57 protein-coding genes and 2 pseudogenes (1 of these 59 running past the window's edge) are annotated in these 57,671 nt (G+C 42.9%); 14 read left to right on the top strand and 45 right to left on the bottom strand.

Going from position 1 to position 57,671, the window contains the following annotated elements:
* On the top strand, window positions 1-30 hold the final stretch of the coding sequence (locus tag BM003_RS11515; protein WP_093673218.1) for a ferredoxin. It extends 231 nt beyond the left edge of the window; only the last 30 of its 261 coding nucleotides appear in the window; the start codon falls outside the window, past its left edge; it ends in the stop codon at window positions 28-30.
* A gap of 217 nt (window positions 31-247) precedes the next feature.
* Here the strand turns inward: BM003_RS11515 and ilvN are convergent, their stop codons facing one another.
* The gene (ilvN, locus tag BM003_RS11510; protein ID WP_093673216.1) at window positions 248-1,711 is read right to left on the bottom strand and encodes an acetolactate synthase small subunit; all 1,464 of its coding nucleotides are present in this window, start codon (window positions 1,709-1,711) and stop codon (window positions 248-250) included.
* Between the two features lie 116 nt (window positions 1,712-1,827).
* On the opposite strand from ilvN, the gene BM003_RS11505 reads away from it, so the two are divergent.
* The 3 genes from BM003_RS11505 to BM003_RS11495 all read left to right on the top strand — a co-directional run bounded on the left by BM003_RS11505 (window position 1,828) and on the right by BM003_RS11495 (window position 3,658).
* Window positions 1,828-2,736, top strand: coding sequence for a LysR family transcriptional regulator (locus tag BM003_RS11505; RefSeq protein WP_093673214.1), 909 nt, complete (start codon window positions 1,828-1,830; stop codon window positions 2,734-2,736).
* Window positions 2,736-3,221, top strand: coding sequence for a GNAT family N-acetyltransferase (locus BM003_RS11500; protein WP_093673271.1), 486 nt, complete (start codon window positions 2,736-2,738; stop codon window positions 3,219-3,221). The genes BM003_RS11505 and BM003_RS11500 overlap by 1 nt, the downstream gene beginning before the upstream one ends.
* Before the next feature lie 152 nt (window positions 3,222-3,373).
* Window positions 3,374-3,658, top strand: coding sequence for a DUF4183 domain-containing protein (locus tag BM003_RS11495; protein ID WP_093673212.1), 285 nt, complete (start codon window positions 3,374-3,376; stop codon window positions 3,656-3,658).
* 48 nt (window positions 3,659-3,706) lie between these two features.
* Here the strand turns inward: BM003_RS11495 and BM003_RS11490 are convergent, their stop codons facing one another.
* From BM003_RS11490 to BM003_RS11470, 5 genes are all read right to left on the bottom strand, one after another.
* Window positions 3,707-4,162, bottom strand: coding sequence for a DUF4183 domain-containing protein (locus BM003_RS11490; protein WP_177184764.1), 456 nt, complete (start codon window positions 4,160-4,162; stop codon window positions 3,707-3,709).
* Between the two features lie 153 nt (window positions 4,163-4,315).
* On the bottom strand, window positions 4,316-4,471 hold the full coding sequence (locus tag BM003_RS11485; protein WP_093673208.1) for a DUF1540 domain-containing protein: 156 nt from the start codon (window positions 4,469-4,471) through the stop codon (window positions 4,316-4,318).
* A gap of 92 nt (window positions 4,472-4,563) precedes the next feature.
* Complete coding sequence (locus BM003_RS11480; protein WP_218143251.1) at window positions 4,564-5,289, bottom strand: YczE/YyaS/YitT family protein; 726 nt, start codon at window positions 5,287-5,289, stop codon at window positions 4,564-4,566.
* Window positions 5,290-5,485: 196 nt separating this feature from the next.
* On the bottom strand, window positions 5,486-5,674 hold the full coding sequence (locus tag BM003_RS11475; protein WP_093673204.1) for a hypothetical protein: 189 nt from the start codon (window positions 5,672-5,674) through the stop codon (window positions 5,486-5,488).
* Between the two features lie 85 nt (window positions 5,675-5,759).
* Window positions 5,760-6,854 (bottom strand): LysM peptidoglycan-binding domain-containing protein, encoded by a 1,095-nt coding sequence (locus BM003_RS11470; protein ID WP_093673202.1) that lies wholly within the window; start codon window positions 6,852-6,854, stop codon window positions 5,760-5,762.
* 943 nt (window positions 6,855-7,797) lie between these two features.
* Between BM003_RS11470 and BM003_RS11465 the strand changes: the two genes are divergently transcribed.
* A complete protein-coding gene (locus BM003_RS11465; RefSeq protein ID WP_093673200.1) occupies window positions 7,798-8,607 on the top strand; it encodes a ZIP family metal transporter in 810 nt (269 codons plus the stop codon).
* Between the two features lie 169 nt (window positions 8,608-8,776).
* Here BM003_RS11465 and BM003_RS11460 read toward each other — a convergent pair whose 3' ends face one another.
* Both BM003_RS11460 and BM003_RS11455 read right to left on the bottom strand, forming a co-directional pair.
* Window positions 8,777-9,274 carry an AAA family ATPase gene (locus tag BM003_RS11460; protein WP_093673198.1) on the bottom strand — a complete coding sequence of 166 codons (498 nt, stop codon included), beginning with the start codon at window positions 9,272-9,274 and terminating at the stop codon, window positions 8,777-8,779.
* 4 nt (window positions 9,275-9,278) lie between these two features.
* Window positions 9,279-10,130: a pentapeptide repeat-containing protein gene (locus BM003_RS11455; RefSeq protein ID WP_093673269.1), complete on the bottom strand. Its 852-nt coding sequence runs from the start codon at window positions 10,128-10,130 to the stop codon at window positions 9,279-9,281.
* Window positions 10,131-10,313: 183 nt separating this feature from the next.
* On the opposite strand from BM003_RS11455, the gene BM003_RS11450 reads away from it, so the two are divergent.
* Window positions 10,314-10,781, top strand: a complete 468-nt coding sequence (locus BM003_RS11450) for an alpha/beta fold hydrolase (protein WP_093673196.1) — start codon at window positions 10,314-10,316, stop codon at window positions 10,779-10,781.
* A 22-nt stretch (window positions 10,782-10,803) separates the two neighbouring features.
* Here the strand turns inward: BM003_RS11450 and BM003_RS11445 are convergent.
* The 4 genes and pseudogenes from BM003_RS11445 to BM003_RS11430 all read right to left on the bottom strand — a co-directional run bounded on the left by BM003_RS11445 (window position 10,804) and on the right by BM003_RS11430 (window position 15,185).
* Window positions 10,804-11,257 (bottom strand): annotated as a pseudogene (locus BM003_RS11445) (GNAT family N-acetyltransferase).
* A gap of 281 nt (window positions 11,258-11,538) precedes the next feature.
* Window positions 11,539-12,309: a hypothetical protein gene (locus tag BM003_RS11440; protein WP_093673194.1), complete on the bottom strand. Its 771-nt coding sequence runs from the start codon at window positions 12,307-12,309 to the stop codon at window positions 11,539-11,541.
* A gap of 225 nt (window positions 12,310-12,534) precedes the next feature.
* On the bottom strand, window positions 12,535-13,947 hold the full coding sequence (locus tag BM003_RS11435) for an ISLre2 family transposase (protein WP_177184763.1): 1,413 nt from the start codon (window positions 13,945-13,947) through the stop codon (window positions 12,535-12,537).
* Window positions 13,948-14,429: 482 nt separating this feature from the next.
* On the bottom strand, window positions 14,430-15,185 hold the full coding sequence (locus tag BM003_RS11430) for a hypothetical protein (RefSeq protein ID WP_093673190.1): 756 nt from the start codon (window positions 15,183-15,185) through the stop codon (window positions 14,430-14,432).
* Between the two features lie 252 nt (window positions 15,186-15,437).
* On the opposite strand from BM003_RS11430, the gene BM003_RS11425 reads away from it, so the two are divergent.
* Together BM003_RS11425 and BM003_RS11420 are read left to right on the top strand one after the other, a co-directional pair.
* Entirely contained in the window at window positions 15,438-16,595 is a 1,158-nt protein-coding gene (locus tag BM003_RS11425; RefSeq protein ID WP_143128459.1) for a helveticin J family class III bacteriocin, read from the top strand.
* 509 nt (window positions 16,596-17,104) lie between these two features.
* Window positions 17,105-17,932: an HAD family hydrolase gene (locus BM003_RS11420; protein WP_093673186.1), complete on the top strand. Its 828-nt coding sequence runs from the start codon at window positions 17,105-17,107 to the stop codon at window positions 17,930-17,932.
* A 20-nt stretch (window positions 17,933-17,952) separates the two neighbouring features.
* Here the strand turns inward: BM003_RS11420 and BM003_RS11415 are convergent, their stop codons facing one another.
* Both BM003_RS11415 and BM003_RS11410 read right to left on the bottom strand, forming a co-directional pair.
* A complete protein-coding gene (locus BM003_RS11415; protein ID WP_093673184.1) occupies window positions 17,953-18,723 on the bottom strand; it encodes an alpha/beta fold hydrolase in 771 nt (256 codons plus the stop codon).
* A gap of 214 nt (window positions 18,724-18,937) precedes the next feature.
* Window positions 18,938-19,489, bottom strand: coding sequence for a pyridoxamine 5'-phosphate oxidase family protein (locus BM003_RS11410; RefSeq protein ID WP_093673182.1), 552 nt, complete (start codon window positions 19,487-19,489; stop codon window positions 18,938-18,940).
* 114 nt (window positions 19,490-19,603) lie between these two features.
* Between BM003_RS11410 and pdxR the strand changes: the two genes are divergently transcribed.
* Window positions 19,604-21,019, top strand: a complete 1,416-nt coding sequence (pdxR, locus tag BM003_RS11405) for a MocR-like pyridoxine biosynthesis transcription factor PdxR (RefSeq protein ID WP_093673180.1) — start codon at window positions 19,604-19,606, stop codon at window positions 21,017-21,019.
* A gap of 122 nt (window positions 21,020-21,141) precedes the next feature.
* Here the strand turns inward: pdxR and BM003_RS11400 are convergent, their stop codons facing one another.
* Window positions 21,142-21,636, bottom strand: coding sequence for a hypothetical protein (locus BM003_RS11400; RefSeq protein WP_093673178.1), 495 nt, complete (start codon window positions 21,634-21,636; stop codon window positions 21,142-21,144).
* 226 nt (window positions 21,637-21,862) lie between these two features.
* On the opposite strand from BM003_RS11400, the gene BM003_RS11395 reads away from it, so the two are divergent.
* Window positions 21,863-23,227, top strand: coding sequence for an MFS transporter (locus BM003_RS11395; protein WP_093673176.1), 1,365 nt, complete (start codon window positions 21,863-21,865; stop codon window positions 23,225-23,227).
* 21 nt (window positions 23,228-23,248) lie between these two features.
* On the opposite strand, the gene BM003_RS11390 is transcribed toward BM003_RS11395, so the two are convergent.
* Complete coding sequence (locus BM003_RS11390; protein ID WP_093673174.1) at window positions 23,249-23,947, bottom strand: DUF1287 domain-containing protein; 699 nt, start codon at window positions 23,945-23,947, stop codon at window positions 23,249-23,251.
* A 348-nt stretch (window positions 23,948-24,295) separates the two neighbouring features.
* On the opposite strand from BM003_RS11390, the gene BM003_RS11385 reads away from it, so the two are divergent.
* The gene (locus BM003_RS11385) at window positions 24,296-25,762 is read left to right on the top strand and encodes a SulP family inorganic anion transporter (protein WP_093673267.1); all 1,467 of its coding nucleotides are present in this window, start codon (window positions 24,296-24,298) and stop codon (window positions 25,760-25,762) included.
* A gap of 66 nt (window positions 25,763-25,828) precedes the next feature.
* The gene (locus BM003_RS11380) at window positions 25,829-26,236 is read left to right on the top strand and encodes a universal stress protein (RefSeq protein ID WP_093673172.1); all 408 of its coding nucleotides are present in this window, start codon (window positions 25,829-25,831) and stop codon (window positions 26,234-26,236) included.
* A 266-nt stretch (window positions 26,237-26,502) separates the two neighbouring features.
* On the opposite strand, the gene BM003_RS11375 is transcribed toward BM003_RS11380, so the two are convergent.
* The 19 genes from BM003_RS11375 to BM003_RS11290 form a co-directional block, all read right to left on the bottom strand.
* Window positions 26,503-27,687, bottom strand: a complete 1,185-nt coding sequence (locus BM003_RS11375; protein ID WP_218143250.1) for an RNA-guided endonuclease InsQ/TnpB family protein — start codon at window positions 27,685-27,687, stop codon at window positions 26,503-26,505.
* Window positions 27,650-28,267, bottom strand: a complete 618-nt coding sequence (locus BM003_RS11370; protein ID WP_093673168.1) for an IS607 family transposase — start codon at window positions 28,265-28,267, stop codon at window positions 27,650-27,652. Before BM003_RS11370 ends, BM003_RS11375 begins: the two co-directional genes overlap by 38 nt.
* Window positions 28,268-28,442: 175 nt before the next feature.
* Complete coding sequence (locus BM003_RS11365) at window positions 28,443-28,955, bottom strand: GNAT family N-acetyltransferase (RefSeq protein ID WP_245734236.1); 513 nt, start codon at window positions 28,953-28,955, stop codon at window positions 28,443-28,445.
* Between the two features lie 34 nt (window positions 28,956-28,989).
* Window positions 28,990-29,127, bottom strand: coding sequence for a hypothetical protein (locus BM003_RS17680; protein WP_177184760.1), 138 nt, complete (start codon window positions 29,125-29,127; stop codon window positions 28,990-28,992).
* 34 nt (window positions 29,128-29,161) lie between these two features.
* Window positions 29,162-30,028 (bottom strand): permease, encoded by an 867-nt coding sequence (locus BM003_RS11360; RefSeq protein ID WP_093673166.1) that lies wholly within the window; start codon window positions 30,026-30,028, stop codon window positions 29,162-29,164.
* A gap of 98 nt (window positions 30,029-30,126) precedes the next feature.
* On the bottom strand, window positions 30,127-30,591 hold the full coding sequence (locus BM003_RS11355) for a MarR family winged helix-turn-helix transcriptional regulator (RefSeq protein ID WP_093673164.1): 465 nt from the start codon (window positions 30,589-30,591) through the stop codon (window positions 30,127-30,129).
* Between the two features lie 146 nt (window positions 30,592-30,737).
* A complete protein-coding gene (locus tag BM003_RS11350; protein WP_093673162.1) occupies window positions 30,738-32,396 on the bottom strand; it encodes an FAD-dependent oxidoreductase in 1,659 nt (552 codons plus the stop codon).
* A 139-nt stretch (window positions 32,397-32,535) separates the two neighbouring features.
* Entirely contained in the window at window positions 32,536-33,831 is a 1,296-nt protein-coding gene (locus BM003_RS11345) for an arsenic transporter (protein ID WP_093673160.1), read from the bottom strand.
* Window positions 33,832-33,929: 98 nt separating this feature from the next.
* A complete protein-coding gene (locus tag BM003_RS11340; RefSeq protein ID WP_245734234.1) occupies window positions 33,930-34,214 on the bottom strand; it encodes a hypothetical protein in 285 nt (94 codons plus the stop codon).
* A 31-nt stretch (window positions 34,215-34,245) separates the two neighbouring features.
* On the bottom strand, window positions 34,246-36,006 hold the full coding sequence (gene arsA, locus BM003_RS11335; RefSeq protein ID WP_093673156.1) for an arsenical pump-driving ATPase: 1,761 nt from the start codon (window positions 36,004-36,006) through the stop codon (window positions 34,246-34,248).
* 19 nt (window positions 36,007-36,025) lie between these two features.
* Window positions 36,026-36,385 (bottom strand): arsenite efflux transporter metallochaperone ArsD, encoded by a 360-nt coding sequence (arsD, locus tag BM003_RS11330; RefSeq protein WP_093673154.1) that lies wholly within the window; start codon window positions 36,383-36,385, stop codon window positions 36,026-36,028.
* Between the two features lie 18 nt (window positions 36,386-36,403).
* Entirely contained in the window at window positions 36,404-36,835 is a 432-nt protein-coding gene (arsC, locus tag BM003_RS11325) for an arsenate reductase (thioredoxin) (protein WP_093673152.1), read from the bottom strand.
* Window positions 36,836-36,899: 64 nt separating this feature from the next.
* Complete coding sequence (locus BM003_RS11320) at window positions 36,900-37,220, bottom strand: ArsR/SmtB family transcription factor (RefSeq protein WP_093673150.1); 321 nt, start codon at window positions 37,218-37,220, stop codon at window positions 36,900-36,902.
* A gap of 203 nt (window positions 37,221-37,423) precedes the next feature.
* A complete protein-coding gene (locus tag BM003_RS11315) occupies window positions 37,424-38,785 on the bottom strand; it encodes an aspartate kinase (RefSeq protein ID WP_093673148.1) in 1,362 nt (453 codons plus the stop codon).
* Window positions 38,786-38,898: 113 nt separating this feature from the next.
* A complete protein-coding gene (locus BM003_RS11310) occupies window positions 38,899-39,654 on the bottom strand; it encodes a (S)-benzoin forming benzil reductase (RefSeq protein WP_093673146.1) in 756 nt (251 codons plus the stop codon).
* Between the two features lie 49 nt (window positions 39,655-39,703).
* Window positions 39,704-40,858, bottom strand: coding sequence for a pyridoxal phosphate-dependent aminotransferase (locus tag BM003_RS11305; protein ID WP_093673144.1), 1,155 nt, complete (start codon window positions 40,856-40,858; stop codon window positions 39,704-39,706).
* Between the two features lie 1,111 nt (window positions 40,859-41,969).
* Window positions 41,970-42,608 carry a hypothetical protein gene (locus BM003_RS11300; RefSeq protein ID WP_093673142.1) on the bottom strand — a complete coding sequence of 213 codons (639 nt, stop codon included), beginning with the start codon at window positions 42,606-42,608 and terminating at the stop codon, window positions 41,970-41,972.
* Window positions 42,601-43,467: an ABC transporter ATP-binding protein gene (locus BM003_RS11295; protein WP_093673140.1), complete on the bottom strand. Its 867-nt coding sequence runs from the start codon at window positions 43,465-43,467 to the stop codon at window positions 42,601-42,603. The genes BM003_RS11300 and BM003_RS11295 overlap by 8 nt, the downstream gene beginning before the upstream one ends.
* Entirely contained in the window at window positions 43,468-45,522 is a 2,055-nt protein-coding gene (locus BM003_RS11290) for a hypothetical protein (protein ID WP_143128458.1), read from the bottom strand.
* 448 nt (window positions 45,523-45,970) lie between these two features.
* Between BM003_RS11290 and BM003_RS11285 the strand changes: the two genes are divergently transcribed.
* The gene (locus BM003_RS11285; RefSeq protein WP_093673136.1) at window positions 45,971-47,674 is read left to right on the top strand and encodes an AAA family ATPase; all 1,704 of its coding nucleotides are present in this window, start codon (window positions 45,971-45,973) and stop codon (window positions 47,672-47,674) included.
* Between the two features lie 455 nt (window positions 47,675-48,129).
* Here the strand turns inward: BM003_RS11285 and BM003_RS11280 are convergent, their stop codons facing one another.
* The 10 genes and pseudogenes from BM003_RS11280 to BM003_RS11230 all read right to left on the bottom strand — a co-directional run bounded on the left by BM003_RS11280 (window position 48,130) and on the right by BM003_RS11230 (window position 57,364).
* Complete coding sequence (locus tag BM003_RS11280; RefSeq protein ID WP_093673134.1) at window positions 48,130-49,698, bottom strand: Vga family ABC-F type ribosomal protection protein; 1,569 nt, start codon at window positions 49,696-49,698, stop codon at window positions 48,130-48,132.
* Between the two features lie 336 nt (window positions 49,699-50,034).
* A complete protein-coding gene (locus tag BM003_RS11275; RefSeq protein WP_093673132.1) occupies window positions 50,035-50,625 on the bottom strand; it encodes a DJ-1/PfpI family protein in 591 nt (196 codons plus the stop codon).
* 14 nt (window positions 50,626-50,639) lie between these two features.
* The gene (locus BM003_RS11270; RefSeq protein ID WP_093673130.1) at window positions 50,640-53,066 is read right to left on the bottom strand and encodes a Xaa-Pro dipeptidyl-peptidase; all 2,427 of its coding nucleotides are present in this window, start codon (window positions 53,064-53,066) and stop codon (window positions 50,640-50,642) included.
* 41 nt (window positions 53,067-53,107) lie between these two features.
* Complete coding sequence (locus BM003_RS17675) at window positions 53,108-53,254, bottom strand: hypothetical protein (protein ID WP_177184762.1); 147 nt, start codon at window positions 53,252-53,254, stop codon at window positions 53,108-53,110.
* Between the two features lie 341 nt (window positions 53,255-53,595).
* Window positions 53,596-53,790: a hypothetical protein gene (locus BM003_RS11255; RefSeq protein ID WP_093673124.1), complete on the bottom strand. Its 195-nt coding sequence runs from the start codon at window positions 53,788-53,790 to the stop codon at window positions 53,596-53,598.
* Window positions 53,791-53,821: 31 nt separating this feature from the next.
* Window positions 53,822-54,897 (bottom strand): annotated as a pseudogene (locus BM003_RS11250) (BtaManbiosPhlase).
* An 18-nt stretch (window positions 54,898-54,915) separates the two neighbouring features.
* Window positions 54,916-55,542 carry a GyrI-like domain-containing protein gene (locus BM003_RS11245; RefSeq protein ID WP_093673122.1) on the bottom strand — a complete coding sequence of 209 codons (627 nt, stop codon included), beginning with the start codon at window positions 55,540-55,542 and terminating at the stop codon, window positions 54,916-54,918.
* Complete coding sequence (locus BM003_RS11240) at window positions 55,535-56,014, bottom strand: GyrI-like domain-containing protein (RefSeq protein WP_093673120.1); 480 nt, start codon at window positions 56,012-56,014, stop codon at window positions 55,535-55,537. The genes BM003_RS11245 and BM003_RS11240 overlap by 8 nt, the downstream gene beginning before the upstream one ends.
* A gap of 69 nt (window positions 56,015-56,083) precedes the next feature.
* Window positions 56,084-56,980 carry a helix-turn-helix transcriptional regulator gene (locus BM003_RS11235; RefSeq protein ID WP_245734238.1) on the bottom strand — a complete coding sequence of 299 codons (897 nt, stop codon included), beginning with the start codon at window positions 56,978-56,980 and terminating at the stop codon, window positions 56,084-56,086.
* A 12-nt stretch (window positions 56,981-56,992) separates the two neighbouring features.
* The gene (locus tag BM003_RS11230; protein ID WP_281242901.1) at window positions 56,993-57,364 is read right to left on the bottom strand and encodes a DNA-3-methyladenine glycosylase I; all 372 of its coding nucleotides are present in this window, start codon (window positions 57,362-57,364) and stop codon (window positions 56,993-56,995) included.
* Between the two features lie 49 nt (window positions 57,365-57,413).
* Between BM003_RS11230 and BM003_RS11225 the strand changes: the two genes are divergently transcribed.
* Window positions 57,414-57,671 (top strand): helix-turn-helix domain-containing protein (locus tag BM003_RS11225; protein WP_177184761.1); only part of this gene is annotated, 258 nt, incomplete at its 3' end.

Genomic DNA, 57,671 nt, shown 5'->3' with positions numbered 1-57,671 from the left:
GAACAGTCAGACGCTCAGCATGGTGAATAAAATGGGCATAGCAATTAAACGTGTGTATGAACCTGCGCGCAGCTCCGACAGTTTGTAAGTTCTTGTTGACCGTCTATAGCTCAGAGGTTTATCGAAAGCCCGAGCTCATTTAAATCATTGAATGAAAGATATCGCGCCACACATCATTTAATAAACCAAACGACCGCCCACTCACTTCAATCGAAGGAGCAGAGCGGCCGTTTTGCTGTCGCTAATTTCATTTCGTCTGTAACTGATATTCTTTCCGTCGATCGATGATCCAAAAGGCCATACCGAAAAGGATCATCACCGCCATCACACCTGTATATAAAATGATTGAGTTGTTCAGCCCCACCCAACGGGCAGCGAATCCCAGGCCCAAGATTGGCAGGCTTACGCCGAGATAAGTCAATACATAGAATGATGCAATGATATCGCCGCGCGATTCGTCCGGTGAAATGTGATTGGTGAGCGCCAGACTTCCCGCAAACGTTGGCCCATGTCCGAATCCAATCAGTACGGTTGTCAGGAATAAAAACAGGATTGATTTCGTTTCGAGCGTAAACACTAATGCTACTAACCCCAAAAGAATTAAGAAAAAGCCGAAAATGGACAGATTCTGCAGTGACATGCGTTTCAGCACAATTTGGCTGATTGTGGAAATGCTCAGTACTAAAGCCACAATCGCACCTGCAACCGCTAAATTTGAGCTTCCCACCAGTTGATCGGTATAACTTGGGATGATCGACAGCATTAAGCTCATAATTGACCATGCAATAAAAGAGGTCATGCCGGACAGGTAGAACCGTTTTCGAATACTTTGCGGAACAGCAGGCCGATGCATACGTATTTTCGGAACTCGTTTAACCTTTTCACTCATATATAAAAGCCCGAAAAAACCTGGGAGTGCAAGAAACATATGAATAAAATAGGCCAATTTCAGTGGAAACGGTGCGTACTCGCCCAGGAAACCTGAGAGCACAGGACCGAGTGCGTTGCCTACTGTGACGGCCATTGATCCGATAAATGCGGCTTTGATTCGATTCCCTTTTTCATCAAGTTCCGTTAATGCTGCAACGGCAACGCCATTCATCATTCCGACTGAAATGCCTTGAAAGATCCGCGAAATGATCAGCATCGTAAAATTGGTGGAAAGAACAAATAATATGGAGCCGATAATAATGAAAAAAACGCCTGGAATCAGCAGCTTTTTCCTTCCTAATTGATCGGACAGCTGACCGGAGATAATAATCGTTGGAATAACGACAACGGCATAAATTGCAAAAAGCAGCGTCACCATGCTTGGTGACAAGTGCCACTGAACGCGGTATAGTGCGAGCAGGGGGGAGGGGATATTCGTCCCCAGCAATGTAATACATAGACTATATGCAACGAGCCAAAAGGCGACCGCACGTTGTGAAAACAAGGCGCTTAATCTCCCGCCCATCGGTTTATTCGAAATAATCGGGTGTGCAACGTTCACTTGAATAACGTCCATTAACCCATTGAGTTGCTTAATCACTTGATCAAGGACTGTCTTTTCAGAGCGCAATGAAATCTTCATTCGTGATGTACGCATTTCTTTATAAGTGCCAACCGTTAATGTATCAATATTCAAGCCGCGTTGACTAAATAATCGGGAAACCTGTGCCAGAATTCCCGGCTGATTTTTGACAATCACTGAGATGCGGTGGGTTTTCATGTTGCTTCCCCCTTTTTGCTTGTTAATTTTTATGATATCATCCAATTAACCATACGAAAAATATCTGTTTTATTCATTTATCATACTTTTAATATATGAAGAAAGAAGGACTGCTAATGGATATCCGCCAGCTTCGTTACTTTCTCGCAATTGCCAAAGAGGGCCAAATTACGCGTGCTGCCAAAAAGCTGAATATCGAGCAGCCGCCTCTGAGCCGGCAGCTAAAGCAAATTGAAGAAGAACTCGGCGTCATCCTGTTTGATCGTCAAGGCAAAGGCATGACACTTACCGAAGCCGGTGCCGTTTTGCAAGTTAAAGCTGAAGCAATCCTCCAGCAAATGGACGAAACCGTTACTGAAATTAAGGAGCTTGATCTGGGCATTCATGGCACACTGAAAATCGGCTCGGTATTCTCATGTGTTTCCCTGCTCCCGGAGAAGATTGCCTATTTTCGCGAGCATTATCCTCAGGTCACGTTTAAGATTTTAGAAGGGGATCATGTTGTCTTAGGCGACTATTTGGCCAATCGCAGTATTGACTTGGTTGTCACACGACTTCCGTTTGAATCGAACTATGATTCCAGCAATTATGGAATCCTCCGCCTGCCTTCCGATCCATTCGTGATGATTGTGCCGACAAATCAAAAATGGCGACCATCAAATTCAGATGTCCATTTAAAAGATCTTGCATCCATGCCGCTTATTGCCTTGAAAAGCGACAAAACCGTACAGCTTAACGAAAAAGTTGTGAACGAATGCCGCCGGTTAGGCTTTGAGCCGAATATTGTCTGTGAATGCTCCAGTGTATCGATTACCATTGCTCTAGTGATTGCCGGAATCGGAGTCACTGTTCTTCCTAAATCTGTCCTTTCAGCCTTTTCGGTAGCCGACATTGATCTGTTCGAGCTTCCTGATATCACGGTCCAATCCGATGTTGGTATTATTTGGATGAAAAATCGCTATCTCACAAAAAAAGCACGTCAATTTATTGAATTGTTTAAAGCTAAGAATGAGGATGAGAAATGATGCATATTCGGAATGTTCGAAAAGAGGACTTAGAGCAGCTCATAGCCCTTGAAAATACAGGCTTTACTCCTGAAGAGGCTGCGACTAAGCAGGCATTTATCAATCGAATTGCGACGATATCCGATACCTTTTTGATAGCAGAGGAGAAAAATCAAATGATCGGTTATGTGAACGGTCCGGTTCTATCTGTTCCCTTTATTACCGACGACCTTTTCGACCAAACAATCCCTAATCCGAAAAGCGGCGGTTACCAAAGCATTCTGGGCATTGTTGTCGCTCCTGATTATCAAGGAAAAGGCGTAGCCGGCAACCTTCTCCATGCATTTGAAGACCAGGCTCGTGAAAAATATCGATTAACGGTAACGCTTACTTGTCGTCAATCGCTCATCGCCTTCTATGAGAAGAAAGGCTATACAAACCGAGGAATTGCCGCATCCCAGCACGGAGGCATTCAGTGGTTCAATATGGATAAAAAGCTGTCATGAAATGATGTTTCCCACCCATCTTCTATAAAAGCCGCATTTCTCTTGCATCATCTATACGTGTCTCAAGAGCGTTGCCAAGCATAAATTAGTTTAGCTGTACAAGGAGCATCTTTCCATGCACAGTAAACTAATTTCAGAAAGGATGCAGTTTTATGCCCATTGTTAAACCTTTTATGGCCAGTCGAAAATTCACGTCAACACTTGGTGGAGGAACAGGTACAGGCGCAACCTTTGCTGTGACAGCAACCAGCTTTACTGATGATACTGGTGCCGCGGCAACTGCCTTTCCAAGCTCTTTCGCCTATTATGAACTCTATATTAATGGTGTGATTCAAACCTCAGATACCTCTACGGTTACGACAACTGCCATTACAATTCCTGACGGCGACACCCTTGATGGTGCAACACCGATTACAGTCGCTTTTGTCGTTAACTGAACGTGACAGAGAAAGAAAGGTGCAGACTTAACAAGGTCTGTACTTTTTTTAACCCGATTGAATCTTAATGGTTTGAAGGATAATAGGTACACCAGTTGTAAGTACATCATTAGGACCAATAAAGGAAAGTGTTCCTGCGGATACCGTATAAAAGACGGATGGCTGAAGCATCCCATTGACAAATAAGTTAAAAAACGTAACATCGCCCGGATCAGGGATGCTCTGGCTTCCATATTGGGATAATCCGTCAGCATTTGTATAGGTTCGTTTCCCCTCCACCCCAGTAGTGATATAGTAGGTTGTTTCCGCTTTGAGAGAATTTCCCGGGACAGATACTGACCCATTACAATTAATCGTAATTGTTTGATTCAATCCATTTGAATTTGTATTCGTATTTATGTTTCTTTTTTCCGATCTCAGCTTTGTTTTCTGTAGTCTGCGGGCCGGTGTCTCTTTCTTTCTATGTGAGCTGCATTCATCCGGTCTGTCAAAAAAATCGGTCAACACATACCACCTGCCTCGCGCATTGATACCATAGTGTATTAAGTCATTTAACTACTTGTTTGTGCATCCGCCTTGTGTTCCGAAAATCTTATACTAAAAAAGCGAGTGGACACAGTGTCCGCTCGCTTTTTCATGGTTTCGTTTTTTCATCTGTTATTTTTCCGGTTTAAAGGTCTTGCAGTCTGTTTCTTCGACGTTTGATGCCTGCTTGCCTTTATGACTGATGACGTAAATGGCATTTGCAGAGCAATGGTTTCCTTCATCCCAAAACGTACAATTGTTCACTTCACAGAGTACATCTTTAGCCAAAGTCGCTCACCTCCTCCGGAACTAGTATGAGCAAGCTCCGAGGGTTCAATACGACAACAAATCGGGTTCATTCACTGTTTGCTACACTACTTTTACACGTTCAGTCCATGATGCTTATGGCTTTGACTGCTCGCTTGACCATGATCAATATTCTGGTGCTTGAGCGTTGGGAAAACCGTCTTATCAAACACGCCAACCAATGTGCCTTGAAACAGTAAAGCGAAAATAGTACCGACATTGATCGCGTAGAGCTGATGTGAATCGATCCAGCAAATGAGGAGGATCACAATCGGCGGAGAAAAGGTTACAAGCTGTGCGACCGTCGCATTACCTTTAAAAAATTTAAAACGAATAATCTGCATCAAATCATCGCAAGGATGAAGCATCAGATTCACACGTTGGTAGATCGAAATCGCAAGCGAAATAAAGCATACGCCTACAATATCTAGAACGACACGCACGATAAGCGGCAATTCATTAATCCCTATAGCAACAAGATAAGTGCTGATCATCCCAATTAAATAGCTGAACGGGACCATAAAGATCATGTTGCCAATAATGCGGTGCCAATCAATTTTACCGATAATCAGGGCATTGATGATAACGACAAGAACACCTGAGGCAATCAAAATGATGCTTAATGAAATACTTGTCAGTGCTGTAAAATTAACTGCTGATGCTGTCCAGAGCGCGCTTCCCAGATTCAGTGAAACGGTCAGCGCATTTCCAAAGGCGTTAAAGAAAATCGAAATCATGAAATACAAGAGATTCTCATTATGATTGTGAGTGCGAACGGGCAGTGCATGCTTAGCGTACACGAACATTTCCTTCCTTTAGTTCATTTCTTTTTTAATCGCTATGAATGAGTGCATAAAGCAACGGTGAAGAATAGTCAATAAGGTATTACATTCTTCACTCAAGTTGTTTCATTTTAACTCTTCCCCAGCATATGTTCAATGTATAATTCATGTCGAAGTGCACAGCACCCAAATAGTGCAATAAACTTGCACGTCATTAGATTAATTCTTTTTTGGCTTGTCTCATTGATGTAAACAATCCGCTCTTCATAAATAAGAGAAGAGAAATAAGAAAACAAATAATCGTAAACAGATCAAGCGTTTTAAATCCTCCGGCATGCGCGTAAAGCAAGCCACCAAGCGATGAACCGATGGTCGTGCCCAAATATATCGAGGCATTAGCCATTGATGAAATGGTGCCTTGTACCAAGGAACAAAAATAACAAAGACTGTCGCAAATGAGCGGCAGCCTTTGTTATTCATTAACTTAATTAGTTATCAGATACGGTCAGCTTGTCATCCGGATAGATTAGATCAGAGGACAGATTGTTTGCTTTCATTAATTGATCCACCGTTGTTCCATGTTCCTTAGCGATCGACCAGAGCGAATCGCCTGACTTTATCGTGTATTTTTCGGATGGATCCTGCAATTGAATTTTCTGTCCCGGACGAATCATCGTATCCTCCAGCTTGTTGATTTGCTGGATCTTTTGCACGGAGATGCCGCTTTTATTCGATATTGCCCACAACGTATCTCCTGTCTGCACAATGTATACCCCGTTATTTATCGTTTGTGATGAGCTTGTCTCATTTGAACTGGAATTTGAGTTATCTGCTGTAGATGCGGTCGTCTCAGAAGTCTGGTTTTCATTTACAGATGCTTGGTCATTTTGGGTCGATTTTGTCTGATCTGTTGTTACTGACCGGCTGCTTTGTGTTGATTGTGTCTGATCAGTAGTTGATGCTTGGTCACTTTGTGTCCCATTCGTCTGAGCAGTTGATGATGATTGATCAGTTGACGCACTGATTTGTGTTTGATCGTTTGAACCCTGAGTTGATGAAGATTGAGAAGTCGCTGATTCTTGTGTCGTTTTTTGCGGCTGAACTGTTTTTACAGATTGCTGCGCTGCTGTTTGAGCGTTCGTTGCGATCCTTCGGGCAGTCACGTAACGCGGCTCCCAATAACTTGACGCGCCTCCACCAAATATCTGCGTTTCACGTACCCCGGTTTTTTCTGTTTCCGCACTAATCATGCGATTATTGCCAACATAAATCCCAACATGTGAAATACCTCCACCTGATGTGTTAAAGAAGACGAGATCTCCAGGTTGAAGATTCGATCGGCTGACTGCAGTACCATAACCCGCTTGTGCTGCCGCGCTATGAGGCAATTGAATACCAAAATGTGAAAAGACGCGCATTGTAAATCCCGAGCAGTCATTCTGTCCCCAAGAGTAAGCTGAGCCGACACCTTGCTGTGCTAAATTCACTACAGATGTTGCCGATGCTGCATCCGCTTGATGGGTTCCAAGTCCGGTTACGGTCAACCCACCGATCAATGCTAACGATAATATGCTTTTTTTCATCATGTTTCCCCCTATGGTATGCTCCCAAAATTTCTCTCTTTCAGTCATTGTTCTATGTAACCTTGCAACACAACTAATCATAGGTCTTAGAGGTTGCATTCCAATAACATCCTATTGACAGCACTGATACATTCTGATGACAAAAAGGGTCAATAATTTCATATTCAAACTATATTCTAGAATCACTAGCATCCGGAAACAGTTATGGAATTATATGGGTGGGCAGCAATGAGTGCGCGGAGGCATACACCTCAATAGATCAGTCATAAGCTTTAGAAATGAGCATTCACGATTAGAAAAACTAGGAAAAAAGCGCTAGGTCCTTACACTCACCTCTATTTCACCAAGCATTCTGGCTTCATTAAATCAGGCGAGTAAATAAGCGGAAATTTTCCGGTTATTTGCATCATGGCGCGTACTTCGCCGGTAAATAAGGGTAATTTTTCCGCTTATGCAAAGTAAAACCCTACCATCTTCACGTTTTTCGATTCGATAAGCGGAATTTTTCCGTCTATTCAAGCTATTTTTTCGTTCATTTTCTAATTAAGGGTAATTTTTCCGCTTATTTATCAGAATTAGGCGCTTACCTAATCACCCGGTCCTAAACCCCCAGCCGTGTGTTATTGGTTCGTGCCTTTGCGGTACTGTTGAATCATCGCTTCGGTTACTCGCTTGCCGCGGGCGATGGCAAAAATCTAGTTGCGTTTAAACTATAAGCCTTAAAATTATATTCTTTCTTATAATACAAAAAACATTGCTCTGCAAGGCATACTCTCGAGCAAATCAGGGAAATACATTAGTAAAGTGGAAAAGATGAAGTGAGTTGACAGTGATGGCCGGCTTTATGAGAATGATTTATTCAACCGGTGATCATCATTGAGGATGCATTGGTCTGATTCCAAATAATCGCGCATGATTATAATTTACAAAAAGGAGTTTTCAAATGCTGCATGAGTTGTCTGCATTGAATCCGGTACTACTTTCTTTGCTTGCCGGACTTTTTACCTGGGGCTGCACTGCAGCCGGAGCATCACTCGTTTTTTTCTTCAAAGATTTAGATCAAAAGATGGCCAACGTCATGTTCGGCTTTGCTGCCGGTGTTATGATCGCGGCTAGTTTTTGGTCATTACTCGCACCTGCAATTGAGATTAGTTCCGGAATGGGTAAATTCTCGTTTGTTCCTGCACTTATTGGCTTTTTACTAGGCGGGGCTTTCTTAAGACTCGTTGATCGTCTCATTCCTCATTTGCATTTTGGTTTCCCTGTAGCTCAAAAAGAGGGGCCAAAGACTAAACTGCGGAAGATCATTTTACTCGTTCTTTCCATTACTATTCACAATATTCCGGAAGGCGCAGCGGTCGGAGTTGCTTTTGGCGCCATCGTCACCGGAGACACGGAATTATTAATCGCGGCACTTGCTCTTGCTTTCGGCATCGGTATTCAGAACTTTCCAGAGGGTGCGGCGGTATCTATTCCACTTCGAGGCGAAGGCCTTTCACGAGCGAGAAGTTTCTGGTACGGACAATTATCTGCCATAGTGGAACCAATTTTTGCTGTCATTGGCGCTTATTTAGTTGTCCATGTTTCCCCAGTCCTCCCCTATGCCCTTGCATTTGCAGCAGGCGCGATGATCTTCGTTGTTGTTGAAGAACTCATCCCGGAGTCTCAACGCGAAGGCTCAACCGATCTAGCCACAGCCGCAACAATGCTGGGTTTTGCCGTGATGATGGTACTGGATGTAGCATTGGGATAACTTGTAGAGGAACATACTTACTCATGTATCCCTTAATGAACAATGCTAATTAACGAATCAGTGTACTAAATAAATGTTTGTTTACCGATTATTCGTTTCAAGAAGTTCTCGATCGACAATTAACCCTAAATCCCGATGTACCTTTAAACAGAAAAAGGTTATTCTTTTCTCACTTCACTATCCCCGCTATTTGTTCAGCCGCTTGCGATGCGTTCAAATTACTGACATCCACTTTGGTGGTGTCCATTTTTTTATACAGCTCTAAACGAGCAATGCTGCCCTCAATTGAATCAACGGTTCGTATTCCTTTTTGCACGTCCTGCATGATATGGGATCTAAGTACATTCTCGGAACAGATGAGCGAAATCTTGTGCAGCTCATAGTCACCGTGAAGATGACTCAAGATGTCTTCGAAGATTGGTTCTTGATGCATCACCCAGCAAAAAATAATGTAGCGAAAGCCGGAATTCGCCAAATATGCATTAAGCAGATGTGTTATGTTATCGATGACCATCCGCTTATTTTCTTCTGTGAACACCCACGGATTCATCTTCCAGCACCAATCGCCATCTAGATACACACTTGGCATGAGCTGATCAGATAATTGTTCGGATACAGTACTTTTTCCGACACCCATTGTGCCATTGATCATGATTAATTTTTTCATGTTCTTAGCCTCTTTTTATGATGACTTTTTGTTGCCAATGATGGGGGCGATCAAGCTCGGACGGCAGCTTGGTAGCCGCATCACCCTTTGCAGCATTCAACTGCGCCTGCGTCAGAAAAATGCTGCCCGTTAAATCGGCACCTCTTAGATCGGCATCGCGCAGATCAGCGCCAATAAAATCGGCGGCTCTTAGGTCTGCATTCCTCAAGTCGGCAGCGATTAAGTAAGCACCTCTGAAATTCGCGCCTACTAGATCAGCGCCACTCATCTTCTTCCCCATAAGATCGGCGCTCCGGTAATTTTTCCGCTTTTTCCGACTAAGCTTCATGTCTTGTCGCTGTGCTTCCTGCCACACAAGTTCGCTCGTTCTCAAAAAAAGATCATTCAATTTTGCATGCTGTAATTGAAGATCCAAGTTCATCATTGAATCTGAACTGAGTTGAGTCAGTTGTTCGATCTCATCGAATGCTTGGTAAATCTCATTATAAATGGGCTTTGACGCAGTCCGTAGCATCGACATTTGGAGGTACCAAAGCAGTTCATGCAGCATAATCATTTTTGGAAACACAGCAAACATATTGCGAGCAGTTTCCGCGTCCTCATGCCAGTCTACTCCATGAAAAGTGATTTGGGACACTTTTTGCCCCGCGCCAAAGCACTCAAAAGCTGTGCATCCTTTAAATCCTTTTTCCTTCAGTCCACTATGGATACGGCAGCGAAAGTCTTGTTGCAGATTTGAACAGGGCACACCCGCCTGCTTATTGAAAGCAAAATCCGCAGAATTCGAGAAGGGCAGCGCCACGCAGCAGAGGCCAAAACATTTTTCACATTCTGGTCGCAGCATACTTCGAATCATCTGGTTATTACGGGTCTCAGGCACAATCAACACTTCCGTTCATATAACTCGCATGGTACAAGTATACAGGATCCATCGTTCAATTGTTCGTCTATCAAGAGCAAAAAAAATAGATCATTTCCATTTCGAAACAGATGAACTGATCCACTCATTGGACTAAAATTAGGTAAAGGAGCTGTTTTGATGAGACACTGCGCATTCAAGAAATTTGGAAAAGGAACGGAAACGATCCTGTTTTTTCCTGCTGCCGGTTTTTCCGGAATGGAGGGCGAAATGATTGCCGATTTTTTTCAGGAGGATTATCAATTCTATCTCTGTAATTCGCCGGGATACGGAGAGAGCTCGGGCTTTGATCGTTCCATTAAGCCGAGAGCTATTGCCGACTGGGTAATCAACTTTCTAGATGAAGAAAAAAAAGATCAGGTTCATCTGATTGGGCACTCGGCCGGAGGCTTCGTCTGTCTCTGCTACGCCTCCTATGAAGGCATTAATCAAAAAAGAGCACAATTTGAGCAAAAAAATAGTGCAGCATTTACTGCTCAATCAAATTGTGACATCGTAAAGGTTCCTGGTGCGCATTATGTACTGTGGGCAAAGGAATTCCCGCTGTCGAAACTCAGAGCATTTATCACTAATGCCTCGTCACGTTGAACGTTTGCCTGCCAACAATCGTTTATAACATTTTTGTCATAAAAACACTATTTGGATCTGCCCTGTATTCTGAAAACGGAGGACACTCATCAATTCCAAAACATTCGCAAAGTCTTCTCGCTGGTTCAAAAGCATCCATTGATCCGGTTTCCAAACTGATTCGCCGATAGGCACGCTACCTTGCGACGTCAATGATGTGCTGAAGAATATTCCTTGCGACCATCTTCCTCAAATGCAGCAAGGATGTTCGCATTGATTTTAACTCTCTATGTTGATCATCAAGCTCCTTCAGTGCGCCGCAGCCAAGCAGTTTTTCTCCTTTCCACGCACTCCAGAATGTGATTTTCGGGCCTCTCAATGCGGCAAGATCAGGAGCATGAATACTTTCGGGCGGCGAATTTTTTGCCATCCCTTAGATGCTCGCTGATCAATTCAATGACCGTGGTTCCGGTCAAATCATCCTTTTTGATCTCCATTCATTGCCTCCAAAAATCATTTATTTTATTTGGAATCATAACGTTTCCGACTGAGGAGATACAAAGAAACATGTACCTACCCAGATCAAACCTATGAAAAAACAATAGATCACTAAGAATAAGATGGGAGAAACATTCAGTATATACTTCAAAAAAACTGCTCTAATGGTTGTGCGAAGATCCTTACGGCGCAACCTCTTTTTTCTATTTGATCGTTGATCGTACATGAATGACGCGTTAGAGCGATCAATTATCAATAACGCCTTTCATTACCTTCCATTTCACTGAATCTCAAAATAAGAAAGAATGCGCATGGCGCTTACCCAACCTGAAGGTACGGAGCTCTTTTGAGATTTAAGGTAATAGTAAGTATCCTGTTCCCGAGTCCGTTTTACAGCCTTAGTGACTTTAAATTCAGCCTTGCTTGGAATTGTTGAGTTTATAAAATCAGATTTTTGAGCTAAACTCTTTGTCTTATATTGCGTGTAAGGAGGATAATTCCAAATATTACCTGGAGTGTGAATCCCGACGACGTGATCCTTATAGATAGCAGGAATTGTTGTGGGCTGGGTAGTCATTGCTTTTTTAACTCCGCCAGCAAATGAGCCGACTTTTTTGCCCCCATAGACGTAACCCCGATATTTACCATTCATCGTCACGACACGATAATAAACGGAACCGGTGTGGGTGACTTTATAACCGTAGGCACGGAAATAATAAGTTGAACCCTTATAAGCGTGGTTCCTCAGACTACCATAGTAATAATCAGCATCTGCATGAGTATAAGAAGCAAATTTTGCCATCTTGCTCTTGGAAACCACTAGTTTAGCCCCTTTTACCGTGCCGGGTTTCGTATAAAGGGCGTATTTACCTGTAGCAACCACATTACGAGTGGAGCCAGCTGTCTTTAAAGGCGTGTAGCCCACTTTAATTGTTGCCGTATTGGTTTTAACGGTTTTATTGGGTTTATTGGATGTATTGCATGATGTTATAGTCAGTAAGCTCGCTACAGCAAGGACTGAAACCATGAATAATTTTGTCCATTTGTTCATACCTAAATCTCCCTCGTCAAATACGTTTGGGGCTTAATCGTAATGCCCAGTTCAGCTCAGGGACTGCGTGATGATCCTCTTATTTTGCTCCATTATAACGCATAAACCGGTCAAGTCCTTTTTGTGTGTCAATATCGTATGTGTCAAGCTTTTCTCGGAACTCTTTGCTAGAGAAGAACTTCTTAATCTTTAATTTGTACCCCTTAGGTGTTAAACCACACTTCTTCAGGCAAGCGTAAGCACTCTGTTCAGTTTTCCTACTGCACTCGAGGAGGAAGCGTTTATTCCGATTCGACCATGATGTGCACCGATAGAAGGAACCGTCGGTTCCTTCAACAAGGATGCAATACGTATTGTTTTCTTCGTTAGGCGTTCGATGCGTTTGGATGGGAGGAACGAAGAAAGATACGCTGCTCTTAGCGTCCCATTACGTATCCCTTGAATAACTTTAACCATGCCTTCTTCCGACTCACCCCAATGCATGCCACGCTTTTTCATGCGGAACGTCAAATGCCTTTGATTTGATTCCATCGCACCCAATCTCCCGGCATTTTCGGGAAGATTTTCTTTCGCCATACTCTCTCGCCAATCAAACAAACGATCCCAGTGTTCCATGAGATAGTGCTTGACCTTTTCAACCTGCTCAATGCGCCCACCCTTGTCTTGATTACTTTCAAACGTATCCAGCAACAGGATGACCTCTGCACGATCTTTTCTTTGAATCGCCTTTTGTATACGCGTGATCCAAGACTTATCACCATGTAGAGAACGAGTTAGGGATTGAGCGACATGAAACGCATCCAGTTGAACCCAAATGCGCTTGTGTGACCCACAAAAGGCATCTTTAAAATGCGTTTCGTCATAACCTACGCCTCCGTCGCTATTAGCGACAATTTGTGTCTGCCATAAGCGATAACGCTGTTCGACTACGGCTTCAACCTGTTCCCAGAAGGTATCGAGTCCCTTGCTTGTCATAACCGCGTAGGGCTCTTTCAGAAGCCGTCTTTTTCCGTTCTTCACCCAACCCTCATACAAAATAAAATGCTTGATTTCAATGTGTTGCCGTTTCTTCAATCCACGGACAAAGGTTCCATCAGCCTCCGCAAAGAGAAAATTCGGTTGTCGTGTTCCATCCAACTCTCCATTGGCTGCTTGGATCACGCGCTCTTGATCCTGCTTTTCTTGAGCTTCGCCGACTGCTCGAACACAGTGCATGACCGTGGTGTGACTCATTTGAACCTGAGTCCAAGTGGCTAAGGTTTTCACGACCTCCCGGCAAGTCATACGGCTCGCTAAGGTCGCTGTTTCATATTCAACATTTGGCGAATAACGCATGTGTTTTCTCAATTTAAGCAGGTGATCCAATGGATAACAGGCATGTCCTTCCGGGTTAATCATACGCGTATGAGAGAAAGTCACCGGTCCAAATAAGAATTGGAGAACACGCTGGTCCTTATGACTATCTACTTTCCAGCCCTCCGCCTGTTTTTCACGGGTAATCGCTTGGTCAAGCAAAGAAAACACTTGTTCAACGCTATGCCTCATGAACTGATACATATAGGCAGTAGCCTCTTCCTCAAATGCCAACAAGCTCGTTTGATTCTTCCAAATTCCTAATAAATCCTCTATACTATCCATTGAGAAGGCCTCTATTCCTGATGTATTCCGTGGTGGGTATACATTTAGAATAAGGAGCCTTCTCCTTTTCGTCCAGTCAAAAAGGGGATACCAAAAGCATAATTCGAGCAGAAAGAGCTGCATGCTGCTCCATCCTCAAGCACTCACATCAAATTTATCCCCCCGAGAAACATTTTACACATAGGTCAATATCTCAGTTGGAACAAGTCGTTAGCTAGGTGAAATAGTGGCTTCCATAGTGGATATATCCCGTTTTACTCACCTGGATTTATTATAGCAGACCTTTCAGAGGACAAAGAAGTTCCCACGAGTCCTAAAAGGGTCTACTGGAGTGGGTTTAGATCAGAAGCTCATTGACTTAAAAATGGTCCATGAAATCCCAAGGATTTTCATGAACCATTCTTTGATTAGAGACTGCTTACGGAGCAACCTCTTTTTTATTTGATCGTTGATGAGTGACATATAATGACGCGTTAGAGCAATCAATTATGAGTAATGCCTTCATTGCTTTCAACTTCACTGTAAGAAATAACGTAACGGCTACTGACCCAACCTGAAGGTACGGAGCTCTTTTGAGATTTAAGGTAGTAGTAAGTATCTTGTTCCCGAGTCCGTTTTACAGCCTTAGTGACTTTAAATTTAGCCAGACTTGGAATCGTCCAGTTTACTTTACCTAATCGCTTAGTCTTGTATTGCGTGTAGGGAGGATAATTCCAAACACTACCTGGAATGATAACTCCGACGTAATCTTTAAAGTTAGCAGGAATTGCTGCCGCTTGGGTAGTTGTTGCTTTTTTAACTCCACCAGCAAAGGAACCAACTTTTTTACCTCCATAGACGTACCCCCGATATTTACCATTCATCGTCACGACCCGATAATAAACTGAACCGGTGTAGGTGACTTTATAACCATAGGCACGAAAATAATAAGTTGAACCCTTATAAGCGTGGTTCCTCCCTATTAACTCGTAATAATCAGTATCTGCACGAGTATAAGAAGCAAATTTTTTCATTTGGCTCTTGGAAGCCACTCGTTTAGCCCCCTTTACCGTGCCGGGTTTTGTATAAAGGGCGTATTTACCCGTAGCAACCACGTTACGGGTTGATGCAGCTGTCTTTAAAGGCGTGTAGCCCACTTTAATTGTTGCTGATGCATTAGTTTTATTGCATGAGGTTATAGTCAGTAAGCTCGCTACGGCAAGGACTGAAATCATGAATAATTTTGTCCGTTTGTTCATACCTTAATCCCCCTCGGCTAATAAGTTTTGGACTTAATCGTAACGCCCAGTTCAGAGACCGCGTGATGATCCTCTTATTTTGCCTCATTATAACATAACGTCACGCATCGACTAAACGCCTTTGCGGTTTTCCTTTTTCTTAAAGAAAAGCTTATATTGCTTAAATCAACCCACAATAGTGTTATAATGAAAGAGGTTTTAATAATGCGAATATTATTACAAACCGAATTTTTAGACGGGGAGAAATTTGTTATGAGTGGAAATGATAAAGCCGTCCCATTAGATGAGCGATTTGATGCTGGTGAACCTGTTCCGACCGACCAATTAGTTATGAACCGAGACGATTTTGATTCCGATGAAGCCATGGAGCACTATTTTAAGGATCACCCTGAAGCCCCTCGGCAGGCCTATGACGCGTATAAAGAAGAAAAATCAGCAGGTCATCAACAAAAAGTAACTGTTTCCTCTCAGGCGGCAACTGGTACCGCGGTTTTTACATTAAATGGTTTACACTACAAAAATGTTGTCCAAACTGCCTATGTAGGAACTCAATACGTTTACACCACTCAACAAATTAATAATAGTGGTGTGGGAGCCACCCAAATCATTACACGTTTTCCATTGAACGGCTCATCACTAAATGCGAAAGATTACATGACTCTCAGGCGATTTGGGCATGGTGAAACGTTACAGTGGGGGGATCACAATGGAAAAGATTATTTTTGGGTAGTTGCAAAGGCTACGCAGGTAGATAACCCAGATGCTTCTGGTATCGACTGGGGAACACAAATTGCCCGGATTCAATATCAAGCCGGCGCTTCGATTGATTACACGGATGTTCCTCGTTTCTCGAGCATCAATCATGCCAATAAATCAGGTTCATCTTTTGGTACATTAAAGCGTTGTGAAGCGGCTTTAGATAGCTCTCGTAACTATTTAATGATCTGGTCAATGAATACGTCCAATACGGTTCAATTTGCTTATTACAATGCTGCTGGACTAAATAATATTTTGGATACTCAGGAAGCTCAAGCTTCAAAGTATATTTCAGCTGGTGACGCTTCTGTTGTGGCTCAATGTGTAAAGTCATATACGTCAAGTGATTTTTACAATAAAGTTGCACATCAATCTGTTCAAGGGATTGAGTTTTCTGACGGACAAGCCATTTATATTTCAAGTGGTGGCGTTGGTAATCAGCCAGTTATTCAAAAGGGCAACTGGGGCACAACTGACTTTACTCCATACGCTGTTGCTGTTGAAGGGGCTGAAGGTAGCGTCTTAAACAATCCAGTTGGTAATGAGGTTGAAACTGAAGGGATTCAGTTAAAGGGGGATTATGTTTATTTAAATGTATCTCTGCATAGCGATAGTTCTAAAGTAATTTTCACAGTACCCAAAAGTGACTTTTAATCAACTTTCATAAAAATGTAAACTAAGACTTAAGCTTCAAAGATGGATCATTAAAACATTCAAGTTTTAATGATCCATTTTAAATAGAAACACCAATATCGCAACTAATTTTTTATCGATCATTGTTTCATTTGGGCCTGATTGAGAATCGCCTCCAAAAGTACATTAACAGCAGGGATTCTTTAGAATATCCTAGAAAAAGTTGATGCAAGATCTGATCATTTAGAGTAATCTGTACTTGAGTCCTATGAATCTCTCCTTTTAGAAAAAGTTATTGGTTCACTCAATTCTAATTGGGATCATGGACTTTGGTTCATTTTCTATGGGAACTCAATAAGAAGGCGAAGATCAAATTTTTGCGTTTTCACTGTGGTGGAGCGCGGCCCACCACAGTGAAAACGAACTTCTCATCACCTCATTGTTACCTCATAGATAACTCTAATTTACACAACTATACGTCCTCAACTTGAGATTCTTTCGCAATCAAAATTTTTCCTGTGAGGTGTTCCATGAAAACACTCTATGTATCGGACCTTGACGGTACGCTGCTAAACAGTCAATCCAAGCTTTCCGAATACAGCATGAGCACCATCAACCAATTGATCGAATCCGGAATGTCTTTTTCCTATGCCACGGCACGTTCACTTGTCTCAGCTTCTGTTGTTACGAAGAGACTGAGAACACCGATTCCGGTCATTATCTATAACGGTGCATTCATTGTCGATGCGCAAACCGGCGAACGGCTGGACTCTGCCTCATTCAATGAGCGAGACATACGCAATGTCGCGGAATGGCTCACGGAGCGAAGCCTTTATCCGCTTGTCTACTCATTCGTCAACGAAGTGGAGCGTGTGAGTTGGCTAAAAGGATACGAAAATGACGGGATGCTCCATTATCTTCATTCAAGAAGAGGAGACCCTCGCCTTCGCAGTGTAGACACGATCAGCGATCTGTATGCCGGGGATGTATTCTACTTTACCTGTATCGGTGAGCAGAAACCTATGTCTAAGATTCATCAATGGTTTGACCAAGACAGCAGATATCAGTGTATTTTCCAACAAGAGCTCTACCGTGAGGAATACTGGTGCGAAGTGATGCCCTCACAGGCAACGAAGGCCAATGCCATTGTCCGACTTAGAGAACTCATGGGCTTTGATCGCATCGTTTCATTTGGCGATCGAGTGAACGACTTGTCCATGTTTTCAATATCGAATGAATCCTACGCTGTTGAAAATGCGGTAGATGAATTAAAAGAGCAGGCGACCGGAATCATTGAATCAAACGATGAAGATGGTGTCGCTCGTTGGCTGGAGCTGCACTTCCATTCAGATGAATGAACGAAGAAAGGGTCCAAGTTTCACGCTTGAATAGCTTTTTGAATGGCTTCGGCCAGGCCCTGCGGATTCTCCCACGCCATTGAGTGTCCGGCATTTTCAACGATTTCAATTGTGACACCGTGCGCTCGGAGTACCTGTACGTCCGCGTCCGGCAGTGAGCGTTCACCAAAGATAAACGTCCTCGGACAGTCAAGTGAGTATAAAACTTCTCTTCCTGAAGGTTGTTGCCCCTTTGCTGCAGATTTACAAATTAAGTAGGCTGCCCTGGGCGACCATAGAGATAAAGATGCCGCCCACATTTGATTTCCGCTATTCCGACTTTCCTCTACTAACTCTCTAAATCCATTTTTCAAAAATTCATTTCGATCAAAATCCGCAATATATTTGCTGGACGATCCTTCATCACTTTTATCTAAATTTGCTTCACTCAAAATGATTCGATCGATTCGTTCTCTGCATTGATCCGCTAAAGACAGAGCTACTGCTCCTCCCAAGCTATGTCCAAACAAGATAAACGACTCGAGTCCTATCGATTCAACAAATTCCTTAAGATACTCTGCATGTTCCTGAACGGTATAACCGAAGTCATTTGGTTTGTCACTGTAGCCGGAGCCCAAAAGATCGACAATTACACAGCGATGTTTCGCTAACGCTTCCTGGGCTGCCACTTGCGGATAGTCAAAAGAACCGGCACAACCAAGTCCATGAATAAACAAAATAGGTTGTTCAGTACCTGGAAAATCGTTATAGCGAAGGACTGCATTCGCTTTTTTCACAAAATACTCGTTCATCAAATCACCTTCTGCGATAAATTTGCCAAAGCTTGTCCGCCAAAAAGAAACGGTCATAATCGACGTTCAAGTGAATCATTAATTTCTGCTTTAAGCACTTCAAAAATATAGCACATATGTTCTGCTATTGTCAAAAAAGATCCCTAAACGTTGACTTATCTCAGAAATGTAGTACCGAGTATCCATTCGTTTCTCATCACCTGATTGCCCTTTCTTAATCACCTTCATGCTTTCCTGCCTTCATTCCCGGTTCAAATTTTCGGGTTTGATCAAGCGGTTTTTCTTTTGCAGTCAAAGCCTCTGGATCAAGACAGAATACTGCTGTCGCACTACCCATGGATGAACGATACTTTTCCAAATGATTTCGCGATAACGTTCGATCATAATAGCCGGGAACATATTTATCCAACAATTTTTGCATCGCCACTGTCGCTTCATCCCAATCGGTGAGATGTGTCACTTTGCCAAAAGCCATAACACTCATATAAGCCGTGTCCGTGTGTGCCGGTACAGGATGGGCCATTGTTCCGTATTCTTCACAAACCGTAAAGCAGATGTTCGCATTCGCCTTCATTAAATCTGCCTTTTTGCCTTCATCCGCCCCATGAAAATAAAACTTATTGCTGTACCAAACAAAATTAAGCGGCACAACATAGGGATAGTCCTCATCAGAAAGGCCCAAAAATCCAATCCGTGCTTGTGTCAGAAAATCACTAATCTTCTCAGGGTCGCGGCATTCGAGCATCTGTTTCCGTAAAGGGCGCATATTATTTTCCACCTTTTCTGTCATTTGTCGTTTATAATCTTTATTATAAAAGCGATTGTATCTTTTGAAAGACACAGATTATGCTTTTCGAGGCAGTACAGAGGTGAAAGAAAAATGGAGATTGTTCCCGAGCTTGATGAACGTTTAAAAGATCCTTTGTATATTCAGTTGTATCGTTACTTCAAACAAGAAATTGAAGAAGCCATCCTACACAAAGAGATGCGTCTTCCTTCCATTCGCTATCTCGCTGATCGTCTAAAAGTAAGCAAAACAACGGTGCAAATGGCGTATCAACAGCTTCTTGCTGAAGGATATATTGAAAGCCGCGCACGCAGTGGTTACTTTGTCGCGGAACTGAGCAACACTTTTAGCGAAACTTCGGTCACTGATCATCCGCCTCGCATGCATGAGGCGGCTCCACTTCAGAAAAAATGGCCGATTTCTTTCGATTTTTTTATGTCGGACATCGATACCGCACATTTTCCACTGGATGCATGGCAAAAATGCGAACGCAAACTGCTGAATAACACGAATCGGGATGTGCTCAAATATGGCGATTTTCAAGGTGAGCGGCGATTAAGAGAGGAACTTTCTGACTATCTGCATCGTTCTCGCGGTGTCCATTGCAGACCAGAACAAATCGTTATTGCTGCCGGCACGCAATCGGTCCTTGATCTGCTCTACCATTTGATTGACTGGAAAAATCAAAGATTAGCCATGGAAGATCCGGGCTATCAAGGTGTCCATCGGTCCTTGCAGGGAAAGAAAATTCAATTAGCGCCTATTTCTGTTGAAGAAGACGGGCTGTCGGTAGATGAACTGAACAAGATTCAAGCAGACGCGGTCTATATCACACCTTCACACCAATATCCGCTTGGCATGGTGATGCCAATTGCAAAGAGAATGAAGCTGCTTTCCTGGGCTAATGAACATAACGGTTGGGTGATTGAGGACGATTATGATGGCGAATTCCGCTATCGAGGCAAACCGATTCCTGCTTTGCAGGGGATTGATGAACACAATCGTGTGATTTACATCGGTACGTTTTCGAAATCCCTCATGCCTGCGATTCGAGTGAGCTATATGGTCCTGCCTCCTGCTTTACTAGAGACTTATCAGCGTCTTGAATGGCGACAAACCGCTTCGCGCCTGCATCAACAAACCTTAGCACTTTTTATCGAGAACGGACAATGGGAGCAGCACATTCGCAAAATGCGGACGATCTATAAGAAAAAGCAGGCGTTACTTTTGGAAACAATCAGGACGGAGATGGGCCGCCATGTTCGTGTCAGCGGACAAGATGCAGGACTGCATATTGCCATTCATGTAAAAAGCAAATGCCCGTCGCGAACACTGATCAAGCAAGCAAAAAAGGCAGGCATACGCGTATACGAGACCTCTGCCTACCTGGTCCAAAACAAAGATATGACTTATTCGTCTATTTTACTTGGATTCGGCGGATTATCGCCAGATGAAATCAGACAGGGGATTAAACTTTTGCACAAAACTTGGCTACCTTACTACTCATAATCCGAGCCGCATTTCTCAATACTTTTTGATTTAACTGGAAGTTAACAATGAGAAGAGAAACATGGTGAGAATTCATGCCGAACAAAATCAATACGAATGAAAAAAATAAAAACTAAATGACATCATTTGGAATGCTCGTTAAATAGTTCTGAAATCGCCATAAACGCTTTCGTTGTCTTGTCTTGACTGGCTTCGATCTTTGACAGGCGGACATTGGTTTCAATTTGAGCAGTTTCCAGATTGCCGATACGGTGGTTCATGACCGATTGTCCGGCACTCAATTCGTCAAAACGTTTGTCCATTGATTCCAAGCGCGTGTCTACTGATTCAGAATGTTGATCTACTGACACAAAATGCTGATCTACCAGTTCAAAGTGCTTGTCTACTGATTCAAAACGCTTGTCCATCTCATCAAAACGCTTGTCTACCAATTCAAAGCGCTTGTCTACTTCATCAAAACGCTTGTCTACCGATTCAAAGCGCTTGTCTACTTCATCAAAACGCTTGTCTACCGATTCAAAGCGCTTGTCTACACTTTCCTTAAAATCAAGCAATATTTTTCTCGTGTCCGTGAGTACCTCGAACAATTGATGAAATTCACTTTCCTTACTAGCCATACATTCTCCTCCTTTCGTGTGGTTTCTGTTATTATACAATAATTCGACCATCACCAAAAGTATTTTCGGAGTATTCCATGAATTTATAAGACCGGCAAAATTTATGCTGAAAAAATCGAACTTACATACACATGAATTAGGATCACTTATCGCGGCTATTGATGGATGAGCCGGTCGCTTGTGAGCAAACATGGAGCAGCGTAGTATGAGAGCAGGGGGCGAGTAAATGATTACAGTGAAGAAAAGTCATACAGCTTTTATGGCGGCCATTTTATCCGGATCTGTGCTTAATCCGCTAAACTCATCAATGATTGCGCTCGCACTGCACAGCATTCAGCAGGATTATCATCTCACATTTGCGACAGTATCTTGGCTCGTCTCCGCCTTTTATCTGGTGAGTGCTGTCGGACAGCCGGTAGCAGGAAAAGCGGGCGATCTGATCGGACGACGAAAATTATTTCTCGGGGGACTTATGCTCTCTGCACTATCCTGTTTTTTTGCCCCGATAGCATCCACCTTTTTTCTGCTTCTAATCATGCGCCTGCTTCAAGCAGTCGGCAACAGCACAATTTATCCATCCAGTGTCGCCCTGGTACACCAGTCGGTCAGTCATGAAAAACAAGGGTCTGCGCTCGCTGCTCTGGCGATCTGCGCATCGGTTATGACTGCGTTTGGGCCGACGGTTGGCGGCTTTCTCATTGTCTGGGGCGGTTGGCCGACTATTTTTTACGTCAATTTCCCCTTTATCGTTGTCAGCCTCGTTCTCGGTCTTATCGTCTTTCCTAAAGACATCAAAAATCGCTCTTATCGTTTGAAAAATTTTATGCGGCAGCTTGACATTCCCGGAATCATGCTCTTTTCCATCAGCATCATCGGCTTGCTTTGGTTTTTGCTGACAATCAAAGAACATGTGACTTACTGGGCAATCTTTGCGGGTCTGATCGCAGCTGTACTTTTTATCTGGAGAGAAAGCAAAATACGTGACCCTTTTATTGATCTGCATTTGCTGAAAATGAATCATCGTCTTACGCTTGTTTACCTACTCTTCATTCTGCTTAACGTCGCCAACTATTGTCTTTTTTACGGAATGCCCGCTTTTTTTCAAAGCGGTATGCACCTCGGCATTCGCGCGAGCGGCGCCATGATGCTGACCATGTCCATGGCCAGTGTCGCCGCATCTCTGATCACCGGACAGCGAATCGATCATTTGGGACCTGCCGCGCCGCTCAAACTAAGTGCTTTGCTGACTGCGAGTGGATCACTGCTGCTCATGATCGTCGCTTTTGATCGCTCGCTTCTTCTCATCGGCCTTTTCCTGCTCTTGATTGGTTGCGGCTACGGTATCGGCAATGTCGCATTGCAAACAATGATGTTACGCGAATCTCCTGAAGAAATGGTCGGCACAAGCGCCGGTCTGTTCCAAACCTGTCGTTTTATTGGTTCCATCAGCGCTTCGGCTGTGCTCGGTGTCGTCTTCGCAAGAACGATTACATCAACGGATTTCCTGATTCTGACCTGGGTACTCGCCGCAGTCAGCATTCCCGCTGTCTTCATCAGTCTCACTTATTTCCGGTCCCATCGCGCTGCTTAAACCGATACATAGCTCACATGTTCAATTCAGCAACCGTGCGACATCACGGGCCTTCCATTTTTTATGCAGATTCTCCCTCGTATAAATCTTTTCAGGACTTGCGGATACCTCGTCATAGGTGCCGTCTTTATGTGTACCAACGACGAGCGTCGCATGAAATCTGCTGTAAAAAACAATATCCCCGACTTTTGGTTTTGTTGCCTTGCGGACAAGCATTCCATTGGCACGCGCATAGTCATACACATTGCGCACACGGCGGTAAAAATATGGCGTCGCAGGTGTATTGGTTCCACCTTGCGTCTCGTAATGGCTCGGGTTCTGCGCATAATCCTGTTTAAGCAGCTGATCAAGGGAAATATCCGCATCCGCATAGGCAATCCGCGGAACATCAATACAAACGATAAACCCCATCTTCCCGCCTATATTTCCATGACCGCCCTTCAGCGGATCATAGAGGACGCCCACCAGACTCTTTGCACCGGAAATGAGATCCTGTTTATTGGATCTTCCGTTTCCATTGGCATCACTGTCTTTCAAATTGACAGCACCGTCTCCATCGGTATCCGCATCAAATTCATTAGTAACCTGGTCACGATCCTTATCGCCGGCAAACAATTTCTGATCATGGAACCCATGAAATTGATAGAGAAATAAACCAACGAGTGCAAAAATCACGAGAAGTGCCGAAGCAGAAATAGCGAAAATATGGACCTTTTTCATCGTGGACTCCCTATCTACAACATTGTTCTTTTGTATCGTATTATACAACAAAAGTGGAAACGGTTTATTAAGAGAAATGTTTTTGGTTGAGTCAAGCAATTGTGCCGGCAGAAACTTTCGCGCTATTATCACCAAGCGTTTCGGGACTTTAATGATGAAAAAGCAGAAGAAATGCTTGATTTTATGAAACTTGATCGCAAACAGTTGAATGAAAATGAGTATAAGGCAGAAAATTTATTTCGTATTTTTATGATCCACATGGTATCATTTACGAAGGAATCAAAAAGGACGTTTTTGGGACTATTTATCGTTTTTGTCATAAAAAAAATAGTGAGGTGCTTTTTAGTAGTGTTGAAAAATTTAAAAATTGAATGGTTTGGAAATGTTAGAGCAGATATTCTTGCGGGGATTGTCGTCGCTCTTGCACTTATTCCAGAAGCAATTGCCTTTTCTATCATTGCAGGCGTTGATCCAATGGTTGGCCTTTATGCATCATTTTGCATTGCAGTTGTGATGGCATTTATAGGTGGAAGACCAGGCATGATTTCAGCTGCCACAGGGGCAATGGCATTGCTTATGGTTACTTTAGTGAAAAACTATGGTATCGATTATTTGTTTGCTGCCACTATTTTAACGGGTGTTCTTCAAGTTCTATTTAGCGTCTTTAAAATTGCACGATTAATGAAATTTGTTTCGCGTTCCATTATGGTCGGTTTTGTGAATGCTTTAGCTATTTTAATTTTTATGGCACAAGTGCCTCATTTTGTAGGAATTTCGACGATGACCTATATTTTCGTAGCGATTACGCTTCTTATCATCTATTTATTCCCTCTTTTCACAAAAAAGGTGCCATCCCCGCTCGTTGCAATTGTCGTGATGACGATTGTGGCTATTATAAGCGGATTCGATCTTCAGACGGTTGGGGACTTAGGGGCAATCAAACAAACGTTACCGATGTTTGTTCTTCCAAATATCCCATTAAATTTTGAAACATTATCTATTATTTTTCCTACGGCTTTAGCGTTATCTATTGTTGGATTGTTAGAAGCATTATTAACTTCTTCTATTGTCGATGATATAACAGATACAGGAAGCAACAAGCATAGGGAAATTAGAGGACAGGGGATCGCCAATATTATTGCCGGCTTTTTTGGAGGTATGGCGGGTTCCGCAATGATTGGTCAAACTGTAATGAACATGAAATCTGGGGGAAGAGGAAGATTATCAACGCTAGTAGCTGGTGTGTTCTTAATGTTTCTTATCCTTGTATTAGGGGATTGGGTGGTCAGGATTCCAATGGCGTCGTTAGCGGGTGTAATGATTATGGTATCCATTGGCACATTTGACTGGTCTTCACTTCGAACGCTAACTAAAGTCCCGTTAACCGATACAATCGTCATGATTGTCACTGTTATTGTCGTTGTGGCAACAAATGATTTATCCAAAGGCGTAATCGTTGGTGTTCTATTGAGTGCTATTTTCTTTGCGGCTAAAATTTCGAAAGTACGTGTGAAGGTCTCTTCTACTAATAATCAAACAGTATATAAGGTCCAGGGACAAATCTTCTTTGCGTCTGTTGGAGAATTTATTAATGCTTTCTCTTTTAAAGAAGATAAAGAAACGATTATCATTGATTTTTCGGATGCGCATATTTGGGATGACTCTGCTGTTGCAGCAATAGATAAAGTAATTATTAAGTTGAAAGAGCAAACGTCAGCACAGGTGAAAGTAATAGGGTTCAATGAGTCCAGTGAGCAACTCGTTAAAAAATTAGCTAATTTTAATAAACCGAACGCAAAACTATCCAGTCATTAATCGAGGGTGTTCGAGAAGGCGACGGAGAACTTTTCGAACACCCTCTTATATATCGGGGGATTAGGGATGTATAAGAAAATCTTATTAGCTTTTGATGGATCAGAACATTCTAAAAGAGCCGCAGAGCATGCTGTTGCAATGGCGTTACTCGTGCAGGATTCCAGTGTGGAAATTATTAATGTCATTGATATTGAAAAGGTGAAATCAGAAGTGCTCCATCAAGACATAAAAAAGGTAAGAGAAACAACTTTAGAAGAAGTGAAGGAAGTCTTTCAAAAAGCGAATGTATCCTATGAACTAAAAGTAGTCCATGGAGAACCAGGAACAATGATTGTTTCCCATGCGAATGAAGAAAAGTTTGATCTCATTATTCTTGGAAGTCGTGGATTAAATGCCCTACAAGAAATGGTTCTAGGAAGTGTCAGTCATAGAGCAGTTGTAAGAGCGCATTGTCCCGTATTAATTATCAAGTGATTTTTTGAACCTGACGATAGGATCTATTTTCGATGTCTGAAAAACCGCGTCAGTATTGGGCTGACGCGAGGGCTAAAAATAACTTTCTCCCATGAGAAAACGTTTGTTGTACTTGTCTGCTACTGAAAACATATACAAATGTATATGTCCTAGATTTTTACTGCTTCTTCCTGTCCCATTTCATCATGATCCGACTAATAAGGTTTGTATAACAGTCCACAGTCGTTAATTCCCGTGTAGCCCACGGTACACACTTTAAATAGCTTTTAAAGTGCTAGCTTAAAGTTTTGTGTGTCTCGAATATTAAGAGCGGCATTATAATCTCGGTCAGTTGTATATCCGCAATTGTCACAATGGTAGATTCTATCTGATAGCTTTAAATCTATCTTTTTATGACCACAGTTATGACAAATCTTAGAAGTTGATTCAAAGCGATTAACAACATGCAGAGATATTCCTAATTCCTTACATTTATTTGTCAATCTAATTCTGAAATCGTAGAATCCTTGCTGTGCGACCGCCTTAGATAAATGCCGATTCTTCATCATACCTTTTACATTAAGATCTTCAATCGCTATATAACTTGGCTTGGTTGTCGCTAATTCATGCACGAATTTGTTATGATGATCTTTAGTAATGTTTGTAAGGTGCTGATGAAGTTTTTGCACTTTTAATTTCTGCTTATCTAGGTTAAATTCAGTAGCAGACTCACCTCTTTTCATTTTAAATTTTCTTATTTTTAGTGCCTCATACCTACGTGATAATTTGCGTTGTTGACGCTTTAATGATTTCCTAGTCTTTCTTATGTGGCTTAACTTATTGATCGTTGGCTTCGATTCGCCTGTACTTAACACTGCAAACGTTTTAACACCAAGATCGATTCCAATAGGTTCTGCATTAGTTACCTGCTTCTTAGTGTCTTGCTGTTCAACGATGATGCTTAAATAATAACGATTAGCTTTTTCTTTAATTGTTCCTGACTTAATAACAAAGTTGTTCTTGTCTGTTGGAATATAGCCTTTTTCTTTTATTCTTACCCATCCTAATGTCGGAATCTTAATCCTGTGTCTTTCGCAGTCAATAAATTGTTTTGAGCCATTTTTGAAGAAATAAAAGGATCCCCAATCCCTTTTACGTGACTTAAATTTAGGAAATCCTGCCTGACGTTTGAAAAACTTCTTCATGGCTTGATCTGCATTAATGATTGATTGTTTAATCGATTTAGCATGAACAGATTTGATCCACATTTCAGTTGGATTTGCCTCCAAATAATCATTGTTCAACCATTTAGAAAAAGCATAGGCATTCATGTACCAGTAATCCGTCTCGTAACGTTGTCTGTTTACATCTAAGAATAAATTGTATACATATCGACCAACCCCCATCGTTTTTCGGATGATGAATAGTTGCTCTTCATTCGGCTTTAGTTCTGTCTTGTACGCTTTCAGCAAGTTCATCATCCTCCTTAATCTTTTTTTTATACTTCCTTAATCCATAAATACGACAACTAAATACATGTATGATACTTGTTAAATCCTGAACCAATTCTTCTTGTGGCGATAGCTTTTCATTCTTAACAATAATGATTTTTACGCCATTTGATTCCAAGAAATTTTCAAACCACTCACAACCGAACCGAATAAAACGATCTTTATGAGCAATAACAACAGTCGATATGTTGCCTCGCATTGCATCTTGGAGTATTTTATTCCATTTCTTACGATTATAATTTAATCCCGAGCCAATATCAGTAAATATTTCGTCGACAATGAGTCCTTTTGCATTTGCAAATTGTTTTAAGAATTCAACTTGATTAGTAAGGTCATCCTTTTGTCCACTGGACGATACACGAGCGTAAATGATTGTTCTGCCCTTATTGGATTCGCCAACATAGTCACTATATTGTTTATGGGTATAGTACCTCCTATTTTTAGGATTACGCTTTGCAATTAATTTTCCTTCATTATCCCATCTTTGCAATGTTTTCACAGATACGCCAAGCATATCTGCAAATTCTTGTGGTTTATACATCTATATAGACACCTTCCTTATGTCTATATATCAATACATTTGTATACGTTTGTCAATGTATTTAGTTATTTAAGTCTCCTCCTACAATGTTTTTTTTGGATGCAAAAAGAGCTTGCGAAAGGGATCCAAGCTCTTTTTGGGCAACAGGCAAGTACTGTAAACAGTAAGAAACCTTTTAATTGCCAATGACAGAACTTCTCCGTTCAACGAGAACAACATCATGCCAAGCTCCATCAGGCATTTGCGCTATTTTTTCCCTGAAGCCGATTTCTCTAAACCCGCACTTTTCATGCAACGCCCGGCTTGCTCTGTTTCCCCTAATAATTGAAGATTGCAGTGTCCAAAAGCCATTGTTCTCTGCTTCGAGGATTAAACGCTGTAAAAGCGCTGTTCCGACTCCGAGTCTCTTACTCTTTTCACTCATGTAAATACTCACTTCACCAATTCCTTTATAACAACAGCGGCTAGAAGTGGGACTTAACGCGGCCCAACCTAGAATAAAATCTTCCGAACGCGCAACGATTCGGCATGACAAAACATGAGCTTTGTCCCACTCTTCCCACTCCAGCGCCTCGGTTTGAAAGGTTGAGATTCCTGTTCTAATCCCATCTAAATAGATCTGTTTCACCTGATTCCAATCAGATTCTTTCATACGATCAATCTGAACGTTCACTTGATTGACTATCAATGAGACTCACTTCTTCCTAGAGAATAAACGATGTTTACTTAGATTTTTCCGCATCCGCTTTTTCAGAATGGCAACAAGACTTTGTTTGCTCCTCTGCCTTAACTTCCTCAATCTTAATGTTGCAGCAGGAATGATCTTTCTTCTTTTCAAATAATTTTATTTTGAAACTCATCGACCTCACCTCCTTTAATAAATGGCTTTGATAGCTATATTAGATAAAACAGGAATCCGGAAATTGTTGCCATGGCAAAGACCGAGATAACAAAGGCTGTCACCAATTTTTTTTGGAAAATTGAGTTGAGCAGCGCAAGTTCCGGCAAACTTGCACCGGCTGAACTGATCATAAGTGCCATCACGGGAGCGACCGCCATGCCTTTAACAATTAACATTTGCGACATTGGAATCATCATTGATAACCGAATATAGAGCGGGATCCCGATGATTGCTGCTATCGGAACAATCCACCACTGGTCTCCTCCAAAAGTAGAGGAAATCCATTCAGTGGGTACGGCTCCATGGATCACTGCACCGATCGCCGCGCCGATAATTAAGTATGGGTAAACGGTTTTCATAAGCCCGATTGTTTCCTGTAGTGCTCTTTTTAAACTGAATTTCTGTGAGCTCTCCTCATATCCTGTCATGATCACCTGCTTCACCGACTTTTCAAAACCTAATTTTTCGAGTAGCAAGCCAATCGCCGTTGATAGAATCGACGTGATCACTGTATATGCGACGGCAACTTTAACACCCAGCATCGCGCCCATTAGGGTAATAATCGTAGGGTCGAGAACCGGAGAAGAAAAGAGAAAAACCATAACAATTCCGAATCGAACTTTTTCTTTCAACAAGTTTACAATGACTGGAATGGTTGAGCAGGAACAAAAAGGTGTAATAAAAGCGAGAACCAGAGCAGCCAGCACACCCAAAGCAGTATTTCTTCCGCTTAAATAACCATTCAATTTTTCATAAGGGATCAATCCCTGAATCAAACTAATAAGAAAAGAAATGCCAATAAACAGTACGGTAAGTTCCAAAGCAATTGATAGGAAACTTTGAAAAATTGTCCAGAGCATTTTTGGCCCTCCATTTATTTGTATAATGCAAGTTTATAATAGAACCAAGTTAATAAAAAACCTTATGTGTTCCATGATTATGCCCGCTCTCAAAAGACTCAATCTTGATCTTTTTTACACGACACAGGAGAGCAACAATGTTCCGACGCAGCCATTGATCGGTTTAGCAAATCAATGGAGTGCATGACCGTATCCTTTTCAAAACTGCTCATTCTCGAAAAAACGTCTTCAAGGAAGGCATTCATCTGATTGTCGATGCTTTCAGCCGTTTGAAGGCCCTCGTCTGTCAAAGTAAGAATGAATACTCTTCCGTCATCCGGGCTCGGCGACTTTTTCACAAGATCCATCTTGACGAGTGTCTGGATCTGCCTGCTGAATGTCGTAATATCAATCCCAAGTGTTTCAGCAACCATTTGCATGGACTGACCGGATTTACGCTCAATCTCGTAAAGAATATGGCTTTGCACAAGCGAAATATTGTATCCGCCGGTGGAGCAGCAGTACTTGGCCAGCAAGCCGAAACGCCTGACCATAATTTGAAAGGGTTCTCTAAGGTTTTCCATAGCTATTCCTCCATTGATTCAAATTATAAATCTTATATTTGTATTTTGCAACTATTTATTCATGAACTTTATTATTTTAATTTACTATTTCCAGAAATAAAAACAATCATGTTCGGCAGCATGATTGTTTCCTATTTTCTTTATCATCATTTCTTCATGTGACGGTACATTTGGTAATTTTTATTCCCGCCAGATAGATTAAAGACCTGCTTAAATCCTAAGTTCAGCAAAATATTTTGAGCAGCGTTCCCCGTTACCCCTTTATTACAATAAGTAATCGTGGAAATTGAGGGATCCAAAGTTTGTGCTTTTTCCCGGAGATCGGCCAGTGGAACATTGATCGCGCCTTCTACAGAAGAAACCGCATATTGTTTTGGCGACCGAGCGTCAATAATTTGTAAACGCTCATTCATTTGCTGTTTCTTTATCAATTCTTCAGGGGTGATTAATGGATTTCTTTTTAATGCGTTGTCTAAAGCCATTCCAGCATACAAAACAGGGTCCTTCGTTGTCGCAAACGGCGGCGCATAAGCAAGATCTAAATGAAACAGATCTTCCGCTTTCGCCTTAAAAGAAATTGCAGTTGCGAGCACATCAATACGTTTATCAACACCATTTATTCCTGTGATTTGAGCACCCAGTACACGTCCTGTTGCTTTATCAGCAATCGCTTTAATCGTCAGTTCTATTCCACCAAGATAATCCGCTTTATCCGGTTTAATATTATATAAAACGGCAATATCATATCCTGCTTCCCGAGCTTCTTTTTCTGTCAGCCCTGTTTGAGCAACAGCCATATCAAACACACGGACAATACCTGTACCTAAAATGCCACGATGTTCCAAACAACCTCCGGTTATCACATCGCCTGCAATACGACCCATTTTATTTGCTGTCGATCCTAGCGGGCGATAAATCGGTTTTCCAGTAATTAAAGAATAACTCTCTGCGACATCCCCGACCGCATAGATTGTGCTCACATTCGTCCGCATTTTCTTATCGACTTGCACGGCTCCTGTGCCGCCTATAGTTATGCCCGCCTCTTGGGCCAGTTTTGTATTTGGCCTGACCCCAGTTGCGAGGATAACCATATCCGTATCAATAATCTCACTGGTGTCCGTTTTCACAGCGTTCACAAACGGCGTGCCAACTACTTCTGCGACGGTTGTTTCGAGGAGCACACGAATACCTTTATCTCGCAAAAGATTCTCAACTCGAAAAGCCATATCCGGATCCATATGTTTCATGACTTGTTTCCCGCGCTGGATCAGAGTAACCTCTATGCCTTCATTAAAAAGTTGTTCCGCCATCTCTAGGCCAATAAATCCGGCACCTAGAATTGTTGCCTTCTTCGGTTTATGAGTATCGACAAACGCTCGAATAGAAATGGCATTTTGAATATTCCTTACTTGAAATACATTGTCCCATTTTTGATCGATAAAGGCTTCCGGAGTAACCGGCGCGGCCCCCGTTGCCAGAACAAGTACGTCATAAGTGTCGGTGATTGCCTGGCCTGTTTGTAAATTTGTAATTTGCAATTCTTTCTTATAAGGATCAATATGGGTAACACGATGCTCGGTAAAAATATCAACGTTATAACGTTTCTTAAACCATGTCGCGTTTCTCGGTGTTAACTTATCGATTGATTCCACTTCTTCACCCACAAAGTAGGGAATACCACATACGGAATAGGAAATATCTTTATCTTGGTCATAGACCACAATCTCAGCATTTTCTGTATTTCTTCTCGCTTTCGCTGCAACACTCGTTCCTGCTGCTACCGATCCTATAACGACAATTCTCATTGTTCCCTCCGGATTTTTAAGTTTATCATTGTTTGCTGATTTTATTATATAAGCAATCAGTTATATATAACAAGTCGTCTGTCCATAACTTTATAGAATTTTCACAAAAGAAACGATAGCTAAAATGAATCACAATCTTTTACCCCAAGAGAATGATGGATACATAAACGCCAACCAAGGTCACAAACAGAACGGGAATGGTGATCACAATACCAATTTTAAAATACTCTCCCCATCTGATCTTTACGCCTTTTTCAGAAAGCACATGAAGCCATAGCAATGTTGCAAGTGAACCGATCGGCGTCATTTTCGGTCCGAGATCTGCACCAACTACGTTCGCATAAACAAGCGCTTGATGCATATCTCCGGCTATGGACGCCGCTTTAATCGACAGAGCATCGATCATGACCGTCGGCATGTTGTTCATGATCGCAGACAGGACTGCAGAAAGAAAGCCCATCATGAGCGTGCCAGCAAATAGACCGCCATTTGCTCCGGCTTCAATAACTTGAGAAAGGAGATGAATAATGCCTGCATTTCTCAAGCCATAAACCACAACATACATACCTAAGGAAAAGAACACAATACTCCATGGCGCACTTTTTAAAATCGCTTTGGTATGAATGGCTGTACTCCGACTTCCGAGAAAAAGGAAAACAAAGGCTACAGCGAGCGCAATAAAAGACACTGGAATTTTAACCAGGCTGCTGGCAAAATAACCGATGACCAGGAAGACTAAGACAAACCCTGAAATGTGAAACATTCGAATATCCTTAAGTGCTGATGAAGGCTTTTTCAAGTCGGACATCTGATAGTTTTGCGGCCAGTCTTTTCGAAAGTAGAGATAGAGAACACTAATGCTTGCTATTAATGAGAAAACAGTTGGAATAATCATGTGCAGAGCATATTGACCAAATGATAGACCAAAAAAGTCTGCGGAAACAATATTAACCAGGTTGCTGACCACTAAAGGCAGCGATGTGGTATCCGCAATAAAGCCGCTGGCAATCACGAACGGAAATACACGTCGTTCGTCAAATTTCAGTGCTCGAACCATCGCTAATACAATTGGTGTTAGAATCAAAGCCCCACCATCGTTCGCAAAAAGTGCAGAGATGAAGGCACCCAAAATCGAAATAAAGATGAACATGTGTATGCCGTTTCCATTGGCAAGTCGAGCCATGTGCAAAGCTGCCCATTCAAAGAAACCAATATGGTCCAAAATTAATGAGATAATGATAATCGCCACAAATGCGAGAGTGGCATTCCAGATAATACCGGTAACTGTCCAGACATCATCTAAATGAACGACACCAACAAGCAGTGCAACGAGTGCGCCTCCGCATGCCGACCAGCCAATCGATAAATTTTTTGGCTGCCAGATGACAAGCGTAAGCGTGAGTAAAAAGACAACAATAGCTAAGAGTGCAGACATCATCGTTTCTCCTTTTCTACCTACATAGATAATAAAGTCAAAAATAAAATGGAGTTAGAATACTATTTTTTCTAACTCCACTATAAGGAATGCTTTGTTTAGCAGCAACCAGAAGAACCGCAGCCACAACTTCCTCCATCGATAACAAGTTGACCATTTTCGGCATTGATCGTCAGTGCATCCGTCTGTTCCTGCGCTTGTTCATCCATGATCACAGAAACGTCATTGATTTTAATCGGTTGCTCGCCTGATTTCAACTGATCGAGCGTAAAATTAAGTGAGGCACCGCAACAACCGGGCTCAGCTGTAATCCGCAGACAATCACAATCATGCTCCTTCATGCTTTTTTCGAGTAATTCTTTCGCTTCTTCAGTCATTTTCATTATTTATCGAACTCCTTTTTAAGATGGTGGTTCAAGCCCTTTTTAGTCCGGGCTGCTTTCTTTCTTGCCAAGGAATAACAGCAAATTGATGGTTCGAGTCTTGATCAACGCGTTCAATCCAGATGCGTTCATTTTCCGCACGCTTTTTCAGTAACGGATTAGTGGTATGCGCCATGATCAAGCTTTGGTTTACGATCCACCATGTCGGTGTTATTTCGGCTCTCTCCAGATCGGCAGCCAAACGCTCAGCTTCAAAAACAGGCGTTGTTTCCGCGAGTGTGACAATAACAACGGCCGTTTCTTCCGAATTTCGCAATCGGGGCAAGAGCTCCTGAACAGAAACGGGTACTTCTCCAGCTGAATGCGCAATCTCACGATGATATTCCTCCGTTGCATCCAAAAGCAGCAGCGTGTGCCCGGATGGCGCCGTGTCGATGACCACAATCTCATCCTTAGCTTTTTCAACGACATCGGCAAACGCACGAAAAACGGCTATTTCTTCAGTGCATGGCGAGCGAAGGTCTTCTTCCAGATAGGCTAGTCCTTCACTGTCGAGCTGATCACGGGAACGTTCAATAACCAGTCGCCGATAGTTTTCTACTTCTTTTTTCGGATCAATACGGCTGACGGTCATTCGTCCATTTTCTCCTGATTCGATTGGATCGAGGTGGCCTGCCGGATCAGTTGTTGTTAAATGAACCTTATTCCCGCGCGCTTCGAGTTCTTGCGCAATGCTTCTGGCAATCGTTGTCTTACCGACACCGCCTTTGCCCATTGTAAAGATCACACGCTGCTTTTTCTTTAGCAAATCATCAATTAAATCGCTGAGTCGCGGATACTCAGCCGTATCCTCTTCTTCTGGCGAATGCTCATTCTTTCTTTCCTCATCCGAAACTTGATCAGACAGCAATTGCCGGATATTCCGGACACCGGTCATGTTGAAAGGCGCGAGGAAAAGATCAAATGTCGGCACATCCTTCAAATTTTCCGGCAGATTCACTAATGCTTCATGTTCACGTTCCATAAAGGCAGCCGCTAGATCGTCATCGGAGTCCGTTCGCCTCATCCGACCATTCATTACCAAGCATTGATTGTCCATGCCTATTTTCTTTAATTCTTTTGATGCCCGGGCGGCTTCTTTTATAGCTGAGCTCTCAGGTCTGGTAACCAGCATCAGTGTGGTTTTCTGTTCGTCTGAAAGTGCACGCACAGTTTCTTCATATTGCTTCTTTTTTTCATTTAAGCCAGCGAGCGGGCCGAGACAAGAAGCACCATGGGTGTTGTCATTGAGAAATCCGCTCCAGGCGGACGGTAACTGCAAGAGTCGCAAGGTATGACCGGTAGGTGCTGTGTCAAAAAGGATATGATCAAAAGATTGAGCGATTGACTGATCGGTTAGCATCGAAGAAAATGCATCAAAAGCAGCAATTTCAACGGTGCAGCTTCCGGACAGCTGCTCTTCCATTTGCTGAACAGCTGCATCCGGCAGGATACCACGATATGGACCAACCACTTTTTCTCTATATCGCGCGGCTGCTTCTTCCGGATTCAGATTGGACACAAATAGATTAGGCACATCAGGTATCTTTTTGTTATCCATCGTCAGATCCGTACCAAAAACATCCTGCAAATTGGAAGCAGGATCCGTACTGACAAGCAGCACCTTCATTCCCATATCTGCCAAAGCAACCGCCGTTGCACAGGCAATGGATGTTTTACCAACACCACCTTTTCCAGTAAAAAACAGGAAGGGCGTCAATCTCATAGATTGAGGACGAAATAGACGAGTCAAAAGAATCTCCTTCTTTCCCTTACTTGCTCACATTAAGCTTGATCTGAAACTGCTGCTTTTTGCTAATTTTGTCAATGGATACCCCAGACCAATCAGCCAGCTCCTGATTGGTCGGATAAGTTCCCTTTTTAACAACCTTTCCATCCGCAATCGTTGCGGGCAAAACACTCATTCCCTCATCTTCCAACAGATCATGAATCGCCTGATTTTGAACAAAAGCTGCTGGATCACTTGTTAAGTTAAAGCGCGAAATATTAAATCCGTTTTTTCTTAAATTACCTACAGCTCCAGTAATACGAATGAGTTCCTGGTCAACACTTGGCCCGCAGACTCCGGTCGAACAACACATTGCCGGTTCAAAGATCTGAATCCTTTCCATTAAGGCTCAACTCCTTATTTAGTGGTTCAATGCCTTCTCTTCTTTTACGAACTGTTCGATTCGTTTACCTATCCCGTCACGGACACGCTGGAAAACCGCCCATTTTTCTTCAGTGGTTCCCTCTGCTTTCGCCGGATCATCAAACCCCCAATGTTCGCGTCTCACATGCGGAGGCGTCATTGGGCATCGTTCTTCAGCGTCACCACAAAGCGTTACCACAAGGTAGGCGCGGTTTAAAATATCCTGGTCAATCAGCTTGGAAGTTTGGTTCGAAATATCAACACCGACTTCTTTCAACGCTTTAACCGCATTTGGGTTTAATCCGTGGGCTTCAATGCCGGCTGAACGCACGTCATAATCTTCTCCCAAATATTTTTTTCCGAACCCTTCGGCCATTTGGCTGCGGCAGGAATTACCCGTGCAGAGAAAGTAAATGATTTTTTTGGTCATCGTCACTGGTCCTTCCGTTTTTGGTTTTTACTTGGTCTGTATCAGCTGCAGACAGTCGATTCAATTAACAACATTCCAGATTTCCGCAGCCTTCGACCTTTTGATCCGGCAGGGCATCAATAATTACGGACACGTAATTCGGTATGTTTTCATTCAAGCTGTAATAGACCCATGTCCCCTGTTTCCGTTCCTGAATAATCCCTGCGAGCCTCAGCTTTTTGAGGTGCTGACTAATCGCCGGTTGAGAAACGTTCAATACGTCCACTAATTCACACACACACAACTCTTTGTGCTTTAAATAAGAAAGGAGGGTTAGCCGTGTTTTATCACCAAGAAGCTTTAGCAAAGAAGAAAGTTCAGATACACGTTCCAGTTCGGTTACCATATATTCGCCTCCGTTTATATTTCCGTACACTTATATTATGATACACTTATTTATTGTGCAACCAAAACGCTCATTTTCGGTTATAGCGTCCCCGATAAAATGATCCGTAAACAGATAAAGGGAGAGTCCCCAAAAGGAGCCTCTCCCAATACTGTTTTTATGCCTATCTGCCTAAATCCATTTACCTTGTTTAATTATCTTTTTTATACTCTTACAGACGCAAAAAATTCTTCATAAAGCGCTCGTACGGCTTTTTTCTCAACCGTTTCTTTCACACCGAACATCATGCTCGTCTCGGATGAGCCTTGGTTAATCATTTCAATATTGATATTCGCTTCGGCCAATGCTTTTGACGCTCTTGCCGCCGTTCCAACCTCTTGACGCATTCCTTCACCCACAAGCATGATCAGCGCCAGGTTATGTTCAATCCTTACTTCATCCGCATCAAGATCGTTTTTGATTCTTTCTACAATGCCTTGCTCTATTTTTTCATTTAACTGATTCTGCCTGACAATGATCGTAATATCATCAATACCTGAAGGAATGTGTTCAAAAGATAAGCCAAATTCCTCTAAGATTAATAAGATTTTCCGTCCGAAGCCGATTTCTTTATTCATCATGTATTTGCCGACATAGATACTGCTGAATTTATCATCACTAGCAATACCCACGACCGGCCCGTTTCTATTCTCCCTAGCACTCATAATAAGCGTACCGGGTGCCTCAGGGTTATTTGTATTTTTGACATTAACCGGAATACTTGCACGAAACGCGGGAATAAGCGCTTCGTCATGAAAAACCGAAAAGCCGCAGTATGATAACTCTCTCATTTCTCGGTAAGTCAACTCACGAATTTCTTTCGGGTTCTCAACAATATGCGGATTGACTGCGTAAACCGCATCAACATCTGTAAAATTCTCATAGATATCGGCTTTAACGCCATTCGCCAGAATCGAACCGGTAATATCCGAGCCGCTGCGCGAGAAGGTTACGACTTCACCATCCGTGTTATAGCCGAAAAATCCGGGAAACACAATAACGTCGGGCTGATCTCTTAACGCATATAAACGCTGATACGATTCAGGCAATACGCGCGCATTTCCCGGATCGTTGCTTACCAAAAGCCCCGCTTCTTTCGGAGACACATAATGCGCGTCCATTCCTTTATGTTTGAAGGCAGCCGCAACCAGCTTAGCGTTATTGTCCTCGCCGCTAGCTTTCACCGCCTCGATAAACGATGCCGGATTGGTTTTGTCACCACTCAGCAAGGTCAATAGATCATCCGATATCTTATTGATAATAGCGTTTGAAAGATTCAATTCTTCAGCAATACTTTTGTACCTGCTGATAATGGTTTCAACAAGCCCACTTGCATCTTCACCGTTAAGATATTTTTCTGCGCAGCTAATCAACAAATCCGTGACTTTTATATCATCTGAATACCGCTTTCCCGGAGCTGAAACAACCACAATTTTCCGGTCAGGATCAGATGCGATAATATGATAGACTTTCTCGACTTGTGCTCCGGAAGCGAGTGAGCTTCCGCCAAATTTAACGACCTTCATGATTCCGGCAACCCCTACTTTTAGTAAATGTCTGAAAATGTACTCCTATTATTTCTTATTTCTGAAAAAGAAGCAAACTTTTTTTACACCTTTTTCAAATAAAAAGACATCCCTTAGATGAGTTCATCTACATGATAGATTTTTCCGTTCTGTAATTGTTCATTCAAAATCAGGCCAACCAAAGCCTTCGCCACATCACTTGGTTGCCGAAGCTTTCCATTAGTTTTAAACCCTAAGAATGTGTTGATGTCCGCAAACGCGTCCTCTTCAGCGCTTCTGATCGTGCCTTGCATTTCTGTATCCATGATACCAGGGCTGAACGCCACGATTTTATTTGATCCGTTTGTATTTTCTTGTTCTAGACCCGCGACTTCTGTGTGCATATTAACCGCCGCTTTTGTCGCATTATAAACACTCCATCCATGAATGGGACGTTCAGCCGCACCTGAGGTTACATTTACAATAATTACCTCAACCGCTTCATTCCTTAATTCTTTCAAAAGTGTATTGTTGATCAGCATTGGTGCCAGAAGATTTAATTGAACCGCCTTTTGAATCGCGTGATGATCTAAAAAACCTACACGCTCAATAGGTTCGACCATGCTCGCGTTATTCACCACATATAATTTATGTGGTTTCGCGTCAGCAATCCGCTCGCACACCCGCTTCATGAGCGATTCAATATCGTCCAAATGAGTTAGATCGGCTGAGATGTGTGAATAGCGACCCTTGCTGTTTGTGATCAGACTTTGCACCTTTTCATTGGTGCTCCGAGACAAACCAATCACTTCTATATTCTGTTCAGTTAGAATCTTGCTAATTTGAAACCCAAGTCCTTTAGATACGCCCGTAACAAGCGCCATTTCCATATTATGCACCTCATTTTCCCATTAACGGACCATGCCCGATTTTTGAGATTCACAAGCTCTCAATAAACTTCTCGATCCGATCCATGCCTTCCTTAATTTTCTCCATGGATGTGGCATAGGAGATGCGGACATATCCGGAAGCGTTGCTGCCGAAATTGTCTCCCGGAACCACAGCAACATGCTGCTCGTCCAAAAGACGGTCGCAGAATTTCTTGGCGGAAAGGCCTGTATTTTTTATGTTTGCAAAGATGTAGAACGCGCCCATCGGCTTGATGCAGGAAATTCGATCAATTGAGTTAATTCGATCATAAATATAGTTGCGCCGCTTTTCGTATTCCTTGACCATCATTTCCCGGTACTTTGCTCCGTTCGACAAGGCTTCAATCGCGGCATATTGGGCAGAAGAGTTGACACAGCTCCAGATGTCCTCAGTAATTTTGGTCATTTCACTAATCAAGTCGACAGGACCGGTGGCAAAACCGACACGAAATCCGGTCATCGCATGTGTTTTCGAACAGCTGTCCACGATGAGCGTGCGTTCCTTCATGCCAGGGAAAGAAGCAATGCTCGTGTATTCTTGGTGATCGAACAGAATGTGGCGATACACTTCGTCACTAATGACAAAAAGATCATGTTCCTTTGCAATTTCTGCGATCTCGCGGAGCGATTGCTTATCCATCACACTGCCTGTCGGATTGCTCGGCGAATTAAGCAGAATCACTTTCGATTTTGGCGTGATTGTTCGGCGCAGATCATCCGCCGACATGTTGAACTCATTTTCTTCTGTTACATCGACACAAACCGGGGTACCTCCGCAAAGGACGATTTGTTGACCGTAGTTGGTCCAATAAGGCGAACTGAAGATGACCTCATCGCCGGGGTTTACTAGTGTGGTTAAGCCGAGAAAAAGAGCGCCCATGCCCCCTGTAGTCACAAGACAATTTTCCGCGACATAGGAAACACCGATTGTCTTCTCTAAATAGTTCACATAGGCCTCTCTGAGTCTGGTCATGCCTGCTCCGGGCGCATATTTCGTTTCGCCTTCGTCAAGGGACCGCTTAGCTGCCTCAATAACATTTGGTGCTGAACTAAAATCCGGTTCGCCAACCGCAAAAGAAATCACATCGTCAATCCGTGCCGCACGCACCATCATATCTCGAATCGGCGAAGACTGAATCGCCGCCACTTTATTTGAATACTTCAACGCTGTTTCCTCCCATTCTAAGGTGCAAAAAAATTATTCTCATAAAATTAAAATAACACAGAAGGATGCTTTTTGGTAAAATGGATAACATATTTTAAAAAAACTGGAGTAGAATTTGAAGATTATCTAATGAATTTTCCATAGATTCATTATGAGACACTGAGAGCGAAGGATTATCTAAAGATTGGATGTATACACCCTAAAAATTTGAACGATCTACGGTCAAAAATGGGATTGCTGAATGTCTCAAAAAGTTTAATATAAAGACGTCTAGAAACTTACAGAATAACAAACACAGAATAAGTATTTGAATTGGAACTTTTTTTAAAAGGTTACAAAGTTCCTATCATTGGTGGACTATTGACTATGCAAATAGTTAATAGTATTCTATCTGTAGGATATAGTTTACTTATTAAGTAAGCATTTGGACTCTCTATTTCGTGCCCATTTTTTCTACCAAGAATGGAACAGAATTTGAATTATATTTTGCGTATACAAAGAGTTATATATATACAGAGACTAATTACGTGTATAAAAGTTAGTTACATGTATAAACTTAAGAAATGACGGCATAAATTTAATCAGCGGAACTAGTGCCGGAACACCGGAACCGCTGATTAGGAAATGCTTTGAACACCAAGAACCTGCGTCAAGAGCAGTGCCGTTACCTATATAACTTCATATCCAAAGGATAATCTGCTCAGGGTCGGGAAACTCAGTGAGCGGATTATTTTTTGTCCTTTTGGATATGGTCGAGTAAATTCAGCAGGAAATTTCCGCCAGTGAACAATAAAGCCAGAAGACTTATTATTACGGCAATCAAGCTGATAACAACAACCGCACTCATAATAAACAAAAGTTACCTCCCTTCTGTGCTCTGTCGTATACGTAAGACACAACGTGGCAACAAGAAGGTATGGCTCCGCCCATGAGCTGTTCTCAATGTACCTATATTCTATCAGTTTAATATCAAGTTTAATAGGCTTCATATGAGAATTTATAAATGCGAACTCGTGCAGATTTTATGCTGGGAATCAGCGTAAGCACATTGGGCAGATACCATAAGAAAAGAATGCAGGAGCAAAGTAAATTCCATCTGCTTTCATGAGATTTAAACATGCAGTTTATATTTTAAATAGTAATGACCAGCTAAGAAAAAAATGAGTGAGATGCCAAGATTAATTAACGTTTGCGGTAAAACACTGGCGTGAATGGACGCAGGCTGAAATACCATCACATGGTAGTAGGGAATGATTTGCCCTCCAGTCAGATATTCTGTTGAAACATAGGAGCCTAGAAACAGCAGGGGCACCCAGATCAGCTTAAATAAAATAATGATCATAAAACTTAGTGACGTGTAGACCAGAGCCTCAGATACAAATTGAAAGAACAAGATGATAAATGGCGTGTTGTAAAGCCTCACTGCCAATAATAAACTGCAAACGAAAATCATTGCAGCATAAACTAAGAAAAAGAGCAGTACCCTGAAAATTCCATGCTCTATGGTCTTTAGTGGATAACTGAACAGGAGATTACTCCCTCCTTCCTCGAAATACCCATAAAATAAAAACGAAGTCCACCATGCTGAAAAAGGAGCAACAATAAATTCCATTTGGTGCAGCAACGTGTCGGGAAGCGTCTGATCGCCGAAAAAGTACGTAGCGAGGAACACAAGAAACGGACAAAATGAAACATAGAAATTGTAACCCATTGCCTTTATTTCAAACGGCCAATCCATTCGCTTAAACATGATCAGCCTCCTTCATGTAATAAAGATAAGCATCTTCCAAATTGGGTTCCACTTGTCCGGCACCCGGTAGTTCCATGTCATGGTAAAAGCGAATACGGTAATGATCCTCCTGCTGCACTGTTGAAATGATTACCTGTTCAGGAATAGGCGGATCTGCATCCATCGGGCTATCCATTTCCCAAATATGTCCGTCTGCATGTTTCGTCAACTCGCGCCGTGTCCCTGATGTAATCACTTTTCCCTCATTAATAATGGCAATATGATCACAAGTGGCTTCCAGATCTTCAACAATATGCGTAGATATAATAATAATTCTATTTTCTGCTAACCGTCGTAGAAGTTTACAAAAACGGACACGCTCCTGCACATCAAGACCGGCTGTGGGTTCATCAACGATCACCAATTTCGGATCACCGAGAATGGCCTGTGCAATACCTAATCGGCGAAGCATTCCCCCGGAAAGCGCGCGAATCTTTTTGATTTTTTGGTCCTGCAAATTAACGGCTTCCAGAATGCGATCGATTTCCCTCTTGCGTTCGTCTTTCTCACTGATTCCTTTCAGGACAGCAAAATGATTCATGACTTCATAAACGTTTAGCGACTTATAAATGGAAAAGTGTTGCGGCAAATAACCCAATAATTTCCGTACCTGGTGAGGCTGCGTCCAAGATAAGCTATTTAATTTTATTTCCCCACTGTCCGGAGTATCTAGTGTAGCAATCAAGCGCATCAAGGTTGTCTTCCCGGCCCCGTTAGGTCCTAAGAGTCCAAATGTACCGGTTATTTCTAATGAGACATGGTCAAGCGCACGCTTCTTGCCAAATGTTTTAACGATATTGTCGATTTTTAATGCAGCCATTTAAGATCTCCCCATTTCTTTCTTAAGCAATTGATTTAAAGAGTCCCACGAAGTGTCACCAGATTTCATTAACCGATACCAAGAGCGACAAAAGTCTATTTTCTTAGCAACGCTCGTATCTATGTTTTTCGCAACTTGTCCCTTCATCCAATGAGACAATTGTTCAAGAACCTCTTGTTTTTCCCCAGTACTCTTTACACTTTGATACCAATCCAATACTTCTGAGTCATTACCAATACCAATACGTGCCGATTGATTATAAAGATGTGCATAGGTCATGTCGAACGCTCTTACATAATCCGGGTCCTTCACCTGAATACCATCATATTTCCAAGTTATAGCAGGCACCAGCCAGTTCACATAAGAATCCAGCCCTTCTTTAAATAAATACTCTGAAGCATCGCTGACAATCAATGTGTCATCGGTATACCAAGCAAACTCTTCGGAAGATAAGTCCGAGATGGAAAGAATCGGTATTCTAAAAATCGTTTTTGGAACTGCGCGATGTCCTAGATCTAAATCCTGTTTCGCTGTTTCAATAAATTTTTCGGTTTGTTGATGCAGGTCATTCGATTGGGGATTTTTCAAGTTTGTTGTATGAACGTAGCTCTCTCCATTCCGGCTTTCTTTCTGCACCTCACCAGACACAAGTGTGAGACCGCGCGCGTTTCCTGACCACAAATTATGGGTTCGTTCCGGAATATTCGTATAAAGTGGCGTTCTGCCCCTATAGTGCAGCACATAAGAGACCTTTTGCATGTTTTGATGATTCATTCGCGTTAAATTCCCGTTATCGAGCGTAAACGAAGGACTTAATTGTGTGGATGGAAGCCAATTAAAATAATAGGGCAGATAAACGGATTGTCCATTCGCATAAAAGAGCGGTGAACTTAGCCCTTGATAGTTGAGCTCAACCTTAAGATTGCGGCCTGGTATCCATTTATTTTTCAACGTAAGATGCAGATGATCCTTCTTCTGCAAAAAAGAAGCTGATTGACTGTTAACACGGGCTTTGCTGACCTTAAATCCATGATAGAGAGATAGATCCACGTGACGTAAAGATTGTTGTTCCTGATTTTTAAGTGTCATTTTGACTTGTGCAGTGATCAACCTTTTTACGCGCAGATCTATCGAGTATGAAGTCGCTCTTATATTATACTGTTTTGGAACTACTTGTTTCTTTGAGTAATAGTTTTGTTCCACCATTTCTCTTGGCTTTGTGCGTGCGTCGCCAGCTGAATAAACCTGTCGATCCAGGTTCAAAGGAATCGTGAGAACTAATACGATGACACTTAAACTAATCACAAGCACCTTTGTTTTTCTTCGTGTAAATACACGGTACTTTAATGAGAGAGAGATCAGAAAAATTCCAAGAAGAATAACTAACCATAAAAGGTGTTTTTGCCAATAAACACTGTCAATAGCAAACCCATAAAGGCCATCATAACCAATGGTTGGATTCGGTTCTCCAAGATTTAAAATTTCCGCAGCCCGTTGAAGTGTTCGTCCAAGAAAAATAAAATTTGCCGGTCCGATCAATCCCCAAATAATGATTGAATAAAGATAAACCACCCGATCTTTTGTCAGAAAAGCAAGCATAAAGCCGAGCAAATAACTAATATAAAAGGTAAAAGAAAAGTAAAGCATGACATAGAGAAAAGCACTGAAGAACAGATGATTAAACGAAAAGCCCTCAGCCAAATAAACAATGGCATACTCTATGTGTAAAATGATCCCAACAAAGAACGAAATGAACGCGCCAAAGATCCATTTTGCAAATAGCCTTGGAACAAAAGCGTGATGTATACTGAGATAGAGATCGTCAAGACGATGAGCGGTATCGATTCGCACAATCCAGATTCCAATGAAAAGAAAGGCAAGTATTCCCCCCTGGACCAAGAAACTAGACCTAGGCATAAATTCTCCTGGGTTAACAATCTGATGTAAACCCAGCCCCTCATAAATCATTCCACCTAGCAAAAGAACCAAGAATAAAGGTTGACGTAGTAACTGTAACCATAGAATATTTAGCGTATTGATTATTCTATTTTTCATCAAGTCGCTTCCTTATACTGTAGAATTGGCAAAACTGGATTTGAATTCATGATTAAAAATTTTAAAATGTGAATGATTTAAGAATTAAACGCTTAAAGGAGGGATTTGAAAGCCTATTTAATGATCAGAAAACAGTAAGATTGTCCGCAGTAGATCTTTGATGGTTAACACTTTTACGCTCTATTATTATTTTACTTTAACTATTTGCAACCGCTTCGTCCACTATCATTTTTTCGCCCAATACTACTTGATACTATTCAAATGATTTTGGCAGTCATCTATTTTAATTCAAAATAGTGTTAATTATTTTTTAATCTATTACAATTATAATAAATTGACGCCTGAATTCCGGCTTTATTTCGCCTCGTTTCAGCGTCTCTTCAATCGAAGTGATCTAATCTCATTCCTTGAGAATGGACGAACGAAAAAACAGTTAAGGAGTGAGACTATGAAAAAATATCGCTGGCTCATGTGGCGAAAAGTATTGATTTTCTTCATCATTGCAGCGGCCATTGCCACAGCGATTTGGGCAGGAGGACAGGTCGCCCAAAATGTCGCTATGACGGCATTTAACCTGATTTTTCAATTGTTCTTTGCCGTACTCTTTATGATCATTCAATTTGTTGCCCTCTTTTGGTTCCTTGCCAGAGGAAGAACCTATTGGATCATGCCCGGAGAAACTGGATCGAGCTGGAATGATTACCGAGGAAATCCTGAGGTCGTTGAGAACGCCAAACGCATTGTCACCTTGCTCAGGGGTGTCAAAGATTTCAAAAAAATGGGCGGTCAGGCCATCCGCGGGATGCTGCTTTGCGGTCCTCCGGGGACAGGAAAGTCTTACCTCGCACAGGTTGTCGCGAACGAGGCTCAGGTTCCTTTCGCCTATGCTTCAGCGCCAAGCTTTCAAAATATGTTCTTCGGTGTTGGCAATCTTAAAGTGATGAGCCTCTATAAGAAAGCTCGGCGGCTAGCAAAAACCTATGGTGCCTGCATTATTTTCATCGATGAGATTGACGCGATCGGCATGTCGCGGCAAGCAAACGGAGGCGGCGGTGGACTTGGCGGGATGCTTGGCATGGGGGGATCCGGACTGCTCAACGAACTTCTGCTGCAAATGGATCCGCCGAATATTGATCATTCACGATTTGCCAAGCTGTTCCGCGCGCTTGGACTCCGGCACAAAAAAGCAGAGCGCCGCGCTGTTCTGACCATCGGTGCAACCAATTTGCCGGACGTGCTGGATTCCGCATTGCTTCGTCCCGGCCGCTTTGACCGCAAACTGTGGGTTTATCCACCCGATTATGACGGCCGTGTCGATGTGTTTGATTATTACCTCCAGAAAGTCAACCGGGACAGTACCTTGACTCCGCAAAAAGCGGCATTAGACACCATTGGCTACAGTCCGGCACAAATCAAACATATTGTGAACGAAGCAATTGTCCTCGCGCATCAACGCGGTGCACACAGTGCAAGTTATGAAGATTTTAGAGCGGCCATGGAAACCTATGAATGGGGGCTGAAACAGCCGCTCCGCTCAATGAGCGACGATGAAAAACGGAACGTTGCCTATCATGAGGCAGGCCATGCGGTTGCCCAGTACTTGCTGAAGCCGCATGAACGCGTTTGGAAGGTCACCATCATTCGCCGCGGCAGCGCACTTGGTCTTGCGGCAACAAAACCGACTCATGAGCGCTACAATCAGAGCGACAGCGAGATGCTGGCGGAAATTCAAGTGTGCCTAGCCTCGCGTGCTTCCGAAGAACTTTTTTTAGGAAAAAAACTAAACGGTGTCACATCCGACCTGCAGCAAGCGACCCAGCTTGCCGGTGCCTACATTGGAGCGGTCGGCATGAGCGATGAACTGTTCAGCTGGCTCTCAACCGGATCACAGCAGGATGCGCTCAAGCAGCTTCGTCCGAAAATCAATAAACTGCTGAACGATCAGATGAGCCAAGTGAAGTCATTAATTGAAGACCACACTGAATTTGTTCATGCCATTTCCAGAGAACTATTGACACATGGCGACCTCACTGGTGAAGAAATTGATGCACTTTACGTTAATTTATATGGACATGAAAGGCCCGATGTACCTAAAATCATAACGTCGGCAGACACATCCGATACGGAAAAGCCATCTGAAGAGAAAGAATAAGAAAAGCCAGGCAAAAAGCGCCCGGTCTTTACTTCCGCGGGATGCGGTGGCTTTCGCGTTGCATTCAGCATCCTGGTCCTTCATTAAGGAACAAGTAAAATAAGCGGAGATATTCCGGTTATTTGCATCATGGCGCCTGTTTCGCCGGTAAATAAGGGTAATTTTTCCGCTTATTCACCGAAAAGCCCTTCATTTTCACGTATTTTCATTCGATAGGCGGAATTTCTCCGTCTATTTACGCTATTTTCTCGTTCATTTTCGAATTAAGCGGAATTTCTCCGTCTATTTATCATACTAGGCGGTTTACCTGATCGCTCAACAGACCCGTGCGGATGGGAAATCAGCAGCCCATGACCTTATCGTCGTATTGGCGGGAAAAATCTTATACTTTCTTATCTTGGAGCAACAAAAGCCGACGATTTCTCCTGAATGAAGAAATCATCGGCTTTTATTTTTTAATGATCCAGGCCCCTTTTTTCTTTCAACAGCTCTTGAAATTCTCTTTCCAGTTCTTCAGATGGTTCAATACTTAATCGACTGAGCACCGCTGCTATTTTTGTGTCGAGTACGAGCCGTCTGTCCTTTTCGAGGTCTCGTTTCTTTTTCGGTTTGTCAATTTTGAGTTGGCGGTAAGTTCCTTCAAACACTCGAATTTGTTGATTGCGGATTTCCACTATCCGGGTGGCCACATTTTCAATAAATCGGCGGTCATGGGAAACGAAGATCACGCTTCCCTCATACTCTTTGAGCAGCGATTCCAACGCGGTGACCGTTTCCATGTCAAGATAATTTGTCGGTTCATCGAGAATCAGCGTATTCATATCGCTTAGAAAGAGCTTGGTTAACGCAACTTTTACCCGCTCACCGCCGCTCAATACACCGACCGGCTTGTAAACATCATCCTGGAAAAAATGCATACGTGCCAGCACCGTTCGGCTCAGCGTTTCTTCCTGTTTTGATGTTGCTCGGACATTTTCGATGATTGATTTCTCTTCATCCAGGATGTTGAGATTCTGACTGAAGTAGGCGATCTTCACAGATGGAGACAGTGTTAGCCCAGGTTCCTGATTGATGATCTTCTTGATTAACGTCGTCTTTCCACTGCCGTTGGGACCAATGATGGCGAGCTTATCGCCCCCGTGAACAAAGAAGCTTGCTTTATGCCAAAGGCGACGCTCGCCGAATTGTGCAGACACACCTTCCGCACGGAGAATAATCCGACCCTTAAATGTTTCTGCGTTGGGCAAATTCATCTTAAGCGGCTGTTGTTCTTTAACCTTTTCTACTTTCTCAAGCTTTTCCAGCCGCGTTTCAATTGCGTTCGCCGCTCCCTGCAATTTCTTTTGTTTTTTGGCAAAGTACGGCTTTGCTCCTGTAATTCGTGCTTCGGAGCCACTTAAGTTTTTTGGCTTTTTTGTCGCCCGTTCCGCCTTTTTCTCTTTTAATTTCAAAGCGTCTTCCAATTGCTTCTTCTTTTTTTCATAGTTTTCATAGGCTGCCTGTTCCTTAGCCAGCTCTGTCTCTTTTTGCTGCTCGTAATCACTGTAATTGCCTCTATATACGTTTATCTTGCTGTCATTGATCTCCCATAGTGTTGTGCAAAGCGCGTCCAAAAAGGCGCGGTCGTGCGAGACGATAACCAGTGCACCTTGCCATGCCTTCAGCTTCTTCTCCAGCCACTCAATATGATCCGTATCCAGATTGGTCGTTGGTTCGTCCGCAAGCAGCAACTCCGGATCCCGCACCAGAGCTTCTTGGATATATTCTTGCGTCACTTCCCCACCGCTTTTGGTCGTATCCGTGCGCTTCAACTGCGGCAGCAGTTCACACGACGCATGCTGAATAATGGTTCCTTCTTCAGGTACGATTTTCTGCACTAAGATGTTGAGCAGTGTTGTTTTCCCGCACCCGTTTCGTCCAACGAGTGCAATTCGATCCTTTTGATGGATATGCAGCTGATCGATATCGAGTAACAAACGGTCCTTAATGTAATGTTTTATGTGCAAAGCTTCTAACAAGATCACAAAATCATCCCCATTTTTTCATAGTCAGGGGGATACAAAAAAGCCCCCTATCTGTTGTTCAGATTAGGAGGCTGTAAGTATAGGCGAATACCAAAAAGACACCGGGTCTTCTCGAGCCGACTACAAATCACCAATCCTATTCTGAACTCCGTTTGAAGGCATGACTGCAGTGCGGTATCCCTGCTTCACAGTACCTTCAACTGGCGGTTTCAAAAAATAGGATTAGTTTTTCATCGGCCCTTGGTTCACCCTTTCCGTTCATTCGATTACTTTCAATGTACTCAATTTGTTTGCTCTTGTCAAACAACGCATCAGAAAATTTATTGATACAAATGACTACTTCTTACTTGCAAATGGATCGTTGGATTTGTCGTTGTTCCAGACATATTCAATACCGTGAGCAATATCAGAAGCCTGATCGGAGCCGAATTGATCGGCGATGAAACCCAGAGTCATATCAATTCCCGCTGAGACGCCGGACGACGTGTAATACTTCCCATCCGTAACCCACCGAGCGCGCTCCACCCAGTGTACCGCCGGGTTTACATTTTTCACCCAATCAAAAGCGATTTTGTTGGATGTCGCTTTTCGGCCGTCAAGCAGTCCTGTCCGTGCCAAAAGTGCCGATCCGGTGCACACGGTTAAGCAATTGGTTGCCTGTTCTGCCGCATGCTTTAATTTTTCTATAAAATCTTCATCGTGAACGAGCGGGCGCGTACCTTGTCCACCCGGAATCAGAAGGATACCACTTGCATTGGTGTGATCAATCGGTTTGGTCATAATCGGCGTCTTCTGCCTGCTGGTCACCGTCCCGCCGTCCATTGACACAAAATGGAGCGCATAATCGCTGATTCTTCCCAATACTTCAACCGGACCAAAGGCGTCCAGTGTTTCAAAATCGGGAAAAAGCAAAATGTTTATGTCCATGCAGATCCTCCTTCTTACCGAAAAGGCACATCTAACCGGCAGCCGTTTAATTGTAAGGAATAGCGCAAGTCCTGATTGCCGAGCACCGTCATCCCAAAGTCAGTCGCATAAACAACAAGTCCAAGTTGATGTCCGTCGGCTAGTCGGTGGAACGTCGGCTGTAATTCTACATCGATATCATAGAACTGATCTGGGTTTAATGCGTCAACCTTCCATGTATTTTCTCGATTTTGCAGGTTGATATGCCCCTTTGAAATCATCTTAAACGGTGAGGCAAACGCAGCCAGGGTGAATTCACGAAGCTGATCCTCGCGCCAATGATACCCCAAGTCGATTTTTCTCATCGAATTCGGTGTCGGCGAAACGTTAAACCGTTTTGCGTCCCTGTAATCGACCAGTTGAAAACTCAGCATACCAAAGGATTGGTTTGAGGCCACCTGAACATGAACACGTGCTCGACCATCAATGATCCTGTCCTCATTCACCGGATCTGTTTTGAACAGCAGTCGGTTTTCACTCAAAGCATTCCGTTCCTCTGCAAGAATGTCCTGTGCCCATTGATCATGGTGCGCTGCATAACGATCAAACGTGTTCTTTGGAAGACTATCTTTAAAGGACAGCACTTCAGGAGTCGTCGAAGTTGAAACGAGTTTTCCAGAAGCGAAATGATAAATTTCCTTCGCTGCGCCCGGTTCAGACCAATCGTGATAAGCCGTCCATGTTTCCGGAGTCACATTGTCTTGCACGATCACATTAGGCAGAAATTCCTTCGCCCCGTTCTGAATTCCATAGAGTTCGTGGCTGATCCACAGGTTGATCATGTCCGTGTAATCAATCGAGCGAAAGGCATTAATATAGATATGCTGCCCTTGATGCAGAATGATTTTCTTCGATACCGGCACATCCCTTAGTGCCTGCCACAGTTGCTCCACCTGACCCGGCTTCACATTCCAGTCATTCAGTCCGTGAATCATCAGCACATCGCATTTAATGTTCTTTACCTTTTTAAGGTAATTGCGCGCATCCCAAAATGTATTATAATTACCGGATTCACGCTCCATGTCGCATGCCATCTTCTCCATCTGCTTGTCAAAATAATCTTTAATGTGCAGATGATAATCAGCAGCGGCTTTCATCCGACTCATTGTTTCAATCGCCAGAACATCGGCGTCTTCACCGGGAAAACCATCTGGGGCAATCATTAACCCACCTTCGCGGTAATAGCCGTACCACGAAGAGATCGCCGCTTCGGAAATAATCGTCTTTAGTCCCTCAACTCCGGTTGTGGCGGCAGCGGTCGCCAAGGTGCCCAGATAGGAGCGGCCGGTCATCGCCACGGAACCGTTGCACCACCACGCGGTGATCGCGATGTTATCCGTGCGATTGGTAAACGCGCGGCGCTTGCCATTCAGCCATTCAATCACGTCAATTGTGGCTTCAGTCTGCTGCGGATCGCCGCATGTTTGAATGCCGTCTGAATCGAGCGTACCAATACCGGCAGAGTAGACTGCCGCAAATCCTCGCGCCAAGAAATAATCATTCAATGTATAGGAATATTCACGACTGAACGTCTCCGTCGCATAGTTTGTTTCCCCATTGATCGGACGAGGAGCAGGCAGTTGCGGCTTCTCATCATTATAGGCAATATCCTCGTAGCTGAGGTCATTCGGCTGCTTTTCGGTCAGCGGTACATGGACATTGTGCATCGCTTTTTCCCCGGCTTCATCATTTGTATCTTGATTGTAGGGGCTGGCTGTAAAAAGTGCCGGAACTTTCAATCCATTTTCCGTATCCGCCGGACGTATGATTTGAACCTTCAGCAGATCCCGTTTCCCGTCACGATCCGAATCCACAGAAGACTCCACATAAACAACCTCACGAATCAGCTTGGCTGTGTCAAATACCGCTTGAGATTTGCCGTTAAAAAAGAGTGGCTTCTGCTGCGCGGACAGGTCATAAAATGGAACAAAATAGCCTTGACTCGTCAACAGATCCAAGAATGTCTGACCATCTTTAGTGTGCGATGTCAGCAGCAAATACCAAGCGTCCAAGATCTGCTCTTTCGTCCATGCACCCGTGGCTTCAAGCATCGGCAGCTGTATTTTTTTCATTGCAGTAACCGGATCAGTAATCGAAAAATCATCCCCCGGCAAAAATCCGCACAGCTGCAACGCAACTAAATAGAAAACTTCCGCCGTAATCGGTTCTCCGGCATCCAAGTAGTCTTTGAGATCGGTATTGGGGGTTGCTAAATAGTTTCGCAGTTTCATATCAAATTCATGCTCGCCCCGAACCTTTAAAAATGCTTTTCTGAGCAGCAAACGATAGGCAGCTGGCGTCGATGCATGGTTAATTTGATCATCTAGAAAATGAATCCGTTGCAGTTCTTCGACCACTGTTTGGTGATCGGCACTTATTCGTGCAAATTGATTGTTTTTCATCCACAAAACTCCTCAGTTAGTAACTGAAGCTATTATAGCACTCACGCTGCCTCTGTATCGATCAACGTTACTGCGGATTTTTCACTACTTGCCGCATTAATAAAACACATGATCATCCCCGCATCGTCGTTTGTGCATGGCTTGATCTCTATCTCCGTTTCATGCATTGATCCGCGATTTTCGTGCATTGGCCACCTTTTTTCGTGCATGGAACCAGATTTTTCGTGCATTGGATCGCTGTTTTCGTGCATTGAACCAGACTTTTCGTGCATTGGATCGCTGTTTTCGTGCATGGCTTGATCTCTATCTTCGTTTCATGCATTGATCCTCGATTTTCGTGCATTGACCACCTGTTTTCGTGCATTGAACCAGATTTTTCGTGCGTTGGATCGCTGTTTTCGCACATGGCTTGATCTCTATCTCCGTTTCGTGCATTGATCCTCGATTTTCGTGCATTGGCCACCTTTTTTCGTGCGTTGAACCAGATTTTTCGTGCGTTGGATCGCTGTTTTCGCACATGGCTTGATCTCTATCTCCGTTTCATGCATTGATCCTCGATTTTCGTGCACTGGCTGCCTGTTTTCGTGCATGGAACCAGACTTTTCGTGTATTGGATCGCTGTTTTCGTGCATGGCTTGATCTCTATCTTCGTTTCATGCATTGATCCTCGATTTTCGTGCATTGGATCACTGTTTTCGTGCATTGGACCAGACTTTTCGTGCATTGGCCACCTCTTTTCGTGCGTTGCCGATTTTTTAAGTGCTGCGCGGCACTTTCTCAAGCTCCCCCAAAATTTCATTAAGGTCCAATTCCGCACCGGCCATTGCGCAATCAGAAGCTCCGTAATAAAGCCGCAGCTTAGATCCTTGGACAACGCCGCCGCAAGTAAAGACAACCGCTCCAAAAAAGCCATGCTTCTCATAGTCTGCCTCCGGTTCAAGGATCGGTTCGGCTGTTTGGGCAATGATCCGCGAAGGATCGTCCGGATCAAGCAACAGCGCGCCGAGACAGTAGCGGCTTTGCGCATCCATGCCATGATAGATTTCCAGCCACCCGCTCTTGGTCCTAATGGGTACGGCTCCGGCTCCGATTCTGCTTTCATCCCAAAAATGTTCGCGTACGCCGAGCAGATGGCGATGATTGCCCCAATGCTTGAGATTAGTCGACTCTGCGATCCAAATCTCCGGGTTACCGACGCTCTTCAAAGAAGGACGGTGCAGCGCATAGTAAAGGCCATGAATCTTTTCGGGGAAAATGACAACATCCTTATTTTCTGGTGAAAAGATGAGACCGTGATCCTCGTATGACCTAAAATCCTTTGTCGTCACCAAATAATCGCCAATGCCGAGCGGCGAAACGGCACTAAAATAAATGAGGTACGTCGTTCCAATTTGTGTTATGCGCGGATCTTCAATACCGAACGTCTGATAACGATTCGACGGATAAATGAACGGCTTGTCATCCACCGTGAAGTGATGTCCATCTTGACTTCGCGCCAGTCGAAGGTAGGACAATGAGGTGAGACCGACAAATGTATCCAGATTGTTCGAGGGACGGATCGTTCGACTGTCTTCGAAATTGTATGCTGGATCATTTCGACAATAATTGACAACTCGGATTTTTTGCTGAGCCACGTCATAAAAAGGAGAGGGCACGATTTAGGATCATGGACGATCGGACGTTCCGCAACTCTTAGCAGCAGCAGTGTTTCTCCCTGATACTCTGCCACGCCAGCATTAAAGGTGCCAATCACTTCATAGCCATCATGATACGGTTTGACCTCTTCAGGACAAATCAGCGGATTTTCCAGAAAACGCGTAACCTTTACCATTTTAAACGCCTCTATGTTTTAACTAGTTATTTTTTCAACCGGATACCGAAGAACCGTCTTTAGTTTTTCAGACTCAGTCCTCCGTGGATCCGACAGATAAATCTCGCGATGTGTTTTGGAGACTCTCCGATAGCCTTGTTCACTGCAAAATTCAGCCATCCGCTTAAAACTTTCCGGCTCGTCATCATAGCTCCCTTTGTGAAGGATCTGACAGCATAGTCCTTCTTCGAGTGTCGAAAACGTCACTTGGTCTAAAAAAGGATTCGGTTTCTTCTTTTTCGTCTCAGATAAAAATCGCTCAAATAATTCAGTCGTAAGAAAGTCGGGCTGGCGAATCATCAAGGTATATTTAAAATTACTTTTTACAGTCGACGGCAAGGTTTTATCCACCAGATTCCAAACGCCTTCAAGCGGAAAAACGACATAATCATAATAACCTTCAGGAACCAGCTTGCTTTTATAGGACATTTTTACCGCATAACTGAGACTGTAAAGAGCGGCAGTTACTTGAGCGAATGGTTCATTATTAGGATCCCCACTGCCCTCAATCATGAAATAATCAATCTTGGGAACACGCACAATGACCGGTTTTTGTTTGGGCAGATACAATTCTTTAAAATCTTTCTTGTAGTCTACTTTATCCATGATTCCCTCCGAATTCATTTAGCGAGATGTACACATGTATTTCAGCATGATCCTTGTCAAATCCGCTCTGATATTCTTCAAAATCACCGCTGTATTTTCTGTCTAAATCCATAGACCAAAGCTCCGCCCAAAAGGCTCCGACAGCAGTTTGAACATTCCCACGCACAATGAACTTGGCGTAGCTTCCCGCAGAAATGGTCTGTGCGAAAATATTTTCAGCGAGCCCTTTTGTTTCTTCCACCTCACAGCACACCATCACGTCATACGCGCCATTCACATCGCTCTCATAATTTGTATAGAGACCTATTGTGTTCTCGTTTTCTTTCATGGGTATCGTTTGATACACACCGCCCCCAAGAAATTTTTCCCACAACGCTCCGATGTCTCTCACCATATTCGGGTTATGATTGCTTGTTCGGATTTTCAGCCCGGCTACCGTTTTTTCCTCTAACTGCACAACTTCATAATTCATCGTCTATACCTCGCTTCGTCCAATGATGCACTCAGTATAGCAGCATTAATATGACAGCTGTCTGTCCTATTATAGATACCGATTTAATCCTTCTTTAAATCTTCTTTTTATAAGTTCCCGAATACGTTTTGGTTCTAAGACCTCAGCGTGGCAGCCATAGGACAAGATATAGCCATAAACCCACTCATTTTCAGGAAAAGTCACGGTAACTGTAAAATTCCCATTTTCATGTTTCTGAATGCATGTCGGATCGAATTCATCGTAGACCCTGTAAGCAACCGCTTTATCAAATTTAATTTGGAGTGTGACCTCTCTGGTTTGATCCAATTTGAACTGACTCCAAATATTGTTTGGAACTTCCCTTTCAAAGGATTGATTCAACGTATTGAGATTTTTCATTCGCGTTATTTTAAAAATCCTAAAATCTTGTTTCAGGCGGCAATAACCGTAAAGATACCAACTTTGGCCTTTGAAAACGATCTTTAGAGGTTCAACTGCTCTCCGCGTCTTCTCGTTGTACGAACTAAAATAATCAAAAATCACTAACTTGCGCATCAAAATGGCTGCTTTTAACTCGGCAAACTTTTGCTTTTCGTCTTCACTATTACCCCAGTGAGAAAAATCAATAGCAATCCAATTCGCGCTTTGCTTGCTAAAGAGTGTGCTTAGTTTATTAAGCACCGAATCGATATCAGGAACTTTCAGGGCGCTAAGACTTTGCAAGCTCATCAATACTTCATTCTGCTCCTGTTCGGAAAGAAGCGCTTTATTGAACACAAAATTTTCAAGAAGGCGAATTCCGCCGCCCTTTCCTCGATCCGTATAAATGGGTATCCCGGACGCTGATAACAGATCAAGATCACGATAGATTGTCCGAACAGACACGTCGAAATGAGCAGACAGCTCCTTAGCTGTTACCTTCTTTTTATCAAGCAAAATATAGACGATCGCAAACAGTCTGTTCATTTGCACAACGCATCACTCCGAATTGCAAAGTCTGTTTTTCGTATGACAGGAGCAGTTTGCCACGTGATCATCTACCAAACCAATTGCCTGCATAAACGAATAGATCGTCACGGGTCCAACGAATTTAAAACCCTTTTTCTTTAAATCCTTACTTATTTTTTTTGACAGATTCGTCTGAGAGGGTATTTGGCCTTCGTTACGCCAATTCGATATGATCGGTTGATGATCAACATAAGTCCATAGATAATTTGAGAGGCTGCCGAATTCTCGCTGAACAGCGATTGCCGCTAATGCATTGCTTCGTACAGAATTGATTTCCTGCGTCCGCACACTCGTGACTTCAGTCATGAGTAAGGACGCCCTTCTTTTGTAAAAAGCGAACATTTGTGCTATATTTAAGGTAACCATTTTTTACAAAAAAGGAGGAACGGCTGTGCTCATCCAAAAGGCGTTTAAGTTTCGGCTTTTCCCTACGGAAGAACAAGCCGTTCAAATCAATAAGTCCATTGGATGCAGCCGGTTTGTCTACAATCATTTTTTAGACTGTTGGGAAAAGACCTATAAACAAACCGGGAAGGGCTTAACCTATAACACCTGCAGTAAAGCCCTGACGCAGCTCAAAGCCGAGCTGCCTTGGCTCAAAGAGCCGGATAAGTTTGCCTTACAGAATAGCTTAAAGAACCTTTCCAAG

The organism is Sporolactobacillus nakayamae, assembly GCF_900113325.1.
Classification (GTDB): domain Bacteria; phylum Bacillota; class Bacilli; order Bacillales; family Sporolactobacillaceae; genus Sporolactobacillus; species Sporolactobacillus nakayamae.
This window is presented reverse-complemented; position numbering and strand designations above follow the sequence as displayed.

Coding starts and splice junctions, on each gene's coding strand:
- BM003_RS11290 (WP_143128458.1), bottom strand. CDS start 45,522: ATGAAAAATAGAATAATCAATACGCTAAATATTCTATGGTTACAGTTA.
- BM003_RS11360 (WP_093673166.1), bottom strand. CDS start 30,028: ATGCTCTGGACAATTTTTCAAAGTTTCCTATCAATTGCTTTGGAACTT.
- BM003_RS11320 (WP_093673150.1), bottom strand. CDS start 37,220: ATGGTAACCGAACTGGAACGTGTATCTGAACTTTCTTCTTTGCTAAAG.
- BM003_RS11300 (WP_093673142.1), bottom strand. CDS start 42,608: ATGTTTAAGCGAATGGATTGGCCGTTTGAAATAAAGGCAATGGGTTAC.
- BM003_RS11505 (WP_093673214.1), top strand. CDS start 1,828: ATGGATATCCGCCAGCTTCGTTACTTTCTCGCAATTGCCAAAGAGGGC.
- pdxR (WP_093673180.1), top strand. CDS start 19,604: ATGGAGATTGTTCCCGAGCTTGATGAACGTTTAAAAGATCCTTTGTAT.
- BM003_RS11435 (WP_177184763.1), bottom strand. CDS start 13,947: ATGGATAGTATAGAGGATTTATTAGGAATTTGGAAGAATCAAACGAGC.
- ilvN (WP_093673216.1), bottom strand. CDS start 1,711: ATGAAAACCCACCGCATCTCAGTGATTGTCAAAAATCAGCCGGGAATT.
- BM003_RS11240 (WP_093673120.1), bottom strand. CDS start 56,014: ATGAATTATGAAGTTGTGCAGTTAGAGGAAAAAACGGTAGCCGGGCTG.
- BM003_RS11235 (WP_245734238.1), bottom strand. CDS start 56,980: ATGAACAGACTGTTTGCGATCGTCTATATTTTGCTTGATAAAAAGAAG.
- BM003_RS11315 (WP_093673148.1), bottom strand. CDS start 38,785: ATGAAGGTCGTTAAATTTGGCGGAAGCTCACTCGCTTCCGGAGCACAA.
- BM003_RS11460 (WP_093673198.1), bottom strand. CDS start 9,274: ATGAAAAAATTAATCATGATCAATGGCACAATGGGTGTCGGAAAAAGT.
- BM003_RS11455 (WP_093673269.1), bottom strand. CDS start 10,130: ATGATTCGAAGTATGCTGCGACCAGAATGTGAAAAATGTTTTGGCCTC.
- arsD (WP_093673154.1), bottom strand. CDS start 36,385: ATGGAAAGGATTCAGATCTTTGAACCGGCAATGTGTTGTTCGACCGGA.
- BM003_RS11310 (WP_093673146.1), bottom strand. CDS start 39,654: ATGGAAATGGCGCTTGTTACGGGCGTATCTAAAGGACTTGGGTTTCAA.
- BM003_RS11495 (WP_093673212.1), top strand. CDS start 3,374: ATGCCCATTGTTAAACCTTTTATGGCCAGTCGAAAATTCACGTCAACA.
- BM003_RS17675 (WP_177184762.1), bottom strand. CDS start 53,254: ATGCACGAAAATCGCGGATCAATGCATGAAACGGAGATAGAGATCAAG.
- BM003_RS11395 (WP_093673176.1), top strand. CDS start 21,863: ATGATTACAGTGAAGAAAAGTCATACAGCTTTTATGGCGGCCATTTTA.
- BM003_RS11470 (WP_093673202.1), bottom strand. CDS start 6,854: ATGAAAAAAAGCATATTATCGTTAGCATTGATCGGTGGGTTGACCGTA.
- BM003_RS11275 (WP_093673132.1), bottom strand. CDS start 50,625: ATGGACATAAACATTTTGCTTTTTCCCGATTTTGAAACACTGGACGCC.
- BM003_RS11400 (WP_093673178.1), bottom strand. CDS start 21,636: ATGGCTAGTAAGGAAAGTGAATTTCATCAATTGTTCGAGGTACTCACG.
- BM003_RS11355 (WP_093673164.1), bottom strand. CDS start 30,591: ATGGAAAACCTTAGAGAACCCTTTCAAATTATGGTCAGGCGTTTCGGC.
- BM003_RS11295 (WP_093673140.1), bottom strand. CDS start 43,467: ATGGCTGCATTAAAAATCGACAATATCGTTAAAACATTTGGCAAGAAG.
- BM003_RS11340 (WP_245734234.1), bottom strand. CDS start 34,214: ATGAAAATGACTGAAGAAGCGAAAGAATTACTCGAAAAAAGCATGAAG.
- BM003_RS11390 (WP_093673174.1), bottom strand. CDS start 23,947: ATGAAAAAGGTCCATATTTTCGCTATTTCTGCTTCGGCACTTCTCGTG.
- arsC (WP_093673152.1), bottom strand. CDS start 36,835: ATGACCAAAAAAATCATTTACTTTCTCTGCACGGGTAATTCCTGCCGC.
- BM003_RS11425 (WP_143128459.1), top strand. CDS start 15,438: ATGAGTGGAAATGATAAAGCCGTCCCATTAGATGAGCGATTTGATGCT.
- BM003_RS11350 (WP_093673162.1), bottom strand. CDS start 32,396: ATGAGAATTGTCGTTATAGGATCGGTAGCAGCAGGAACGAGTGTTGCA.
- BM003_RS11345 (WP_093673160.1), bottom strand. CDS start 33,831: ATGTCTGCACTCTTAGCTATTGTTGTCTTTTTACTCACGCTTACGCTT.
- BM003_RS11285 (WP_093673136.1), top strand. CDS start 45,971: ATGAAAAAATATCGCTGGCTCATGTGGCGAAAAGTATTGATTTTCTTC.
- BM003_RS11415 (WP_093673184.1), bottom strand. CDS start 18,723: ATGAACGAGTATTTTGTGAAAAAAGCGAATGCAGTCCTTCGCTATAAC.
- BM003_RS11465 (WP_093673200.1), top strand. CDS start 7,798: ATGCTGCATGAGTTGTCTGCATTGAATCCGGTACTACTTTCTTTGCTT.
- BM003_RS11410 (WP_093673182.1), bottom strand. CDS start 19,489: ATGCGCCCTTTACGGAAACAGATGCTCGAATGCCGCGACCCTGAGAAG.
- BM003_RS11370 (WP_093673168.1), bottom strand. CDS start 28,267: ATGTATAAACCACAAGAATTTGCAGATATGCTTGGCGTATCTGTGAAA.
- BM003_RS11380 (WP_093673172.1), top strand. CDS start 25,829: ATGTATAAGAAAATCTTATTAGCTTTTGATGGATCAGAACATTCTAAA.
- BM003_RS11420 (WP_093673186.1), top strand. CDS start 17,105: ATGAAAACACTCTATGTATCGGACCTTGACGGTACGCTGCTAAACAGT.
- BM003_RS11450 (WP_093673196.1), top strand. CDS start 10,314: ATGAGACACTGCGCATTCAAGAAATTTGGAAAAGGAACGGAAACGATC.
- BM003_RS17680 (WP_177184760.1), bottom strand. CDS start 29,127: ATGAGTTTCAAAATAAAATTATTTGAAAAGAAGAAAGATCATTCCTGC.
- BM003_RS11430 (WP_093673190.1), bottom strand. CDS start 15,185: ATGAACAAACGGACAAAATTATTCATGATTTCAGTCCTTGCCGTAGCG.
- BM003_RS11270 (WP_093673130.1), bottom strand. CDS start 53,066: ATGAAAAACAATCAATTTGCACGAATAAGTGCCGATCACCAAACAGTG.
- BM003_RS11475 (WP_093673204.1), bottom strand. CDS start 5,674: ATGGCTAATGCCTCGATATATTTGGGCACGACCATCGGTTCATCGCTT.
- BM003_RS11500 (WP_093673271.1), top strand. CDS start 2,736: ATGCATATTCGGAATGTTCGAAAAGAGGACTTAGAGCAGCTCATAGCC.
- BM003_RS11255 (WP_093673124.1), bottom strand. CDS start 53,790: ATGCACGAAAAGTCTGGTCCAATGCACGAAAACAGTGATCCAATGCAC.
- BM003_RS11245 (WP_093673122.1), bottom strand. CDS start 55,542: ATGGATAAAGTAGACTACAAGAAAGATTTTAAAGAATTGTATCTGCCC.
- BM003_RS11440 (WP_093673194.1), bottom strand. CDS start 12,309: ATGAACAAATGGACAAAATTATTCATGGTTTCAGTCCTTGCTGTAGCG.
- BM003_RS11230 (WP_281242901.1), bottom strand. CDS start 57,364: ATGTTCGCTTTTTACAAAAGAAGGGCGTCCTTACTCATGACTGAAGTC.